Raw genomic sequence first — 56,869 nt, forward strand, 5'->3', positions numbered from 1 at the left:
GCAGAAGAAGCACCGGCTAACTCCGTGCCAGCAGCCGCGGTAATACGGAGGGTGCAAGCGTTAATCGGAATTACTGGGCGTAAAGCGCGCGTAGGCGGCTTGATAAGCCGGTTGTGAAAGCCCCGGGCTCAACCTGGGAACGGCATCCGGAACTGTCAGGCTAGAGTGCAGGAGAGGAAGGTAGAATTCCCGGTGTAGCGGTGAAATGCGTAGAGATCGGGAGGAATACCAGTGGCGAAGGCGGCCTTCTGGACTGACACTGACGCTGAGGTGCGAAAGCGTGGGTAGCAAACAGGATTAGATACCCTGGTAGTCCACGCCGTAAACGATGTCGACTAGCCGTTGGGGTCCTCGAGACCTTTGTGGCGCAGTTAACGCGATAAGTCGACCGCCTGGGGAGTACGGCCGCAAGGTTAAAACTCAAATGAATTGACGGGGGCCCGCACAAGCGGTGGAGCATGTGGTTTAATTCGATGCAACGCGAAGAACCTTACCTACTCTTGACATCGAGCGAACCATCCAGAGATGGATGGGTGCCTTCGGGAACGCTCAGACAGGTGCTGCATGGCCGTCGTCAGCTCGTGTTGTGAAATGTTGGGTTAAGTCCCGTAACGAGCGCAACCCTTGTCCCTATTTGCCAGCGATTCGGTCGGGAACTCTAGGGAGACTGCCGGTGACAAACCGGAGGAAGGTGGGGACGACGTCAGGTCATCATGGCCCTTACGAGTAGGGCTACACACGTGCTACAATGGCCGGTACAATGGGCTGCAATCCCGCGAGGGGGAGCTAATCTCATAAAGCCGGTCTCAGTCCGGATCGGAGTCTGCAACTCGACTCCGTGAAGTCGGAATCGCTAGTAATCGTGCATCAGAATGGCACGGTGAATACGTTCCCGGGCCTTGTACACACCGCCCGTCACACCATGGGAGTGGACTGCACCAGAAGTGGTTAGCCTAACTTCGGAGGGCGATCACCACGGTGTGGTTCATGACTGGGGTGAAGTCGTAACAAGGTAGCCGTAGGGGAACCTGCGGCTGGATCACCTCCTTAATCGACGACGTCACCGCCACCCGGCAAGTGTCCACAATGAATTATCTGATCGGCCAGAGCAAAAGACTGTTTGGGTCTGTAGCTCAGTTGGTTAGAGCGCACCCCTGATAAGGGTGAGGTCGGCAGTTCAAGTCTGCCCAGACCCACCAAAATTTGCGTAATACGTCGTTGCTTTTACTCTCGTGTAGCAGGCTACACGTCGACCAAAAGCGCCTCGTCTTACTCAAATTTCCATCGATCCTGATGGTGTCAGAGGGGCCTTAGCTCAGCTGGGAGAGCGCCTGCCTTGCACGCAGGAGGTCAGCGGTTCGATCCCGCTAGGCTCCACCACGCTCCACAGGGTCCTGCAGTCGGTTTTATGTGAATCCGCAGTCACAAGCGATCATTGCAAAAGGCAATGACACGTTTGTGACTGTCGATTGACAGTCGCTCTTTAACAATGTGAATCATGCTGACAAAGTCCCTCTCCTACCCGGGAGAGGGCATGAGATACGTCTCAAGCGTATCCGGCAATTGTCGTGGTTGTCATCGCGGATCAGACCCCTTGGGGTTATATGGTCAAGCGATGAAGCGCACACGGTGGATGCCTTGGCAGTCAGAGGCGATGAAAGACGTGGAAGCCTGCGATAAGGTTCGGCGAGGTGGCAAACAACCTGCGACCCGGACATCTCTGAATGGGGAAACCCACCTATCGTCAGATAGGTATCGTGCACTGAATACATAGGTGCACGAGGCGAACCGGGGGAACTGAAACATCTAAGTACCCCGAGGAAAAGAAATCAACCGAGATTCCCCCAGTAGCGGCGAGCGAACGGGGACCAGCCCTTAAGCGGGTGAAAGGTTAGGCGAATGAGTTGGGAAACTCAGCGATACAGGGTGATAGCCCCGTAGTCGAAAGCCTGATCCCGTGAAATCGAGTAGGTCGGGGCACGTGAAACCCTGATTGAAGACGGGGGGACCATCCTCCAAGGCTAAATACTCCTGACTGACCGATAGTGAACCAGTACCGTGAGGGAAAGGCGAAAAGAACCCCGGAGAGGGGAGTGAAATAGACCCTGAAACCGTGTGCGTACAAGCAGTGGGAGCGGGCTCGTCCCGTGACCGCGTACCTTTTGTATAATGGGTCAGCGACTTATATTCAGTGGCGAGCTTAACCGTATAGGGGAGGCGTAGGGAAACCGAGTCTTAACTGGGCGACCAGTCGCTGGATATAGACCCGAAACCGGGCGATCTATCCATGAGCAGGTTGAAGGTTGAGTAACATCAACTGGAGGACCGAACCAGGATCTGTTGAAAAAGATTTGGATGACTTGTGGATCGGAGTGAAAGGCTAATCAAGCCCGGAGATAGCTGGTTCTCCTCGAAAGCTATTTAGGTAGCGCCTCACGTATCACCGCCGGGGGTAGAGCACTGTTTCGGCTAGGGGGTCATCCCGACTTACCAACCCGAGGCAAACTCCGAATACCGGTGAGTGCAGCGTGGGAGACACACAGCGGGTGCTAACGTCCGTTGTGAAAAGGGAAACAACCCAGACCGTCAGCTAAGGTCCCCAAATCCTGGTTAAGTGGGAAACGATGTGGGAAGGCTCAGACAGCTAGGAGGTTGGCTTAGAAGCAGCCATCCTTTAAAGAAAGCGTAATAGCTCACTAGTCGAGTCGGCCTGCGCGGAAGATGTAACGGGGCTCAAACCAGGTACCGAAGCTACGGGTGCATCGAATGATGCGCGGTAGAGGAGCGTCGTGTACGCCGACGAAGGTGAGTCGAGAGGCTTGCTGGAGGTATCACGAGTGCGAATGCTGACATGAGTAACGATAAGGGGGGTGAAAAACCTCCCCGCCGGAAGACCAAGGGTTTCTGTTCGACGCTAATCGGAGCAGAGTGAGTCGGCCCCTAAGGCGAGGCCGAAAGGCGTAGTCGATGGGAAACGGGTCAATATTCCCGTACTTCACTGTATTGCGATGGGGGGACGGAGAAGGCTAGGTGAGCCAGGCGTTGGTTGTCCTGGTGAAAGTCAGTAGGCTGGGGAATTAGGCAAATCCGGTTCCCTAAGGCCGAGAGACGAGACGAACAGACTACGGTCTGGAAGTCATCGATGCCACGCTCCCAGGAAAAGCCTCTAAGCTTCAGATACAGTGGAACCGTACCCCAAACCGACACAGGTGGTCAGGTAGAGAATACCAAGGCGCTTGAGAGAACTCGGGTGAAGGAACTAGGCAAAATGGTGCCGTAACTTCGGGAGAAGGCACGCCGGTATTAGGTGAAGCCCCTTGCGGGTGGAGCTGACGCCGGTCGAAGATACCAGGTGGCTGCAACTGTTTATTAAAAACACAGTACTCTGCAAACGCGTAAGCGGACGTATAGGGTATGACGCCTGCCCGGTGCCGGAAGGTTAATTGATGGTGTTAGCGTAAGCGAAGCTCCTGATCGAAGCCCCGGTAAACGGCGGCCGTAACTATAACGGTCCTAAGGTAGCGAAATTCCTTGTCGGGTAAGTTCCGACCTGCACGAATGGCGTAATGATGGCCACGCTGTCTCCACCCGAGACTCAGTGAAATTGAAATCGCAGTGAAGATGCTGTGTACCCGCGGCTAGACGGAAAGACCCCGTGAACCTTTACTACAGCTTCACACTGGACGCTGATGTTGCTTGTGTAGGATAGCTGGGAGGCTTGGAAACCCGGTCGCCAGATCGAGTGGAGCCAACCTTGAAATACCAGCCTGGCATCATTGGCGTTCTAACTCCGGTCCGTTATCCGGATCGAGGACCGTGTGTGGTGGGTAGTTTGACTGGGGCGGTCTCCTCCCAAAGCGTAACGGAGGAGCACGAAGGTACCCTCAGCACGGTTGGAAATCGTGCAATGAGTGCAAGAGCATAAGGGTGCTTAACTGCGAGACAGACACGTCGAGCAGGTACGAAAGTAGGTTCTAGTGATCCGGTGGTTCTGTATGGAAGGGCCATCGCTCAACGGATAAAAGGTACTCCGGGGATAACAGGCTGATACCGCCCAAGAGTTCACATCGACGGCGGTGTTTGGCACCTCGATGTCGGCTCATCACATCCTGGGGCTGAAGTCGGTCCCAAGGGTATGGCTGTTCGCCATTTAAAGTGGTACGCGAGCTGGGTTTAGAACGTCGTGAGACAGTTCGGTCCCTATCTGCCGTGGGCGTTGGAGATTTGAGAAGTGCTGCTCCTAGTACGAGAGGACCGGAGTGGACGACCCTCTGGTGTTCCGGTTGTCACGCCAGTGGCATCGCCGGGTAGCTATGGTCGGACGGGATAACCGCTGAAAGCATCTAAGCGGGAAGCCTCCTTCAAGATGAGATCTCCCCGAGGCCTCGAGCCTCCTGAAGGGCCCAGCGAGACGAGCTGGTTGATAGGTCGGGTGTGGAAGCGCTGCAAGGCGTTGAGCTAACCGATACTAATGGCCCGTGAGGCTTGACCATATAACACCCAAGTGGTCTGTGACTGACAACAGACGACGGCGGATACGCGAGAGACGATCTCGTCAGCATGATTCGCATTGCCTTTTTCGCCTGACGACCATAGCGTGCGGGAACCACCTGATCCCATGCCGAACTCAGCAGTNAGTAGGTTCTAGTGATCCGGTGGTTCTGTATGGAAGGGCCATCGCTCAACGGATAAAAGGTACTCCGGGGATAACAGGCTGATACCGCCCAAGAGTTCACATCGACGGCGGTGTTTGGCACCTCGATGTCGGCTCATCACATCCTGGGGCTGAAGTCGGTCCCAAGGGTATGGCTGTTCGCCATTTAAAGTGGTACGCGAGCTGGGTTTAGAACGTCGTGAGACAGTTCGGTCCCTATCTGCCGTGGGCGTTGGAGATTTGAGAAGTGCTGCTCCTAGTACGAGAGGACCGGAGTGGACGACCCTCTGGTGTTCCGGTTGTCACGCCAGTGGCATCGCCGGGTAGCTATGGTCGGACGGGATAACCGCTGAAAGCATCTAAGCGGGAAGCCTCCTTCAAGATGAGATCTCCCCGAGGCCTCGAGCCTCCTGAAGGGCCCAGCGAGACGAGCTGGTTGATAGGTCGGGTGTGGAAGCGCTGCAAGGCGTTGAGCTAACCGATACTAATGGCCCGTGAGGCTTGACCATATAACACCCAAGTGGTCTGTGATCGACAACAGACGACGGCGGATACGCGAGAGACATATCTCGTCAGCATGATTCGCATTGCCTTTTTCGCCTGACGACCATAGCGTGCGGGAACCACCTGATCCCATGCCGAACTCAGCAGTGAAACCGCTCAGCGCCGATGGTAGTGTGGGAGTTCCCATGCGAGAGTAGGTCATCGTCAGGCACTTATACCGAGAAAACCCCGAGCCCAAAAGGCTCGGGGTTTTTTCATGTCTGGCCGACAGGCCGCGTATAGGTAGGGGGAGTTCCCCCTGGAGAGTATCGGCACGCCGACCGGGCTCCGTCAGGAACTTATCCCGGAAAAGCCCCGGCCTCATCTGAGGTCGGTTTTTTTCATTCGGGGCGATGAAAAAGAGAAGGCAAGGGCGTTCCTGGAGAGCACCGGAGCGCCGGCCGGATCCCCGTCAGGCACTTATTACCGAGATAACCCCGAGCCTGAAAGGCTTGGGGTTCTTCATGTCTGGACGGTCGAACAGGGTGCCGAGACTGAGCCTGGATCGATATCCAAAAAAACGCCCCGTCCTCTTCAGGAGGGCGGGGCGTTCGTGGACGGGATGAAGCGCTAGTCGACGTGCTTGGTCTTCTCGGGTAGCAGCCCCTTGGGCGCGAAGCGCAGCACCAGGGTGATCAGCAGGCCGATCACGAACACTCGGGCCTGAAGCGCGCGGCTGTCGAGGCTGGCCGGGGCATCCCAGCCGAAGGTGCTCTCGCCGAAGTGCACGGCCAGCTCCATCAGGAACAGCGCCAGCGGCTCAGACATCAACCAGATGATGTACACCGCCACGGCGCCGAAGATGGTGCCCAGGTTGTTGCCGGGGCCGCCGAGGATGACCATCACCAGCACCAGGAAGGTGTGGTTCAGCGGCAGGTAGCCCTGTGGGTCGAACAGGCTGTTGAAGCTCGCCAGCACGGCACCGCCAATGCCCATCAGGATGCAGCCCAGCACGAAGATCTCCAGGCGGCGTCGGTTGATGTTCTTGCCCATGGCCGCGGACGAGATCTCGTTGTCTCGAATGGCGCGGATCATCCGCCCCCAGGGGGCGTGGTAGGCGCGGTGCAGCAGGAAGAAGATCGCCGCGATCACCACCGCCGTCACCGACAGGTACAGCGCGCGGGCCAGGGTGAAGCCCACTTCGGCGGGGCCGGGCACCGGCCAGGGCAGCGGCGATACGGTGGCGGTGCCGCGGGTCAGCCAGTCGGAGTTCTTGAGGAACGCCTTGATGATCTCGGCGATGCCGATGGTGGCGATGGCCAGGTAGTCGCTGCGCAGGCCCAGGCAGACGTGGCCGATGAAGTAGCCCACGCCGCCGGCCAGGGCGCCGCCGACGATCCAGCCGACCCAGGGCGGCAGGCCCAGGCCGCCGACGAAGCCGGCCTGGGACTCGATCTGCCCGGTCACGCCGCGGAAGGCGCTGATCACTACCAGGTAGAGCACCACGGCCAGCACCACGGTGATGACGGTGCGCAGCTTCTTCGGCACGCCGATGCGGTCGAGCCGCGAAGCGCCGAACACCACCAGCGCGGCGCCGACGATATAGCCCAGCACCACGCCGAGCTCGCCGGGCAGCTCGGAGTCCCAGAAGGCCTCGTTGACTGGCACGCTGAAGAACATGGCGCAGAAGCCGCCCAGGGCGACGAAGCCCATGACGCCGGCATTGAACTGGCCGGCATAGCCCCACTGGATGGTCAGGCCCAGGGCCAGGATGGCGTAGCAGGCGGCCTCGACCAGCATGCGGGTGCTGTAGGCGGCGCCCATGATCCCATAGACGCCGAGCACGGCGATCAGCAGGGCCACGAAGATGACCACCTCGCGCAGCGGAAAGCGGCGCGGGGCGGCGACGGTATCGGTGCGTGTCGTGCTCATCAGATCACCTTGCCCTTGAAGATGCCGGTGGGGCGCCACACCAGGATGGCGACGAGGATGAAGAAGGGCACCACGATCTTGTACTCGGTGCCGACGAAGGCCAGGTTGCCGGGCAGCGACAGCCACTCGGGCAGGCTGTCACGGAACGGCCGGAGCAGGATGCCCCAGTTGAACACCGCCAGCGTCTCGGCGAAGCCGACCACGAAGCCGCCGGCGATGGCGCCGTAGGGGTGGCCCACGCCGCCGACGATGGCCGCGGCGAAGATCGGCAGCAGCAGGAAGAAGCTGAGGTCCGGCTTGAAGGTCACGTCCAGCGACAGCAGGGTGCCGGCGATGGCGGCCAGGCCGCCGGCGAGCACCCAGGTCACGGCAACGATGGTGTTGGTGTTGATGCCCGAGGCCTGGGCCAGCGAGGGGTTGTCGGACATCGCCCGCATGGCCTTGCCCAGCCGCGAGCGCGACAGGAAGAAGTGCAGTGCCACCACGCTGATCAGCGTCAGCGCGAACAGGTAGAGCTGCGGCTCGGTGATCACCACCGGCACTCGCACGCCCTCGATGGGCAGCGGAATGCGGAAGATCTCCTTGCGGTCGTCGACGTAGAGGCTCTCGCCGCCGGTGCCGGCGAACAGCCGGATCAGCCCCTGCAGCATCAGGGTCACGCCCAGCGAGGCGATGACCATGACGATCGGCTTCACGCCGTGGGCACGCAGCGGCTTGTAGAAGGTGCGGTCGATGCCCACCGCCAGCAGCGCGGTCAGCGCCATGGCCAGCGGCAGCATGATCAGCGGCGTGGGCACGCCGATGGCGGCGCCGGCCTGCGGGAAGAGGGTGGTCAGCAGCAGCACCATGAAGGCGCCGAAGGTCATCATGTCGCCGTGGGCGAAGTGGGCGAAGCGCATGATGCTGAAGATCAGCGTCACGCCCACCGCGCCGATGGCGTAGATCGAGCCGGCCACGCTGCCGGCGATCACCACGTTGTTGATGAAGAAGACGAGTTCGTTCACGGGGTCTCTCCGATGTGCCGTCGGGGCGGTCTCAGCCGCCGAGGAAGCTCTTGGCGACGTCCGGGTCGGCCAGCAGGGCCGCGCCGGTGTCGGTGAAGCGGTTCTGGCCGGCGGCCAGCACGAAGCCCTTGTCGGCGATGGCCAGCGCCTGCTTGGCGTTCTGTTCGACCATCAGGATGCCGACACCGGCGGCGTTGACCTCCTTCACCCGCTCGAAGATCTCGTTCATGTACAGCGGCGAGAGCCCGGCGGTGGGCTCGTCGAGCAGCAGCACCTCGGGCTCGGCCATCAGCGCGCGGCCCATGGCGACCATCTGGCGCTGGCCGCCGGAGAGCTCGCCGGCGGGCTGGTGGCGCTTGTCCTTGAGCGGCGGAAAGAACTCGTAGACCCGGGACAGCATGCGCTTGACGTTACCGGGCTTGAGGTAGGCGCCCATCTCCAGGTTTTCCTTCACCGAGAGGCTGGGGAAGACGTTGTATTCCTGGGGCACGAAGCCCATGCCCTTCTGCACGAGCTTGTTGGGCGGCAGGTTGTGGATGGGTTCGCCGCGCAGCAGGATCTCGCCCTGGCTGACGTGGAGCAGGCCGAACACGGCCTTGAGCATGGTCGACTTGCCGGCCCCGTTGGGACCGACGATGACGCCGATCTCGTCCGCCTCGATGGCCATGTCCACCCCGTTGAGGATGTTCATGCCGCCGTAGCCGCCGTGCACGTCGCGTGCGTCGAGTAGTGGCATAGCTGGTTCTCTGCGTTGTCGTTATCGGGCGGGATCCGGCCGCCCGTCGTTGTTGTTGCTGCGACGGGCATTCCTCGGGTGACGGGGAATGCCCTGGTGTCGCGGACCCGCTCCTTGAGCCCCGGGAGCGTCGGTGCCCCTAGGCCGCCGGAGAACCGAAGTAGGCCTCGATGACCTCGGGGTTGTTCTGGATCTCCTCGATGCTGCCCTCGACCATCACGCTGCCCTGGGCCAGCACGATCACCGGGTCGCAGAGCCGTGCGATCATGTCCATGTCGTGCTCGATGACCAGGAAGGTGTAGCCCATCTCGCGGTTGAGGCGCTCGATGTTGCCGACCAGGTCGCCGAGCAGGGTGCGGTTGACCCCGGCGGCGATCTCGTCCAGCAGCACGACCTTGGCGTCGGTCATCATGGTGCGGCCGAGCTCGAGCAGCTTCTTCTGGCCACCGGAGAGGTTGCCGGCCAGCTCGTTGCGCACGTGGTGCAGGCCGACGAAGTCGATCACCTCCAGCGCCCGGCGCCTCACCTCGGCTTCCTCGCGTCGCACCTGACCCGGCTTGAACCAGGAGGCGAACAGGTTCTCGCCGGCCTGGGCGGGCGGCACCATCATCAGGTTCTCCAGCGCCGTCATGTTCGAGAACTCGTGGGCGATCTGGAAGGTGCGCAGCAGGCCCTTGTGGAACAAGGCGTCGGCGGGGCGGTTGGTGATGTCCTCGCCGTCGAAGAGGATCTGGCCCGAGTCGAGCGGCAGGGCGCCGGCGATGATGTTGAACAGCGTCGACTTGCCGGCGCCGTTGGGGCCGATCAGGCCGGTGATCGAGCCTTCCTCGACCTGAAGGGAGCAGTCGTTGATGACCTGGAGGCCGCCGAAGGCCTTGTTGACGTGTTGGACGTCGATGATGGCGGACATGGTGCCCTCGTTATGCATTGTTCATTGTTATGGGGTGGAGCGAGGGGCCTCATGAGCCGTGGCGCTCCACCAGGAAGCTGTGTGCGGCGGCGAAGGCGCCGACGATCACCGCCGCGCCGATGGCCGGAACCCAGTAGCCCTGTACCTGGGGAATGCTGCGCAGGAACACGAAGGCCACGGCGGCCGGCGCCACGAAGCGTACCAGCAGGCGCCAGACCCGGAACCAGCTCGCGCCGGTGCGCATCTCCTTGGTCACTTCGCCATGGGTCAGTACCCAGCCGGCGAACAGCGCGATCAGCAGGCCGCCGAGCGGCATGAAGATGTTGGTGAGCAGCTCCAGCACCGCGAAGGGGCTGCGGCCGAACAGCTCGTGGAAGGGCGAGTCGCTGGCCCAGGCGTTGAAGCTGAACACCGTGAGCAGGCCCAGCGCCCAGCTGGCCACCACCATTGCGGACACCGCCTGGGGGCGGCTGAGGTCGAAGCGCTCGACCAGGTAGGCGGCCACCGGTTCGATCAGCGAGATCGCCGAGCTCAGCGCCGCGCCCAGCACCAGCAGGAAGAAGACGGCACCGAGCAGCGTGCCGCCGGGCATCTCGCCGAAGGCCAGCGGCAGGGTGACGAACATCAGCCCCGGGCCCTCGGCCGGGTCGAGCCCGGCGCCGAAGACCAGGGCGAAGATCGCCAGGCCGGCGACCAGCGCCACGGCGGTGTCGACGATGGCCACGGTGAAGGCGGTGCCGGTCAAGGAGGCGTCGCCGGACATGTAGGCCCCGTAGGCCATGATGGCCCCCATGCCGAGGCTCAGGGTGAAGAACGACTGGCCCATGGCCTCCAGCCAGCCCTCCAGGCTCAGATCGGCCAGGTGGAAAGTGAACAGAAAGTCCGCGGCGGCGGCCATGTCGCCGATCATCACCGCGTAGGCCAGCACCACCATCAGGATCACGAACAGTGCCGGCATCAGGATGCGCAGGCCGTTCTCGATGCCGCGGTGGACGCCGAGCCCGACGATCAGCGCCGAGGCGCCGATGAACAGGCTGTGGTAGAGCGCCAGCAGCGGCGGCGAGGCCAGCAGGACATCGAAGCTCGCGGCCACGCGCTCGGCATCGGCGTCGATCAGTCCACCGCTGAGCATCAGCCCGGTGTAATGAATCGCCCAGCCGGCGATCACCGAATAGAAGCTGAGAATCACGAAGGCCGAGACCGCGCCCAGCCAGCCGATGGATTCCCAGGCGCGGGAGGTGTGATGGGTGCGGGTCAGGAAGCGCATGCCCATGATCGGGCTGCGTCGGCTGTTGCGGCCGAGCATGGTCTCGGCGATCAGGATCGGGATGCCGACCGCGAAGATGGTCAGGGCGTAGACCAGCAGGAAGGCCCCGCCCCCGTTCTCGCCGGCCAGGTAGGGAAAGCGCCACAGGTTGCCCAGCCCTACCGCCGAACCGACGGCGGCGAGCAGGAAGGTGCCCTTGTGCGTCCAGACGTTGTTGGTGCTCATCGGTTCCCGGCGCTCGCGGCCTCGTGACTCGGGCCCCACGGCCACGAGCGGCCATGGGGGCTGCGTGGGGCGGTGCCGCCCCATGGTCGTCACTGTGCGCCAGACGCGGGGTACTTGACCAGATGGCTAGCGTTTAGGGGCCGTTGGCGATGGCGGATGGTAATCCGGTCGCCGGCTCAGTCGGGATCGTCGTCCGCCTCGGGGTGACGCGGCTCGAGCGCACGCAGGGCATCGGGCAGGCGCACGGTGTCGCCGAGCGCCAGGTCGCCGACGTGCTGCTCGCGGCGTCCGTTGTCGTCGGCGATCAGCGCAACCACCTCGCCGATGCTGGTGTCCTCGACGTGGGCGTCGACCCGCACCCGCACCGTGAAGCCGCGGAAGTGGGCGCTGATGATGCTGCCCTCGTGGGGCTCCGGGTAATCCTGGGGATGGTCCTGGTAGTAGCGCAGCACGCTGGCGCTGCCGGGATCGTCCCATTCGACGTGCTTGTGCATCGGGCTGGCCTCCATGGCGAATGCTGGAGCCTCAGCATAGTCCCCGGCCGGGGGGCGAGGCCACCGATGGAGGGAAAGGGCTGGCACGGCGGCCGCTGAAACGAAGGAGCCCGCCATGATGGCGGGCTCCTTGTGCGCAGCGAATCGCGGCGCTCAGACGCGCGGTGCGGCGAAGACGCTTACTTCTTCTTGGCGCGCTTGCGCTCGTTCTCGGACAGCAGCTTCTTGCGCAGGCGGATGTGGTTCGGGGTGATCTCCACCAGCTCGTCGTCGTCGAGGAACTCGATGGCCTGCTCCAGGGTGAAGCGGATCGGCGGGGTCAGCACCAGGTTCTCGTCGTTGCCGGAAGCGCGCATGTTGTCGAGCTTCTTGGCCTTGGTCGGGTTGACGACCATGTCCTCGGCACGGCTGTTGATGCCGATCAGCATGCCCTCGTAGACCTCGGTGCCGTGCTCGATGATCAGCTTGCCGCGGTCCTGCAGCGCGAACAGCGCGTAGGCCAGGGCCTTGCCGGAGACCATGGAGACCAGCACGCCGTTGCGACGCTCGACCGAGGCGTCCGGCTTGAGGTCGCCGTAGTGGTCGAAGCGGCTGGTCAGGATGCCGGTGCCCGAGGTCAGGGTCAGGAACTGACCGCGGAAGCCGATCAGGCCGCGCGCCGGGATGATGAAGTCGAGACGCACCCGGCCCTTGCCGTCGGGGTTCATGTTCTTGAGCTCGCCCTTGCGGTAGCCGAGCTCTTCCATGATGGCGCCCTGGTGCTGCTCCTCGCAGTCGATGATGACTTCTTCGTAGGGCTCCTGCTCCTGGCCGTCGATCTCGCGGATGATGACCTCGGGGCGGCCCACGGCCAGCTCGAAGCCTTCACGACGCATGCTCTCGATCAGCACCGAGAGGTGCAGCTCGCCGCGGCCGGAGACGATGAACTTCTCGGGGGAGTCGCCCTGCTCGACGCGCAGCGCCACGTTGTGGATCAGCTCCTGGTCGAGGCGATCCTTGATGTTGCGGCTGGTGACGAACTTGCCGTCCTTGCCGGCGAACGGCGAGTCGTTGACCTGGAAGGTCATGGACACGGTCGGTTCGTCGACGGTCAGCGCCGGCAGCGCCTCGACGGCAGACGGGTCGCACAGCGTATCGGAGATCGCCAGATCCTCGATGCCGGTGATGCAGATGATGTCGCCGGCGGTGGCTTCCTCGGTCTGCACGCGCTCGAGGCCGAGGTGGGTCATGACCTGGCCGATCTTGCCGCGGCGGGTGTTGCCTTCCTTGGAAACGACGGTGACCTGCTGGTTCGGCTTGACGCTGCCGCGGGTGATGCGGCCCAGGCCGATGACGCCGACGTAGCTGTTGTAGTCCAGTGCGGAGACCTGCATCTGGAACGGCGCTTCCAGCTCGACCTTGGGCGGCTCGACGATGTCGACGATGGCCTCGAACATCGGGCGCATGTCATCGCTCAGCTCTTCCGGCTCGGTGCCGGCGATGCCGTTGAGCGCGGAGCAGTAGATGATCGGGAAATCGAGCTGCTCGTCGGAGGCGCCGAGGTTGTCGAACAGGTCGAAGATCTGGTCGATGACCCAGTCGGGGCGGGCGCCCGGGCGGTCGATCTTGTTGACCACGACGATCGGCTTGAGGCCCTGGTCGAAGGCCTTCTGGGTCACGAAGCGGGTCTGCGGCATCGGGCCGTCGACGGCGTCGACCATCAGCAGCACGGAGTCGACCATGGACATCACGCGCTCGACCTCGCCGCCGAAGTCGGCGTGTCCAGGGGTGTCCACGATGTTGATGTGGTAGTCGCGGCCCTTGCCATCATCCCAGCGGATCGCCGTGTTCTTGGCCAGGATGGTGATGCCGCGTTCCTTCTCCTGGTCGTTGGAGTCCATGATGCGCTCCTGGCCTTCGGCCTTGCGGTCCAGGGTGCCGGACTGCTGGAGGAGCTTGTCGACCAGGGTGGTCTTGCCGTGGTCGACGTGAGCGATGATGGCGATGTTGCGAAGATTCTCGATCACGACGGGATCCTGCTGGGAAATTGGGGTGGCATTATAGGGTCAGGACCTCGACGCTACCAGCCTTGTAGCCGCCGGAATCCGGATCGTCGAGGTGTTTTTCGCCATGGGGCGCGTCGCACGGCGTCCGAACGGCGGAAGCGTCGGTTTGGTGCGCGAGAAAAGAAGGTGTGCACACGTTTGGTGCAAAGAGGCCTTCCAGGCTCCATTTTGGGGCGTTCGGCACGGCCTGGAAGGCGTCATGAGCGGGCATGGTACGGGGTGGTCGGCTTTGCACTCTCATGGAGCAATTTTTTTCTTCTTTCTCTTCAGCTGTTTATAGATCGGTGTCGGCGTGCGTCGTCATTTTGGCACGTTGTATGCTTTGTTTCGGACAATGCCATGGTCGTGCATGGCGGCGTGGGCATCGCGCCGACGCCATGCTACAACGTCGACTGGACACACCCGCGACCGACGACAGACAGATTCAGCGGAATACCAACACCAGCCACTGTACCCTGGAGGACCTCATGTCCGAGAAGACTCTCGCCCTGATCGAAGAGCATGACGTGAAGTGGATCGACCTGCGCTTCACCGACACCAAAGGCAAGGAACAGCACGTCACCATTCCGGCCCGTGACGTCGACGAAGAGTTCTTCGAGAACGGTCAGATGTTCGATGGCTCCTCCATCTCCGGCTGGAAGGGCATCAACGAGTCCGACATGATTCTGCGCCCGGAAGACGGCACCGGCTTCCTCGACCCCTTCACCGAAGACGCCACCCTGATCCTGCGCTGCGACATCATCGAGCCGGCCACCATGCAGGGCTACGAGCGTGACCCGCGCTCCATCGCCAAGCGCGCCGAGGCTTACCTGCAGTCCACCGGTCTGGGCGATACCGCCTTCTTCGGTCCGGAGCCCGAGTTCTTCATCTTCGACGAGGTGCACTGGAAGGCCGACATCGAAGGCGCCATGTACAAGATCACCTCCGAGGAAGGCGCCTGGGCCACCGACCGTCAGGTCGAAGGCGGCAACCTGGCGCACCGTCCGCGCGTCAAGGGCGGCTACTTCCCGGTTCCGCCGGTCGACAGCTTCCACGACATCCGTGGCGCCATGTGCAACACCCTCGAGGCCATCGGCCAGTCCGTCGAGGTGCACCACCACGAGGTCGCCAACGCCGGCCAGAACGAGATCGGCGTCAAGTTCAACACCCTGGTGAAGAAGGCCGACGAACTTCAGGAAATGAAGTACGTGGTGCACAACGTCGCCCACGCCTACGGCAAGACCGCCACCTTCATGCCCAAGCCGCTGGTCGGTGACAACGGTTCCGGCATGCACGTCCACCAGTCCTTCTGGAAGGACGGCCAGAACCAGTTCGCCGGCGACGAGTACGCGGGCCTGTCCGAAATGGCGCTGTACTACATCGGCGGCATCATCAAGCACGCGCGTGCCCTGAACGCCTTCACCAACGCGTCCACCAACTCCTACAAGCGTCTGGTGCCGGGCTTCGAAGCGCCGGTCATGCTGGCCTACAGCGCCCGCAACCGCTCCGCTTCCATCCGTATCCCGTACACCGCCAGCCCGAAGGGCAAGCGTGTCGAGGCGCGTTTCCCCGACCCGACCGCCAACCCCTACCTGTGCTTCGCGGCGATGCTGATGGCCGGCATCGATGGCATCAAGAACAAGATCCATCCCGGCGACGCCATGGACAAGAACCTCTATGACCTGCCGCCGGAAGAAGGCAAGTCCATCCCGACCGTCGCCGAGAGCCTGGACCAGGCCCTCGAGGCGCTGGCCGAGGACCGTGCCTTCCTGACCGAAGGTGGCGTGTTCACCGACGAGATGATCGATGCCTACATCGAGCTCAAGGAAGAGGACGTCGAGCGCCTGCGCATGACCACGCATCCGGTCGAGTTCGACATGTACTACAGCTGCTGATGCCGCGCGGCGCCTGGCGCCGCGCTCCAGCACGCGAAAGGCACGCCCGAGGGCGTGCCTTTTTTGTGCGTCTTTCTTTTGCGTGTCTCGATGCCGCGGGCTGACCCCGTCATGGCCATCAGTGGATCAGCATGTGACCGACGATGCCCATGGCGAAGCCGAGCACTGCGCCCAGCGGCGGCCCCCAGTGGCGTTCGAGGCGGGCCTGGGGGGCCAGGTCCTGAAACACCGAGTAGAGGATGCCGCCGGCGGCGAACAGCATGATCGCGGCCACCGGGGTGGGGTAGTCGCCCAGCCACCAGAGCCCGCCCAGCCCCGCCAGCGGGCCCAGCCAGGCCATGGCGAAGAACAGCGTCAGCAGGCGCCGGGCCGAGTAGTGGGTGGTCTCGCGCAGCTCGCGATAGGCGTTGAAGCCTTCCGGCAGGTTCTGCAGCGTCATCAGCAGGGCCAGCAGCACGCCGCTGCCGCCGCCATAGGTGAAGGCGGCCCCCAGAGCCAGGGCTTCGGGCAGGAAGTCGGAGAGCATGGCCGTCAGCTGGCTGGCGGAGGTGCCGTTGCGGTCGAGCAGGATGTCGATGCCCATGAAGGCCAGGCCGCCGGCGAGGAACCAGAGCATGGCCGGCCCCGGGGCCAGCGCCTCTAGGCTGTTGGGCACCAGCACCAGGGCCACCGCCGAGAGCAGGGCGCCGCCGCCGAAGGCGATGATGCCGTGGCGCAGCTCGTTCTCCAGCCAGTTCGGCCCGAGGCGTTCCACCTGGGCGACCCAGCCCCCCAACGGCATCGCCATGCCGGCCACCAGGGTCAGCAAGACCACCTTCTCCCATGCCTCCATGCCCGTCGCTCCTTGGCTGTTGGTGTCGCCGCCTCATCCTACTCTTCTTCACCCGGGGCGCGAACGTGGATTCCGTTCCGGGTCGACGGTGGGCTAGGCTTGGAGCAGGACGATGGCAGGCGCACGGCGCGCCGCACGGGACCGTCACGGAGCTCGGGAGAGACGCATGCACAAGGTTGTCATGACACTGGCGCTGGGCCTGGCGATGAGCCTGCCGGCCGTCGCGCAGACCATCTATCGCACCACCGATGCCCAGGGCAACGTCGTCTTCACCGACGACCCCGGGCGCGGCGGCGAGGCGGTGGAGCTCGATCCGCTCACCGTGGTGCCGTCGCGGCCGGTGCAGCCGCTGTCGAGCGCCTCGTCCGGTCGGCCCGAGAGCACCACGCGCTACGGCGAGCCTGGCCAGCCCTTCATGCCCTACGACGTCTTCGCGATCGCCTCCCCCGAGCAGCAGACGACCCTGCCTACCGGGGCCGCGGGCAACGTTCAGGTGCAGCTCGCCATCCGCCCCGACCTGCGCGACGACCATCGCGTGCGGCTGCTGGTGGACGGCCAGGTCAGTCAGTCCGCCATGCACACCGACACCTTCCTGCTCTCCAATCTCAACCGCGGTGAGCACCGGGTGCAGGCCGAGCTGCTCGACGCCTCCGGCGCGGTGCGCCACCGCACCTCGCCGCTGACGCTCTACGTTCAGCGGGCCAGCGTCAATCTGCCGAGCAATCCCAACAATCCCGCCAACCATTAGCTGCCCCCTCGCCGGCCGCATCGACCGCTGTGTCCGGATGGCTCCCCGAGGCCCTGTATCCCACCGCCGGCGCGTGACGACGGGCACTTCGATGCCTTCGATCACGCCGACCGGGTGAGCGAGGGCAGCGCCTTCCGCCATGCCGAGGCGCTGCGCGGCGATCGTCCGCCCGGAAGCGATCGCCGTCGGCACGACCATGAAGCATGGCGAGCGCATCACGCCCCGCGAGCGCACTTCAGGAAGCCGCTCGAGCCGGAGTGAGCGCTGCCTCGCAGTGCGTGCACCAGCGTGGTGCACTACCATGGTGCATGATCCCCATGTCGGATCAGCCGGGAGGCGACGCCATGCCGTCTTCCCCAAAGTGGCGCGCTTCTTGCAGCACATGAGGGAGGCGCCGCATCGTTTCGCCGCCGGAATGCACCAACGGGAATGCCTTCATGTATCAACGCCTGATGGAACACCTCACCACCGCCGTGCTGCTGCTGGATGGCCGGCTGCAGCTGCGCTGGATGAATCCGGCGGCGGAGGCGTTGCTGGCATTGAGCCGCTCGAGGGTCACCGGCCTGCCGCTGCCGGGGCTGGTGAACTCGGATGACGATATCGGCGAACTGCTGGCCAAGGCACGCGACGAGTTCCATCCCTACACCCAGCGCGAGGCGCGCCTGACCCTGCCCACCGGCGACGCGCTGACGGTGGACTACACCGTCACGCCGCTGTCGGCGGACGAGCTGCTGATGGAGCTGGAGCCCCGCGACCGGCTGCTGCGCATCTCACGCGAGGAGGCGCTGCAGACCCGCCAGGAGACCATCAAGGTGCTGGCGCGGGGGCTCGCCCATGAGGTCAAGAATCCGCTGGGCGGCATCCGCGGCGCCGCCCAGCTGCTGGAGCGCGACCTGGGCGACTCCCAGCTCACCGAGTTCACCCGCATCATCGTCGAGGAGGTCGATCGGTTGCGCGACCTGGTGGATGCCATGCTCGGCCCCCATCGGCTCAATCGTCCCGAGCCGCTCAACATCCACAAGGTACTGGAGCGGGTCCGGGCCCTGGTGTCGGTGGAACACCCCGAAGTGACCTTCACTCGCGACTACGATCCCAGCCTGCCGGATCTGATGGGCGACGAATCCCAGCTGATCCAGGCCATCCTCAACGTGGCACGCAACGCCGTGCAGGCGATGACCGAGGCCGGCATCGAGGGTCCCACCCTGGTGCTGAAGACCCGCGCGCGTCGCCAGTTCACCCTCGGCGCCGAGCGCCATCGCCTGGTCTGCCAGGTGAGCCTCATCGACAACGGTCCCGGCATCCCCGAGGAGCTCAAGGAGACGCTGTTCTACCCCATGGTGTCCGGCCGCGCCGAGGGCAGCGGCCTGGGGCTGTCGATCGCCCAGTCGGTCCTGCACCGCCACCAGGGGCTGATCGAATGCGACTCCCGGCCGGGCCAGACCGAATTCCGACTGCTGATACCGCTGGAGACATCCCATGACTGAAGCCGCACGCGTCATGATCGTCGATGACGATCGCGCCATTCGCTGGGTGCTGGAGCGCGCTCTGGCCCAGCCCGACCTCGAGGTCGAGAGCGTCGAGCGTGCCGACCGGATCCTCGAGCGGCTGCTCGAGGATCCGCCCGACGTGCTGGTCACCGACATCCGCATGCCGGGCCTGGACGGCCTGGACCTGATGGCGAAGGTGCGCGAGGCGCATCCGGAGCTGCCGGTGATCGTGATGACCGCCCATTCCGACCTCGACAGCGCGGTGGCCTCCTATCAGGGCGGTGCCTTCGAGTACCTGCCCAAGCCGTTCGACGTCGACGAGGCCCTGGCGCTGGTGCGCCGCGCCGTGGCCCATGCCCGCGAGCGCCAGCGCCCGGTGCACGCCCCCGAGGGGCTGGACGCCGAGATCATCGGCGAGGCGCCGGCCATGCAGGAGGTGTTCCGCGCCATCGGTCGGCTGTCGCAGTCGCACATTACGGTGCTGATCAACGGCGAGTCCGGCACCGGCAAGGAGCGCGTCGCCCAGGCGCTGCATCAACACAGCCCGCGGGCCGGCAAGCCGTTCATCGCCCTGAACATGGCGGCGATACCCCGGGACCTGATCGAGTCCGAGCTGTTCGGCCACGAGAAGGGCGCCTTCACCGGCGCCACCGCCCAGCGCCAGGGGCGCTTCGAGCAGGCTGATGGCGGCACCCTGTTTCTCGACGAGATCGGCGACATGCCCGCCGAGACCCAGACCCGCCTGCTGCGGGTGCTGGCCGACGGCGAGTTCTACCGCGTGGGTGGCCACACCTCGGTGAAGGTCGACGTGCGCATCATCGCCGCCACCCACCAGAACCTGGAGGGGCTGGTCGAAGACGGCCGCTTCCGCGAGGATCTGTTCCACCGCCTCAACGTCATCCGCATCCACCTGCCCAAGCTCGCCGACCGCCGCGAGGACATCCCGCGGCTGGCGCGCCACTTCCTGGCCGAGGCCGCCAAGGAGCTCGCCACCGACGTCAAGGTGCTGACGCCGGAGGCCGAGACCCACCTGACGCGGCTGGCCTGGCCGGGCAACGTGCGCCAGCTGGAGAACACCTGCCGCTGGCTGACGGTGATGGCCTCCGGCCGCGAGGTGCTGGTCGAGGATCTGCCGCCGGAGCTGCGCGAGGCCGACGAGGGCGGCGCCGCCGGCGACTGGCGCCTGGCCTTCCGCGACTGGGCCGACCGCGCGCTCGCCGCCGGCCACACCCATCTGCTGGAGGAGGCGGTGCCGGACTTCGAGAAGATCCTGATCGAGACCGCGCTCAAGCACACCGGCGGGCGCAAGGGCGAGGCCGCCGAGCTGCTCGGCTGGGGGCGCAATACCCTCACCCGCAAGCTCAAGACCCTGCTGCCGGAGATGGCGGAGGACTGAGCCGCCGAGCTGCTGGGTTGGGGGCGCAATACGCGCTCTCTCAAGGGCCGGCAAGATCAAGACGCTGCTGCCGGAGATGGCGGAGGATCAGGTGCGAGGTGCGAGGTGCGAGGAGCAAGAGGTGAGGAGTGAGTAATAAAGAAGGGCGCCCTGCGGGGCGCCCTTCTTCTGTTCCGGGCTCAGGAACGCCGCTTCCGCTCAGCCGCGCTCGAGCGGCTGGGTGCGCTTCTCGAGCCAGGCCAGGGCCTCGCCCTCGAGCTTCGGCGCGAGCCGGCTGCGGACCTCGGCGTGATAGGCGTCGAGCCAGTCGGCCTCGGCGGGGTCGAGCAGGGCGACGTCGATCGGCCGGGCATCGATGGGGCACAGGGTCAGCGTCTCGAAGCGCAGGAAGTCGCCGAACTCGCTGGCCTCGGCTAGGCGGTTGGCGGCCAGGTTCTCGATGCGGATGCCCCACTGGCCCGGGCGATACACGCCGGGCTCGATGGAGGTGATCATCCCCGGCTGCATGGCGGTGTGCGGCGCCACCGGCGCGTACCAGGCGATCACCTGCGGGCCCTCGTGGACGTTGAGGAAGTAGCCCACGCCGTGGCCGGTGCCGTGGCCGTAGTCGCGGCCGCTGGCCCACAGCGGGGCGCGGGCGATGGCGTCGAGCTGCGGCGAGGGGATGCCGCGCGGGAAGTGCGCCCGGGACAGGGCGATGGTGCCCTTGAGCACCCGGGTGTAGTCCTCGCGGTGGGCGTCCGTGATGGTGCCCACCGGCACCACCCGGGTGATGTCGGTGGTGCCGCCGTGGTACTGGCCACCGGAGTCGATCAGCAGCAGGCCGTCGCCCGCGATGGTGGCGTGGGCCTCCGGCGTGGCGTGGTAGTGCGGCAGCGCACCGTTGGCGTTGTAGGCGGCGATGGTGCCGAAGCTGCGGCTGACGAAGCCGGGGCGGCGGGCGCGGGCGGCGGTGAGCTGCTCGTCCACGGTCAGCTCGGTGACCGTCTCGCCGCGTTCGAGCGCGGCCTCGAGCCAGGCGAAGAACTTGCACAGGGCCGCGCCGTCCTCCTCCATGGCCTCGCGCACGTGGGCCAGGTCGGCGTCGCTCTTGCGGCCCTTGGCCAGGGTGCTGGGCTGGTAGGCCTCGGCCAGCGCCACGCCCTCGGGCAGCGCCTCGCGGGTGCCCAGGGTCAGCTTGGCCGGGTCGATCAGCACCCGGGCGTCGGCCGGCAGCGCATTGAGCCGGCGATGCCAGTCGGCGTAGTCCGCCACCGCGATGCCGTCGTCGGCCAGCGCCGCCGTGAGCTCGTCGTCGAGCTTGCCCGGGGCGACGAACAGCGTGGCGGTGTCGCGGCCCACCAGCAGGTGGGCGAGGAACACCGGGTTGAACGCGACGTCGGCGCCGCGCAGCTGGGTCAGCCAGGCGATGTCGTCGAGGGTCGAGATCGGGTGCCAGTCGGCGCCGTGCTCGGCCATGGCCTCGCGCACCCGGGCCAGGCGCTCGCCGCGGGTCTCGTCGAGATAGGCCGCCGGATGGGCGTAGAGCGGCGCCTCCGGCAGCGCCGGGCGCTCCGGCCAGATGGCGTCGAGCAGGTCCAGGTCGCCGCGCAGGCGAACGCCCGCCGGGGCCAGGTGCGCCTCGAGCCGGCGGGCATGAGCCAGCGCCACCACGTCGGCGTCGAAGCCGAGGGTGGCGCCCTCGTCGAGCCGATCGGCCAGCCAGCGCATCGGCGCGTCGGCCTGGCCGGGCTGTAGCTTCATCAGCGCGATGCCGCTGCCGGCCAGCTGTTCCTCGGCCTGAACCCAGTAGCGGCTGTCGACCCACACGCCGGCGGCGTCCTGGGTCACCACCAGGGTGCCCACCGAGCCGTCGAAGCCGGACAGCCAGGCGCGGCCGGCCCAGTGCTCGGGCAGGTACTCGGAGTTGTGCGGGTCGGAGGAGGGCAGCCACCAGGCGTCGATGGCGTGTTCGCGCATGACCTCGCGCAGGGCGTCGAGACGTTGGCGGGCGGTGTCGGCACTGGGTGAGGTCATGCTTGGGCTCCTGAGTCGAGGGTGGCATCGGCGCCCGCGCGACGGGCGGCCGCCGGGTCGATGAGACGATGGTGTCCGAGCATGCGCTTGAACACCGGGACGAGCAACAGCAGCACCGCGGCGAAGATCACCAAGGCGATGGCGGAACGGCCGAACAGCTCGGGCAGCTGCTGGACTTCCTCGGGATTGACGTGGCCGCCGATCAGGCCGGCCACCAGGTTACCGAGCGCCGAACCGGTGAACCACAGGCCCATCAGCTGACCCTGGGTGCGCCGCGGCGACAGGCCGGACATGGTGGAGAGGCCCACCGGGCTCAGGCACAGCTCGCCCAGCGTCAGCAGCAGCATGCTGGCGATGATCCACAGCGGCGAGACCAGCCCCGGGCCGCTCAGCACCTGCTGGGCGGCCAGTATCATCAGGCCGAAGCCGGCGGCGGCCAGCAGCAGGCCGAGCACGAACTTCATCGGGCTGCCGGGTTCCAGGCGACGGCGCCCCAGCGCCGGCCACAGCCAGCCGAACAGCGGGCCGAGCAGCACGATGAAGATGGGGTTCAGCGACTGGAACCAGACGGTGGGAATCTCCCAGCCGAACAGTCCGCGGTCGGTGTAGTTCTGGGCGAACAGGTTGTAGGAGGTGGGCTGTTGCTCGAAGGCCGCCCAGAAGAAGGCCGCGGCCACGATCAGCACGAAGCACACCGTGACCCGGGCACGCTCGTCGCGGTTCAGGCCGTTGAACAGCATCAGGTAGGCATAGAAGCCGATCGCCACCACGATCAGCACCGTGGTCATGACCTCGGCCAGGGCGCGGGCGTCGATGTGGATGACGTCGGTCGCGCTCAGCACCACCAGCCCGGCGATCAGCGCCATGATGCCGGCGACCCAGCTTCCGACGTGGCGGCGGCTTTGGGCCGGGGCATCCCAGCTGGCCTCGCGGCCGCGCTCGCGGTCGGCGCGCTGCATGGCCGGCACCGCCCACAGGCGGAAGATCAGCAGCGCTGCCAGCATGCCGAGCCCGCCGATGCCGAAGCCCCAGTGCCAGCCCCAGCGCTCCAGCATCACGCCGCTGATCAGCGGCGCCAGCAGCGCGCCGAGGTTGATGCCCATGTAGAAGATGGCGAAGCCGCCGTCGCGGCGCACGTCGCCGTCATCATAGAGGCCGCCGACCATCACCGAGATGCAGGTCTTGAACAGCCCCGAGCCGAGCACGATCAGGATCAGGCCGACGAAGAAGGCCGGCGCGCCGAACGGTGCCGACAGCGCGATGGCCAGGTGGCCCAGGGCGATCAGTACCGAGCCGTACCACACCGCCCGGCGCTGGCCGAGCCAGTTGTCGGCCAGCCAGCCGCCGGGCAGGGCGGCGAGGTAGATGGCGCCGGCATAGAGGCCGACGATGGCCGAGGCGGTCTTCTCGTCGAAGCCCAGGCCGCCGTCGAAGAGGCTGGCGGCCATGAACAGCACCAGCAGCGGGCGGATGCCGTAGTAGGAGAAGCGTTCCCACATCTCGGTGAAGAACAGCGGCCCCAGCGGGCGCGGATGGCCGAAGAAGCCGCGATCCCGTCGGGAGGTCGCGGCGTCGGAGGTGGAGGTCATGAAGGGTCTGCCTTGTCGCTTGCTTGTGCATTGTCGACCGCGCCCGGCGAGAGTCCATGACGCCATATGTTGGCGTTTGCTGCTGAATAACCAGCAGTGTGGATGGCATTTTTTCTGTCTGGCGCGGTTCAGGCGGGCGATTCTATGGTGTTTTGTTAGCCAACGAAATACGACGGAAGCGGTATGGCGAGGCGCGCCTCGGGGAAGGGGCGGCGCGCCACCGCCAAAAGACTAATGTGAGCGGTTTCGAGCGCTGCCTATAGTGACTCGACGCGTGCCTTGCACGCCGTCTTTCGGAAGGGAGTCCGTCGTCATGTCCGTCGCCGATCGCCTCGAGCGTCAGCCTTCGCGAGTCCATGTCACCGAGGTGGGGCCGCGGGACGGCCTGCAGAACGAGTCCGTCATCCTGAGCACCGCCGAGAAGCTCGAGCTGGTGCATGCGCTGATGGATGCGGGCGTCCGCGCCTTCGAGATTTCCTCCTTCGTCAGCCCCAAGGCGGTGCCGGCGCTGGCCGATGCCGGCGAGCTGGTCGCCGCGCTGCGCGGCTTCGAGGGCCTTCACCTGTCGGCCCTGGTGCCCAACCGCCGGGGTGCCGAGCGCGCGCTGGAGGCCGGCGTCGACGCCGTGGTGATGTTCGTCTCGGCCTCGGAGACCCACAACGCCAAGAACGTGAACCGCTCGGTGGCGGCCTCGCTCGAGGGCTTCGAGGAGGTGGCGCGGCTGCTCGAGGGCAGCGGCGTCGAGCTGCGCGGGGCGATCGCCACCAGCTTCGGCTGTCCCTTCGAGGGCGATATCGAGGTCGGTGCGGTGGGGCGGATCGCCCGCCACTTCGCCGACATCGGCGTGCGCCACGTCTCGCTCGGCGACACCACCGGCATGGCCACGCCGCCGCTGGTCAGCGAGCGCATCCGGCACCTGCGCGAGGTAGCGCCTCGGATTGCCCCCACGCTGCACTTCCACAACACCCGCGGCATCGGACTGGCCAACGTCATGCAGGGGCTCGCCCTCGGCGTGGACCGCTACGAGAGCTCCATCGGCGGCCTCGGGGGCTGCCCCTTCGCGCCCGGGGCCTCGGGCAATATCGCCAGCGAGGATCTGGTCTACCTGCTCGACGAGATGGGCATCGACACCGGTATCGATCTCACCGGCATGATCGAGGCCGCCCGGGTCGCCACGCGGCTGATGGGCCGCGACCTGCCGGGGCAGGTGTCCAAGGCCGGGGCGCGCCTGACGCTCGGCGACTGTTCCGCCGTTCCCACCGCACGAGGATGAGCATGCTCGACTCCGCCACGTCTTCTTCGGGTTCCCTGCAGGGCATCCGCGTCATCGACCTGACTCGCGTGATCTCGGGTCCCTTCTGCACCCAGATACTGGGCGATCACGGCGCCGAGGTGATCAAGGTCGAGCCTCCAGGCCGCGGGGATATCGTGCGCTCCCAGGGCAACATGGTGAACGGCTTCAGCTGGTACTTCGCCCAGTTCAACCGCAACAAGCGTTCCCTGACCCTGGACCTGCGCCAGGAGGAGGGCAAGGCCGTGCTGAGCCGGCTGCTGGAAGACGCCGACGTGCTGGTGGAGAACTTTCGCCCCGGTGTCATGGCCAGGATGGGCTTCAGCGACGAGGTGCTGCGCGAGCGCTTCCCGCACCTGGTGGTGGGGCGCATCAACGGCTTCGGCTCCAGTGGCCCGTATCGAGATCGTCCGGCCTACGACTTCATCGCCCAGGCGATGAGCGGTTTCATGGGCGTGAACGGCCACGAGAGCGGCGAGCCCATGCGGGCCGCGCCGCCGATCAGCGACATGGTCGCCAGCCAGAACCTGGCCTTCGGCATCAGCGCGGCGCTGGTGCGTCGCGAGCGCACCGGCCAGGGCGATATCGTCGAGACCGCGCTGACCAACGGCCTGATCAGCATGATGGGGTATCTGGCGGCGGAGTACTTCGCCACCGGCGAGGTGCCGAAACGCACCGGCAACGACCATCCCATGCTCTACCCCTACGGCTTGTTCCAGGCCAGCGACGGCGAGGTCGCCATCGCGCCGAGCAACGACACCATGGTCGAGCGCTTCCTCGGCGCGCTCGACATGCTGGAACTGCTGGAGGACGAGCGCTTCCTCGACAACCGCCGCCGCATGGACAACCGCGAGGCGCTGCGCGAGATCCTCGACCGCGAGATCGCGCGGCGCAGCGTGGCGGAGTGGATCGAGCACTTCAACGAGGCCGGGGTGCCCTGCGGCCGAGTTTACGACCTGCACGAGACGTTCGAGGACCCGCAGGTCCGCGAGCAGCAGATGGCGCTGGAGCTCGACCAGGGCGAGCGCGGCAAGGTGCCGACCACCGGCTTCCCGGTGAAGATGTCCGAGGCCCCGGCGGCCATCCACCACCCGGTGCCGGAGCTCGGCGAGCACACCGAGGAGATCCTCGCCGCGCTGGGGTTGGCGGCCGCCGAGCGCGGGGCGCTGCGCGACAAGGGCGTCATCTGAACCGCCCCTGCGGGGCAGGCACAGCAGCACGACAACAACAAGGACCAGGAGCGACGACATGCCGATCACTTCCATGACACCCCGCCGCCTGATGGCCTACACCCTGCTGGGGCTGGGCCTGACGGGCGGCCTTGCCGGCCAGGCGCTGGCCATCGACGAGTGCATCGCCCCGGCCGACCCCGGTGGCGGCTGGGACTTCACCTGCCGCTCGGTGGGCCAGCTGCTGCGCGAGCTGGACCTGGTCGACGGCAACGTCCAGGTGACCAACATGCCGGGCGGCGTGGGCGCCGTGGCGTTCTCCAACGTGGCCGGCAAGCGTGCCGACGACAGCGATCTGATGGTGGCCACCAGCACCGTGGGCATGACCCAGATCGCCCAGGGGCGCTACCCGGGCGACGCCGACACCATGCGCTGGCTGGGGATGCTCGGCACCGACGTTGGGGTGATCCTGGTCGATGACGAGAGCGCCTATCAGACCCTCGACCAGCTGCTCGAGGCGATCGTTGCCGACCCCACCTCGGTGGTGATGTCCGGCTCCAGCGGCGCCGGCGGCTGGGACCATATCCGCGCGCTGATGCTGGCCAAGGCCGCGGGGCTGCCGGGGGATCGCATCGGCGCGCTACGCTGGGTGCAGTTCGACGGCGGCGGGCCGGCCGTGACCCAGATGATGGGTGGTCACGTGGATGCGGTCTCCACCGACTTGGGCGAGATCGCCGGCTTCATCGAGTCCGGCGACGTGCGGGTGCTGGCGGTGCTCTCCGACGAGCCGCTGCCCGAGCCGTTCGACGCGCTGCCGACGGCCGTCTCCCAGGGCTACGACGTGACCGGTTACAACTGGCGCGGTTTCTATACCGGTGGCGAGGTCTCGGACGACGATTACGCGGCCATGGTCGAGACCCTCCATGCCCTTTATGAAAGCGACGAGTGGAAGGCGGTCGCGGCGCAGAACGGCCTGGTGCCGCTGTGGCGCGGCGGCGACGAGTTCAGCGACTTCGTGCGCGAGTCGATCGACAGCGTCGAGGCCATCTCCCGCGAGATCGGAGTCATCCAGTGAGCGAAGCCCCGCCGATTCGCCATGCCGCCCTGGGCGACCGCATCGCCGGGGCGGCGCTGGCACTGCTGGCGCTGGGCGCCTGGTGGCACTCGCATACCTTCGTCACCGGTTTCATGCAGCCGGTGGGGCCGGGGGTCTTCCCCCGGCTGGTCAGCGTGCCGCTGGGCGTGCTGTCGCTGTACCTGATCGCGCGCCCCGGCATCAATCAGCGCTGGCCAGAGAAGGCGGCGCTGGTGCGCCAGCTCGGCATGCTGCTGCTGCTGGGCTGCTATGCCATCGTGCTCGAGCCGCTGGGCTTCGTGCCGGCGACGCTGCTGGCCACGGTGCTGCTGATGCGCCTGTTCGGTGCCCGATGGCGTCAGGCCCTGCCGTATGGTGCGCTGCTCGGGTTTGCGCTGTACGTGCTGTTCGAATTCGCCCTGGGCATTCCGCTGCCCGACACGCCCGGCTGGAGTGGGTAGCGATACGTCATGGATATTCTCGACTTCCTCGTGCACGGGTTCGCGGTGGCGCTGCAGCCCGAACATCTGCTGCTGGCGCTGATCGGCTGCACCGTCGGTACCCTGATCGGCGCCCTGCCAGGGCTGGGGCCGGTGAACGGCGTGGCGCTGATGATCCCGCTGGCGTTCAACTTCGGGCTGGCGCCCACCGCGGCGCTGATCCTGCTGGTCAGCGTGTATTACGGCTGCATGTATGGCGGCCGCATCAGCTCCATCGTGCTCAACATTCCCGGCGACGAGCCGGCGATGATGACGACCCTCGACGGCTACCCGATGGCGCGCGCCGGCCGCGGCGGCGAGGCGCTGGGGCTGTCCGCCGTGGCCTCCTTCGCCGGGGCGACCATCGCCACCATCGGCCTGACGCTGTTCGCGCCGCTGCTGGTCAAGGTGGCGATCCGCTTCGGGCCCGCCGAGTACTTCGCGCTGTTCATGCTGGCCTTCGCCACCATCGGCGGGGTGACCTCCGGCAGCTTCACCAAGAGTTTCATCGCCGCCTGCCTGGGCCTGCTGCTCGGCACGGTGGGGATCGATCCCGTCAGCAGCGTGGCGCGCTACACCTTCGGCTGGTATGAGCTCTATGACGGCATCGACTATCTGGTGGCGCTGATCGGGCTGTTCGCCATCTCCGAGTGCCTGCTGTTCCTGGAGCGTGATCATCGCCTGGAGATCACGCCCGTGCGGCTCGGCTCGGCCGTGCCGGGCATGCGGCGCTCGAAAAGCTGCGCTTCGACCATCGGCCGCGGCTCGCTGATCGGCTTCATCGCCGGTGTGCTGCCCGGCGCCGGCGCCTCGCTCGGCAGCTTCCTGTCCTATTCGCTGGAGAAGCGCCGCTGGGGCGACAAGGGCGACTTCGGTCGCGGCGACCCCCGCGGCGTGGCGGCCCCGGAGGCGGGCAACAACGCCGCCGCCGGCGGGGCGCTGATCCCCATGCTGTCGCTGGGCATCCCCGGCAGCGGCACCACCGCCATCCTGCTGGCGCTGCTGCTGTCGATGAACATCACCCCCGGGCCGCTGCTGTTCGAGCAGCAGCCGGACATGGTCTGGGGCCTGGTGGCGGCGCTGTTCATCGGCAACGTCATGCTGCTGGTGCTCAACATCCCGCTGGTGGGGCTGTTCGCCAAGGTGCTGCAGGCGCCCTCCTGGTTCCTGATGCCGATGGTGGTGCTGGTGGCCTTCGTGGGGGTCTATTCGCTCAACAACAGCCCCTTCGACCTCTTCATGATGCTGGCCTTCGGCGTGCTCGGCTATGTGCTGCGCAAGCTCGAGATTCCCACCGTGCCGGTGGTGCTGGGGCTGCTGCTGGGTGGGCAGATGGAGTTCAACCTGCGGCGGGCGATGTCGATCACCGGCGGCGACTGGAGCATCCTGTGGAGCAGCGGGATCTCGATCGGCATCTATGTCTTCGCCGCGACCCTGCTGTGCGCCGGGCTGATCTATGCGCTGCTGGTCAAGCGCCGGCTGGTCTGACGGAAAGCGAAAGCCGCGCCGGCGGCTTGGGTGGCGTGCCTCCCGGTGCCAGAATGAAGGCCTCAAGGAGGAACGCCCATGACGCAGATGACCTGGGAGCGGCTGCTCGACCCGGCCCGGCTCCATGACCGGCGCGGCACGTCCCGCGACGAGATCGGCCGCAGCCCCTTCCACAAGGACCACGACCGCATCGTCTTCGCCGGCTCCTTCCGCCGCCTGGGGCGCAAGACCCAGGTGCACCCGCTGACCGACAACGATCATATCCACACCCGCTTGACCCACTCGCTGGAGGTCGGCTGCGTAGGGCGCTCGCTGGGCATGAGCGTCGGCGAGGGGCTGCGCCACCGGCTGCCCGAGGACATCACGCCGGCCGATCTCGGCGTGATCGTCCAGGCCGCCTGCCTGGGCCACGACATCGGCAACCCGCCCTTCGGCCACGCCGGGGAGTACGCGATCCGCGACTGGTTCAAGCGCGCCGAGAGCGACGGCAGCGGGCTGCTGGAGGGGCTGTCCGACGCCGAGCGCGCCGACCTGCTGACCTACGAGGGCAACGCCCAGGGCTTTCGCATCGTCACCCAGATCGAATACAACCAGTTCCGCGGTGGCATGCGCCTGACCGCGGCGACGCTGGGCACCCTGCTCAAGTATCCCTGGACCGTAGAGCACGGCGGCAGCGCCGGCAAGTTCGGCTGCTACCAGAGCGAGGCCCATCTGCTGACCGAGGTGGCCGAGCGGCTGGGGCTGCTGCCCCAGGGCGAGAACCGCTGGAGCCGGCATCCGCTGGCCTGGCTGGTCGAGGCCGCCGACGACATCTGCTACGCGCTGCTCGACCTGGAGGACGGCCTGGAGATGGGCATCCTCGGTTTCGACGAGGTGGCCGGCATCCTGACCCAGATCGCCGGCGGCGAGCCCGGCGACTTCGCGACCATGCGCGAGGAGGGCGTGTCCCAGCGGCGGCGGATCGCCGCGCTGCGCGGGGCGGCCATGGAGCGGGCGGTGACCGAGGTGGCCGGAGCGTTCGTCCAGCACGAGGCCGAGCTGCTCGGCGGCCGGCTGCGCCACGACCTGCTCGAGCTGTGCCACCCGGACCTGGACTGGGGGGTGAAGACGGCCAAGCAGCTGGCGCGGGAGCGCATCTTCCGCAACGAACGCAAGGCCAAGCTGGAGATCGGCGCCTACACCACGCTGGGCATCCTGCTGGAGGCCTTCATCGGCGCCGCCCACGAGCTGCACCACACCGGCGGCTCGACCTTCAAGCACCAGCGGGTGCTGGCGCTGATCGGCGAGAACACCCCGCGCCCCTCCTGGTCGCTCTACGACAGCTACCGGCGCATGCTCGACTTCATCGGCGGCATGACCGACCACTACGCGGTGGATCTGGCTCAGGAGATGGGCGGGCGGCTCAGGGGCGACTGAGCGGCGGGCCTCTGCGGCGCCGGTTCAGGCCGTCAGCTGCAGCGGCGGCTCCCCGTCAGGATCGCGATCGTCGTCGTCCAGGCCGATGACGCGGCGGATGGCGTCGCCGATGCGCCGGCTGCTGTTGGCGATGCCCTGGTTGCCGAACAGGCGGTTGAACTCGAACACGTAGGGATGCCCGTCGACCATGGCGATGTCGAAGCCGGCGTGGTCGATGTCGAGCTCGCGGGCCAGGCGGCGGGCCAGACCGATGGCCGCCTCGGGAATCGCCGCGTGGTCGATTCGTCCGCCCTGGCTGACGTTGGCGCGATAGCCCTCGAGCGGCGTGATCCGCCAGTAGGCGGCGATCACCTCGCCGCCGACCAGCACGATGCGCAGGTCACGGTCGATCGGCAGCCGCGCCTGGGCATACAGCACCGGCTCCTCGGCGACGTGGTCGTCGAGATCCTGGCGCGACGCGATCAGCCGTACGCCCTCGCCCATGGCGCTCTTGATGCGCTTGGCGATGAAGGGGTAGCCGAAGCGCGCCTCGATGTGGTCGAGAGCGGCGCGGGAGGTGCCGCGAATCTCGGTGGGCGGCACGTGCTCGGGGCACAGTGCCAGGAAGGCGCGGGTCTGCTGGACCTTGTCGTGGCCCAGGTGGTAGCTGGCCAGACTCGGGAAGATGCGCGCGCCGAGCCCGTAGGCCAGGGCATTGACCTGCCAGTATTCAGGGAACAGCAGCCAGTCCGCCTGACGGATCTCCTCCAGGTGATCGTACATGCGTTCCGGCTTGATATAGCGCACCCCGGGAATCCCCAGGGTGCGAAAAACGTCGAACGTGATGAGTTTCATGGTGATGAAAAGGCCATCTCCTGCGAAGGCGGCGAATTATTATCCGCCTTCATGGTTCTGGCAAGCGTTATCGGCCCTCGGGCATCCCCGAGGCAGGCATGATGAGGAGGAGCGCACGACAGTGAAGCGTGCTAGACCGTATTGGCGGCCGAAGAAGGTGCTGCTGATGGGGCTGCTGGGCGGCTGGCTGGCCGTGACCTCGGCCCTGCCGGCCTCGGCGTCATCGCCACTGGCGCTGGACGGTGTCGATCACTACACCTTGGCGCTGACCTGGCATCCCGGCTTCTGCGCCAGTCGCTCGCGGCCGCCACGAGAGTGCCGGGAGGCCCGGCTGCGGCGCGGGGCGGACGACAGCTTCGTGCTGCACGGGCTCTGGGCCTCGCTGCCCGACGACTTCCGCGAGCGCGGGGTCACGCGTCGTGACTGGTGGCGCCAGGGATGCTTCCTGGAAACGCCACGGCCGGACGGCGGTTTCTGCCGCGCCCATGCGCCGCTGGCGCTGCCGGACGCCCTCGGGCGGCGGCTGGATCGTGCCATGCCGGGGCGGGCGAGCTGCCTGGATCGCTACCAGTACGCCAAGCACGCGGCCTGCCTGGCGCTGCCCGAGGAAGCGCTGTTCGCGACCTCGCTCGAGCTGCTTGAGGCAGTGAACGACAGCGCCTTCGGCGACTTCGTGGCGCTGCATCGTGGCGGCGTGGTGGGGCGCAACGCCCTGATCGATGCCTTCGAGGCGGCTTTCGGCGAGGGCCGGGGGCGGGCGCTGCGCCTGGAGTGCCGCGGGCGCGGCAACCGGCTGCTGACCGAGGTGCGTATCGGCATCGATGCCGAGGCCCTCGACCGCTTCCCGTCGGCCGACAGCCTGGTACGGCTCGGCCGCGGGCGCTGCGCGACGCGGGTCAGGATCGCCGATTTCGACTGACGGCCATCCCTCAGTGCGGGGCGCGGCGGTGGATCGCGGCGATCACCGCCTCGCGGGTGGCGTCGTCGAGGGCATCCAGACGCCGCTCGGGCAGCCGCTCGGCCAGGGCATCGCCGCTGACCACCAGCAGGTCATCGGCGGCCTCGGGGTGCTCGATCTGCCAGCCAGGCAGGGCCAGCACGCCCTGCACCGGCACCGGTTGGCCCAGCTCTTGCTCCAGCCATTCGGCCAGCCAGCGCGCGGCGCGGCGGGTGTCGCGCAGCGGGCGTCGCTCGATCCAGCCCGGGAAGCGCAGGCGAGCGTGTTCGACCGTGACGCGGTTGTCCTCCTCGCCAGAGGGGCGCACCGTCGGGCTGCGGGCCCAGGTCTCGACGGCGAACACGCCATGGGGCGTGATCGCCACGTGATCGAGCGTGTCGCCTTCGGCGGGCACGTCGTGGAAGATGACGTAGGGGTGTGACTCGGGGCGGATCAGTCGCTCGAGCTCCTGGCCCACCGCCAGTTCGCAGGCCAGCCCCAGCTTGAGGCGGCGGATGCGCTGGAAGTCGCGGATCAGTCGGAAGCAGAAGATCAGCACCAGCAGCGTGGAGAGCGCGCCGTAGAGGGTCCATTCGACCCATTCCGGTTCGTCGGAGAACAGCATGCGCCCCATGCCGTAGACCAGCGGCGTCATGATCACGATCGGGCCCAGGGCGCCGTTGAGGAACAGGCCGGCGAAGGCGCGGTCCAGACGGTCGCGCAGCGACTGGCCCGGCTCGCGCAGCGGGTGGGCGTCGAAGGGCGAGCTGACCCGGGCGTCGTGCAGATTTCGCAGCCCGACCACGATCACCGCGGTCGCCGCCAGAGGAAACAGGAAGATGAGGGGAATCAGGTATTCCAGCCAGGCCATCGGGAGTCCTTGCCCGTGGGGGATCCCGTCTATTGTAGACAGGATCGGCGCCCCGAGGCCATGCTCGGCGCGCATGCCGAGAAGCGAGGAGTGACATGAGCGATCGTCAGGCGCCGCTCGGCGCCGATCTCGAGGCCCTGGCGGCTTTCGTGGCGAGCACGCCGCGCCTGGCCGTGCTGACCGGGGCCGGCGTCAGCACGGCCAGCGGCATCCCCGACTATCGCGACGACGGCGGCGACTGGAAGCGCTCGCCGCCGATGCAGCATGGCGTCTTCATGGGCAGCCAGGCCGCCCGGCAGCGCTATTGGGCGCGGGCGCTGATCGGCTTCCGCACGCTTCAGGAGGCGCGCCCCAACGAGGCCCATGATGCCCTGGCGTGGCTCGAGGCCGAAGGGCGGGTGATCGGCATCATCACCCAGAACGTCGACGGCCTGCATCGCCGCGCCGGCTCGCGTCGGGTGATCGAGCTGCATGGCCGGGCCGACCTGGTGCGCTGCATGGGCTGCGGGGCGACACGCATGCGCCATGATCTGCATGCCGAGCTGGCCCGCCACAATCCCGACTGGCTCGACACCGGCGCCCGGGCCGGTCCGGATGGCGATGCCGACCTGGAAGCGGACTTCGCGGGCTTCAGTGTGCCGGACTGCACCCGCTGCGGTGACGGCATCTGGAAGCCGGACGTGGTGTTCTTCGGCGACAGCGTGCCTCGCCCCCGCGTGGACGAGGCCTTCGCGTTGCTGGAGGAGGCCGACGGGCTGCTGGTGGTGGGCTCGTCGCTGATGGTCTACTCGGGCTTCCGCTTCGCCCGCGAAGCCGCCCGGGCCGGCAAGCCACTGGCCTGTCTGAACCTCGGACTCACCCGCGCCGATGACCTCTATACGCTCAAGGTCACGGCCGTCGCCGAGGCCGGGCTGGCCGCGCTGGTCGAGACGCTGAAGGAAGGGCCTAGCCGCCGGCCAGCCTGACCTTGAACCCTCGCTTCTCCAGCTCGCCCTTGAGCACCTCGCGCTGGTCGCCTTGAATCTCGATCACGCCGTCCTTCAGGGCGCCGCCGGTGCCGCAGCGTTTCTTGAGCTCCTTGGCCAGGGTCTTGAGCTCGTCGGCCTTGAGCGGCACGCCATCGACCAGGGTCACGCCCTTGCCCTTGCGGCCCTTGGTCTCGCGGCGTAGGCGCACGATGCCGTCCAGGCCCGCCAGGCGCTCCTCTTCGGCGGCCTCGGCGCAGCGGCAGTCGTCGACGGGCTGGCGGCACTCGGGGCAGGTGTCGCCGTGTTCGGTGGAGTAGACCAGGCCACGCAGCTGGTCCTGGAAAGATGCCATGGGGCCTCCTCGGCAATGGATGCGGGCCCCAGATGATACGAGGCCCGGCGGCGGCGGTCGATGCGGGCGGGCCTTGCGCGTCGGCTCATGTGTGCCGACGGTCGGGCCCGAGGACCTCGGGGCCGAGCTCGGAGGCCTGGTTCAGCCCCAGCAAGCCGATCGTCCGGTCCACTTCTCCGCGCAGCAGGTCGAGGGCATGCGCGACGCCGGCCTGGCCGCCGGCGGCCAGGCCGTACAGCGTCGCTCGCCCCAGCCAGACCGCATCGGCCCCCAGGGCCAGCGCCTTGACGATATCCGTGCCACGCCGGAAGCCGCTGTCGATGAACAGCTGGCAGCGTTCGCCGACGGCCTTTCTGGCGTCGGGCAGCACCTCCAGCGGCGAGCAGGCGCTATCGAGCTGGCGCCCCCCATGATTGGAGAGTACCACCCCGTCGACGCCGAGTGTCGCGGCCTGCTCGGCCTCGGCCGGCGCCAGGATGCCCTTGACGATCAGCTTGCCCTGCCAGTGATCGCGCAGCCAGGCGATATCGTCCCAGTTGAGGGAAGGGTCCAGCTGCTGGCCGATGATGGCCGAGGCGCCCTGCACGCTCTGCTTGCCGGGCGGCAGCAGGTCGCCGAGGTTCTTGAAGGTGGGCATGCCGTCGGGGATCAGCACGTCGGCGATCCAGCGCGGGCGGGTCAGCAGATGCAGGAGATTGCGCAGCGTGGGCTGCATGGGCTTGCGGAAGTTGCGCAGGTCCCACTCCCGGTTGCCGTAGATGGCGCTGTCGGTGGTGACCACGAGCGTCTCGTATCGCGCCGTTCGGCAGCGTTCGACCAGTTTCCTGACGTAGTCGCGGTCGCGATAGAAGTAGATCTGCATCCAGGCCCTGAGGTCTTCGACGTCGGCGATCTCCTCCAGCGAGGTGGTGGCCACGTTGCTGAGCACGAAGGGGATGTTCGCAGCGGACGCCGCCGCGGCCAGCTTCAGGTCGCCGTTCTTCGTCATCATGCCGTTGTAGCCGGTCGGTCCGATCACCAGAGGCAGGGCATGTTGCCGGCCCAGCAGGGTGGTGGACAGGTCCCGGGGGCCGACGCGCGTCAGGGTTTTCGGTTCGAACCGGTAATCGTCGAACACCCGGCGGTTGCGATCCAGCGTGCGTTCATCGTCGGCACCGCCCTCGAGATACTCATGGACAAAATGGGGCAGTCTGCGGCGGGCGATCCGTGCCAGGTCCTCGATGTTGAGTGCCTTTCGATAGTCGGTTCCGGCATAGCTGGCGCGTTCCACGTGGGTCTCCCTTTGCCGATGGCGCATGACACCAATGTCTAATAACGAAGCGCTTTTCGCTCTCCTGCCATACTACCATACTAGTTGCATCGAAAAGGCGAGGGCCCATGGCCGTGCCGATAACGGGGTGACGTCATGAACACGACATTGCAGGCGCTGTGGCAGGAGATGCGCGACGAGGGGGCGGTGCGCCAGCGGCTCTACACGGTGCTGCGGCAGTCGATCATCCGCATGGTGCTGGCGCCGGGGCAGGCGCTGTCGGAGAAGGAGCTGGCCGAGACCTTTTCGGTCAGTCGTCAGCCCGTCCGCGAGGCCTTCATCCGGCTGTCGGAGGCCGGACTGGTCGAGGTGCGCCCCCAGCGTGGCACCTTCGTGGTCAAGATTTCGCAGCAGGCCGTTCTCGAGGCCCGTTTCGTGCGCGAGGCGGTCGAGGTGGCCGTGGCACGAGAGGCCGCCAGCAAGGGGCTGAGTGATCGCACCCTGGCGGAGCTGCACGAGCTGATCGCGCGACAGCGCCGGTGCATCGAGCCGGCGGATCACGATCGCTTCTTCCTGCTGGATGAAGAGTTCCATCGCACCCTGTCGCTGGGGGCCGGGCAGCAGACCGCCTGGAAGGTGGCCGAGGAGGTCAAGGCGCAGCTCGATCGCGTGCGCTATCTGAGCGTTCCCGAGAGCACGCCGCTCGACAAGCTGATCGCCCAGCACCAGGCGATCGTCGATGCAATCGAGCGACGCGATGCCGACGCGGCCGCCGAGGCGATGCGTGTTCACCAGTGCGAGATCCTGCAGTCGCTGCCCGACCTCGTGAGCCGATTCCCCGAAATGTTCCAGTCCGCCCTGATACCACCGCTTGTCGAGGAGAGCCAGGCATGAAGATCGAACGGGCCTATACCATCGTCACCGCACCGGGGCGCAACTTCGTCACCCTCAAGATCGTTACCGACGAGGGCGTCTACGGCATTGGTGATGCCACCCTCAACGGCCGCGAGCAGGCGGTGGTGGCCTATCTCGAGGAACACGTGATTCCGGCCCTGATCGGCCGCGATCCCCAGCGCATCGAGGACATCTGGCACTACCTCTATCGCGGTGCCTACTGGCGCCGCGGTCCGGTGACCATGACCGCCATCGCCGCCGTCGACATGGCGCTGTGGGATATCAAGGCCAAGGTCGCCGGGATGCCGCTGTACCAGCTGCTGGGCGGCAAGAGTCGCGAGCGAGTGATGGTCTACGGCCACGCCACCGGCAAGGACATCGAGTCCTGCCTCGAGGAGGTCGCGCGCCACGTCGAGCAGGGCTATCGCGCGGTTCGCGTGCAGGCCGGCGTGCCGGGGATCGCCAGCATCTACGGCGTGGCCAAGCGCCCCGGCGAGCGCTACGAGCCCGCCGATGCCGACCTGCCGGCCGAGCACGTCTGGAGCACCGCCAAGTATCTCAACCACGTGCCCAAGCTGTTCGCCGCCGTGCGCGAGCGCTTCGGCGATGACCTGCACGTGCTGCACGACGTCCACCACCGACTGACGCCCATCGAGGCGGCGCGACTGGGCAAGGAGGTCGAGCCCTACCACCTGTTCTGGCTCGAGGACTGCGTGCCGGCCGAGAACCAGGAGAGCTTCGGCCTGATCCGCCAGCACACCACCACGCCGCTGGCGGTGGGCGAGGTCTTCAACAGCCTCTTCGATGCCAAGGCGCTGATCGAGAACCAGTGGATCGACTATATCCGGGCGACCCTGACCCATGCCGGCGGCATCACCCACATGCGGCGGCTGGCCGACCTGGCCGGGCTCTATCACGTGCGCACCGGCTTCCACGGCCCGACCGATCTGTCGCCGGTCTGCCTGGGGGCGGCGATCCACTTCGATACCTGGGTGCCCAACTTCGGCATCCAGGAGTACATGCCTCATGCGGACGTGACCAACGAGGTCTTTCCCCACGACTACCGTTTCGAGGATGGCCACTTCATCGTCGGCGAGACGCCTGGACACGGCGTCGATATCGACGAGGACGCGGCCGCCCAATATCCCTATCGCCGTGCCAGCCTGCCGGTCAACCGGCTCGAGGACGGCACGCTGTGGCACTGGTAACGAGGTGAATCGATGAAAGCCTTTCAGGTAAACGCGCCCCAGGACTACCGGCTGGTCGAGGCCGAAGCCCCCGCGGTGGCCGCGGGCGAGGTCCAGGTGAAGGTGGCCTTCGCCGGGATCTGCGGCTCCGACATGCACATCATCCACGGTGACAACGCCTTCGTGCGTTTCCCGCGGATCACCGGCCACGAGTTCGCCGGGCTGGTCGAGGCGGTGGGCGAGGGTGTCGAGGGCGTGGCCGTCGGCGACCGGGTGTGTATCGATCCGGTGATCAGCTGCGGCGAGTGCTATCCCTGCCGCATCGGCCGTCCCAATGTCTGCACCGCGCTGGAAGTGATCGGCGTGCATCGCAACGGCGGCTTCGAGGAGCGGGTCAACGTGCCGGCCGGCAACGTCCATCGCCTGCCCGAGGGGCTCGGGCTGGATGCCGCGGCGCTGGTCGAACCCTATACCATCGCCGCCAACGTGCTGAGTCGCATGCAGCCGCATCCGGGCGATCGCCTGCTGATTCTCGGGGCCGGCGTGATCGGCCTGACCATTCTGCAGGTGGCTCGCGCCCAGGGCATCGAGGACATCACCGTCAGCGACGTCATCGACGCTCGCCTGGAGACCGCTCGCGAGCTGGGCGCCACCCGAACCCTCAACGGCGCCGAGCAGGACGTCGAGGCCGAGGTCGAGGCGCTGACCGGCGGTGAAGGCATGCCGCTGATCGCCGATGCCGCCTGCGTGCCGGCCCTGCTGCCGCAGATGCTGCGCATGGCGTCGCCGGCGGGCCGCATCGGGCTGCTTGGCTTCAACCCGACGCCCAGCGATCTGGTGCAGCTGGAGGTGATCAAGAAGGAGCTGACCCTGGTCGGCTCGCGACTCAACAACCGCAAGTTTCCGGAAGTGATCGAGCTGATGGCATCCGGGCGACTCGATCCGCTGGCGCTGGTGAGCCATCGCCTGCCCTTCGACGACATGCCCGGGGCCATCGAGATGATCGATCATCATCCCGAAAGTGCCCGCAAGGTACTGATCGAGATCGGTGCCTGAGGGCTGCACTCGCGCCATCCAGCCAACAACACACAACAGCAAGTGCCAGGAGAACACGCCATGTTCAAGCGACTCGTCACCAGCGCCGTCCTCGGCGCCGCCCTGCTCGGCAGCCAGGCCAGCCTCGCCGCCGACTACACCCTGAAGTTCGGCCATCTGGCCAACGAGCAGCACATCTGGAACCAGGCGGCCCTCAAGTTCAAGGAACTGGTCGAGGAGAACTCCGACGGGCAGATCGAGGTTCAGGTCTATCCCAACGAGCAGCTCGGCGCCGAGATGGACGTCATCAACAGCATCCAGCTGGGCACCGCCGACATGACCATCACCGGCGAGAGCCTGCAGAACTGGGCGCCCAAGGCGGCGATGATGGCCGTGCCCTATGCCTTCCGCGACTCCGAGCACCTCAGGCAGGCCGTGGAAGGGGATATCGGCGACCAGATCGAGGCTCAGATCACCGAACGCGCCAACCTGGTGCCGCTGGCCTGGTTCGAGCGCGGCCCGCGCGAGCTGACCAGCAACCGTCCGATCACCTCGCCCGAGGATCTGGACGGCATCCGCCTGCGGGTGCCCAACGTGCCGCTGTTCGTCGACGCCTGGGAGGCGCTGGGCGCGCGGCCGACGCCGATGGCCTTCAGCGAGGTCTTCACCGCGCTGCAGCAGAGCACCATACAGGCCCAGGAGAACCCGCTGAGCCTGATCGAGAGCGCCAGCTTCGATGAGGTGCAGGACTACGTGAACCTCACTGGCCACGTGCGCAGCTGGATCTACGTGGTGATCGGCAGGAACCAGCTCGAGGCGATGCCCGACGACTTGCAGCAGGTCGTGCGTGATGCCGCCCAGGAGATGCAGGCCTACGAAGCCGACCTGTTCGCGACGGACCAGGAGCGTCTGCGCCAGAGCCTGGAGGAGCGCGGCATGGAGTTCGTCGAGGTTGACACCGAGGCCTTCGCCGAGAAGGCGCGCCCGGCGGTGCTCGAGGCGCTGAACGACGAGCAGCGTGCGCTCTACGACGCGATTCAGGACCTCTAAAGTACGGGGCGGGCACTTCGGTGCCCGCCACTTCCTTCCTGTTGCCATCGGGGTGGCCGATCACCCCCGAGAGGTGTACCCATGGATGCTTCCGAGCAGCGGGCCGTCGAGGAGCTCGACGCCCTGTCGGCGGTGCCACGCCTGCCGGGCCTGGCCGGTCGTGTGATCGGCTGGCTCGATACCCTGTTCACCTTCCTCGCGACACTGGCACTGGTGGGCATCGCCGCCACCGTGCTGCTGCAGGTCGTCGGGCGTCTGGCGCTGCCTTCCTCGCCGGCCTGGACCGAAGAACTGTCGCGTTACCTGTTCATCTACATGGTCGCCCTCTCCGCCGGCGTGGTGATCCGCCGGCGCCGCAACGTCAACGTGGAGCTCTTCCATCACTGGATGGGGCCGCGCGGGCGGGCGATCTACCAGGTGCTGGTATGCCTGCTGGTGGGGGGCTTCGCCCTGATCGTGCTGCCCTACGCCTGGCAGTACGCCGCCAATGGCACCTGGCAGACCTCGCCGACCCTGAGGGTGCCCATGCTCTACATTTTCTTCTCCACCGTGGTGCTGTTCGGGCTGGTCCTGTTGTATAGCGCCATCGGTGTCATCGAAGGCCTTTGGGGTGCCTGGCACCCGGCCTCCCACGCCGATACGGAGACCCCGTGATGGAAGTGATCGCGCTGTTCGCCGTCTTCCTGGTGCTGCTGCTGGTCGGGGTGCCGATCGCCTTCTCGCTGGGCATCGCCTCGCTGAGCTATCTGCTGCTGGCGGGGATTCCGCTGACCATCGTGCCGCAGCGCCTCTACTCGGGAATCGACACTTTCGTGCTGTTGTGTATTCCCGGTTTCGTGCTGGCCGGGAACCTGATGAACGTCGGCAACATCACCGAGCACATCGTGCGTTTCTCCAACGCCCTCGTCGGCCACATCCGCGGCGGCCTGGGCCTGGCCAACGTCGGCGGCTCGATGATCTTCGGCGGCATCTCGGGCACGGCCGTGGCGGATGCCGCCAGCATCGGCTCGGTGATGATTCCCGGCATGTCGAAGGCCGGCTACGACAAGCCGTTCTCGGCCGCCGTCACTGCGGCCTCCTCGACCATCGGGCCGATCATCCCGCCCAGCGTGCCGATGATCATCGCCGGCTCGCTGACCGGCGTCTCGGTCGGCCGCATGTTCCTGGCCGGCGCCATCCCGGGCATCCTGCTGGGCGTGGCGATGATGGTCACTGTCTACCTGCTGGCCATTCGCCGCGGCTATCCCAAGGAGAAGCGGGTATCCCTGCTGCAGCTGGTGCGCGAGGGGCGCACCGCCTTCTGGGCGCTGCTGATGACCGCCATCATTCTCTACGGCATCATCGGCGGTTTCTTCACGCCCACCGAGGCCTCCATCGTCGCCAGCCTCTATGCGCTGGTGGTCGGCATGTACGTCTACAAGGGGCTCTCCTGGCGCAAGCTGCCGGCCATCCTCACCGACACCGTGCTGACCTCTTCCGCACTGCTGCTGCTGGTGGGGCTGGCCAACCTGTTCGGCTGGATCCTGACCAGCGAGCAGATTCCCCAGATGGTCGCGTCCGGCATCCTGGCGATCAGCGAGAATCCGCTGGTGGTGATCCTGATCCTCAACCTGATCATGTTGTGCGTCGGCGCCTTCATGGAGACGATCGCTGCGCTGATCATCCTCTTCCCGGCGCTGCTGGGCGTGGCGACCGGGGTGGGCATGGACCCGGTGCACTTCGCGGTGATGGCGGTGCTCAACCTGATGATCGGCCTCACCACACCACCGGTGGGCGTCTGCCTGTTCGTGGTCTCGGGGATCGGCAACCTGCAGGTGCTGACCGTGGCCCGGGCGATCCTGCCGTTCCTGATCTGCAACCTTGCCGTGCTGCTGCTGGTGGCCTACGTGCCGGCCATCTCGATGTGGCTGCCCAACCTGATCCTCGGCCCGTAAGGCCGCGCCCCTGACATGGAGAGCATGATGCAGAGTGTCAAACGGCTGCCGGCCAGTGCCGGCAGGGTTCGAATCGGCATGGTCCATCTGGGCCTGGGCGCCTTCCACCGCGCCCACCAGGCGGTCTACCTGGAGCGCTATCGCCAGCGTACCGGCGATGACGCCTGGGGCGTGAGCAGCGCCAACCTGCGTGCCAGCGTGGCGCTGGTCGATGCCCTGCGCGAGGCCGGCCATCGCTATCACGTGGCCGAATACGCCGACAGCGAGCATGTCACCGTGCGCGAGATCGGCGTGATCGAGGAGACGCTGTTCACCGGCAAGGACGAGAACGGCCGCTGGGGGCGCGACGTCGAGACGCTGCTCGAGCGCATGGCGTCCCCCGAGACCCGCATCGTCACCCTGACGGTGACCGAGAAGGGCTATTTCCTGAGCCCGGCCAGCGGCGAGCTGCTGGTCGACGACCCGCTGGTGGCCGCCGATATCGCTCATCCCGAGGCGCCGCGTACCGCGCCGGGGCTGCTGGTCGAGGCGCTGGCGCGACGTCATGCGGCAGGGCAGGCGCCGTTCACGGTGCTCAGCTGTGACAACATGCCCGACAACGGCAAGCGCACCCGGGCCGCCGTGATGGCGCTGGCGGCGCGGCGCGATGCCGGGCTGGCCGACTGGATCGCGGACGAGGTCGCCTTCCCGTGCAGCATGGTCGACCGCATCGTGCCGGCCATGACCGAGGCCGACTTCTCGCGCCTGGCAGTGCTCGGCATCGAGGATCGCAACGCCGTGGTCGGCGAGTCGTTCAGTCAGTGGGTGGTCGAGGACGACTTCCCCCAAGGGCGTCCCGACTGGGCCGCGGACGGCGTGGAGATGGTGGCCGACGTGGCCCCCTTCGAGACCATGAAGCTGCGGATGCTCAACGGCAGTCATTCCCTGCTCGCCTACCTGGGCGCGCTGGGTGGCATCGAGACGGTGGCCGAGGCCGTGGGCCGCGAGGATCTGACGTCGCTGCTGCGCCGCTACATGCTCGACGAGGCCGCCTCGACCCTCGCCATGCCCGAGGGCACGGACCTCGACGCCTACGCCGAGCAGCTGCTGGCCCGCTTCGCCAACGACAGCCTGCACCACCGTCTGCAGCAGATCGCCATGGACGGTTCCCAGAAGCTGCCCCAACGCTGGCTGAGTGGTGCCGAGATCCACCTTGCCGTCGGGCGAGACGTGGCCTGCACGGCGCTCGGTGTGGCCGCCTGGATTCGCTACACGGCCGGCACAGACCTGGCCGGCACCCCCCACGCCGTGGACGACCCGCTGGCCGACCGCCTGGCGGCGCTGCATGTGCGTCATGGCGATGACATCGCCGGTCTCGTTTCCGCCTTCATGGCCGTGGAAGACGTTTTCCCGCCGGCGCTGGCGGCCGAGCCGCGTTTCGTCGCCGCCGTCACCGCCGCCTACACCGATCTGACACAACAGGGGCTGGCCGGGGCGCTGGACGCCCTCGGACGGGCCTGATCGAGAGGACACTCCCATGGAACATACCTGGCGCTGGTTCGGCCCCGCGGACCCCATCACCCTCGACGAGATTCGCCAGACCGGTGCGACCGGCATCGTCACCGCGCTGCACGAGATTCCCAACGGCGAGGTCTGGCCGGTGGAGGCCATTGAAGAGCGCAAGCGAATGATCGAGGCCGCCGGCCTGTCCTGGTCGGTGGTCGAGAGCGTGCCGGTACACGAGGACATCAAGAAGGGGTTGCCGGAGCGTGACGCCCATATCGCCGCCTACCAGCAGACGCTGCGCAATCTGGCGGCCTGTGGCATCGACACCGTCTGCTACAACTTCATGCCGGTGCTCGACTGGACGCGCACCGACCTGAGCTGGCGCCTGCCGGACGGCGGACTGGCGCTGCGCTTCGATCAGGTCGCCTTCGCTGCCTTCGACCTCTACCTGCTGGCGCGCCCCGGCGCCGAGGCCGAGTACTCCGATGCCGAGAAGACCGAGGCGAGGGCGTATTTCGACGACCTCGACGAGGCCGGGCGAGCGCGCCTGAAAGACACCATCATCGCCGGGCTGCCCGGCGCCGAGGAGCACTACACGCTCGAGCAGTTCCGGGGTGTGCTGGCGGAGTATGCCGAGATCGATGCCGAGCGGCTGCGCGAGCATCTGGGCGACTTCCTGGAGGCCATCGTTCCGGTGGCCGAAGAGGTAGGCGTACGCCTGGCGATTCACCCCGACGACCCTCCCCGGCAGCTGTTCGGTCTCCCTCGGGTGGTGTCCGACCCCGAGGACGCCCAGTGGCTGCTCGAGCGGGTGCCGAGTCCGGCCAACGGGCTGACGCTTTGCACCGGCTCCTACGGCGTCAGCGCCGATATCGACCTGGTGGGCATGGCCGAACGCTTCGCGCAGAATATCTACTTCGCTCACCTGCGCTCCACGCAGCGCGAGGCACCGGACTCGCGCTCCTTTCACGAGGCTCCGCATCTGGGCGGGGACGTGGACATGGTCGGCGTGGTCCGGGCGCTCGTCGCCGAGGAGCGTCGTCGCGAACGCGAAGGCGGCCCGCGGCTGCCGCTGCGCCCCGACCATGGCCATCACATCCTCGACGATCAGCACCGCGATACCGCCCCGGGGTACCCGCTCTACGGGCGCCTCAAGGGGCTGGCCGAGCTGCGCGGGGTGGAGCTGGGGGTGCGTTCGTTGACCAGCTGAAGGAGACTGGCTCGACAGGTGATGTCCCCGCTAGTGTGCCGGCGGGGGCGTCGTCGTCTCGCGGAGTGAGGGAGTCTCAGGGAGCCGGCGTCGTGCCGGCGGCCAGCCGGGCGATTGCCGCCGGCAGCTCGCTGGCGTGGCCGATGGACACGGCGCCTTCCGGCGTCGTTTCCTCCTCGGGAAGGCGGTTCAGGTGCACCACCCGCATGCCGGCATCCAGGCCGGCCGCCACGCCCACCGCGGCATCGTCGATCACCACGCAGTGCTCGGGGGCATGGCCCATGGCCTCGGCGGCCTTGAGGTAGAGGGCCGGGTCGGGCTTCCACACCCCCAGGGTGTAGGCGCTGAACAGCCGGTCGCCGAAGTGGTGGCCGAGCCCGGAGCTTTCCATGGCGCAGCGGATCTTGCGCTCCGGGCCGTTGGAGACCACCGCACGGGGATGCTCGGCGAGGGCCTCCAGGGCCGCCGGCATGCCGTCGATCGTGGCCAGCTCCGCGCGCATCCGCGCTTCCATCCGTGCCCGCATTTCGTCTTCCGCCGACCGGCGGCGCGCCTCGTCGAGGCTGCCGTGGTGGGCTTCCAGTGCCTGCACGATGGACAGGAAGCGCACGCCGCGAAACTCGTCCATGTACTGGCGGGCGGTGAAGGGCAGGCCGTGGCGCGGCAGGATCTCGGCCATCACCTCGGCCAGCAGGATCTCGCTGTCGACCAGGGTGCCGTCGGAATCGAAGAGCAGGCAGAGGGGCTGGGGCATGGTGTCCTCGTGATCGATCATGGAGTCAGGCCGGCGTGCGGGCCGGTTCGTTGAACGGGCTCAGCGGCCGCTCGCCGGACAACGCCAGGCGGATGTTGTCCACCGCGCGCTTGGCCATGTCATAGCGGGTCTCGTGGGTCGCCGAGCCGATGTGCGGCAGGGCGACCACGTTGGCCATGCGGGGCAGTGGGGAATCGGCCGGCAGTGGCTCGCGCTCGAAGACGTCGAGCCCGGCGGCGCGGATGCGTCCGGTGTCCAGCGCCTCGATCAGCGCCGCCTCGTCGACCACCTTGCCGCGGGCAATGTTGACCAGGATCGCCGAGTCGCGCATCAGGCCGAGCTCGCGTTCGCCGATCAGCCGCTCGGTCTCGGCGCTCAGCGGCACGGTGACGCAGACGAAGTCGGCCTCGGCGAGCAGTTCGTCCAGCTCGCGGCGCCGGGCGCCGAGTTCGTCCTCGAGCGCCGGCTTCGGCGAGGCGTTGGAATAGAGAATGCGCATGCCGAAGCCCAGCGCGCCGCGCCTGGCGATGGCGGCGCCGATACGCCCCATGCCGACCATGCCCAGGGTCTTGCCGTGCACGTCGCTGCCGTAGTGGGCCTCGCCGATGCTGGCCTGCCAGTCGCCGCGACGAACGAGGTTGGCCAACTCCACGGCGCGGCGGGCCGTCGCCATGATCAGCAGGAAGCCGGTGTCGGCGGTGGTCTCGGTGAGCACGTCCGGGGTGTGGCACAGCTGGATGCCTCGGCGTGCCAGTTCCTCGACCGGATAGGCGTCGACGCCCACCGAAACGCTGGAGATCGCCTCCAGCTGCGGGGCGGCATCGAGCAGCTCGGCGGTGATCGAGCGGCCGGCGCCGATCAGGCCGTGGGCCTCGGCCAGGGCGGCGCGGAAGCCCGGGTCGTCGAGGTCATCCAGATGGCCGAAGTCGTCGACGTGGAAGTCGCGCTTCAGCTCGGCGAGCAGGTCTTCGGGAAGAGGGCGATAGACGGCAATTCGCTTCGACATGGGCATCTCCTTGCTCCTTGGGTGTCGGTCATGCCTCGAGCTCGGTGAGGCGTTCGCGTGAGGGTAGCCCTTCCATATCGCCCGGCACCTGCACGGCGAGGGCGCCGATCAGGTTGCCGCGCCGCAGGGCCTCACGCGGCGAGCGGCCGTCGAGCAGGGCGCTGATCGCCCCGACCGCGAAGCCATCGCCGGCGCCCACGGTGTCGACGACGTTGGAGACGGCCACGCCGGGAATCTCGAAGCTCTCCTCGTGCCCGTCGAGCGTACCACGGTAGTAGCTGCCTTCCGGGCCCAGCTTGATGATCACCGCCCGGGCGCCGCGGTCGAGGTAGAAGCCGGCGATGTCGTGGGGCGTGTCCAGCCCGGTCAGGCGGCGGCCCTCCGCCAGGCCCGGCAGCACCCAGTCGGCGTGGCCGGCCATGGCGTTGAGGGTGTCGCGCATCTCGGCCTCGCTGGCCCACAGCGACGGGCGCAGGTTGGGGTCGAAGGAGATGCTGGCGCCGGCCTGGCGGGCCCGCTCGAGCATGTGCCAGGACAGCTCGCGGCAGCTGGCCGAGAGGGCCGGCGGGATGCCGGTGGCGTGCAGGTGACGGGCGGCGCCGAAGTTCACCGCCCGGGCATCTTCCGGCGACAGCCGGCTGGCGGCGCTGCCGCGGCGGAAGTATTCGACGTGCGGATCGGCGCCGCCCTGGGCGCGTTCCTTGAAGATCAGTCCGGTGGAGGCGTCCGGGTCGCCGGTCAGGTGACGGCAGTCCAGGCCCTCGGCCTCGAGGGTGTGGCGGATGTAGCGGCCGAAGCCGTCGTCGCCGACCCGGCTCAGCCAGCCGACGCCGAAGCCCAGTCGCGCCAGGCCGATGGCGACGTTGGTGTCCGCACCGGCGATTCGGCGTCGGAAGGTCTCGACCTCGGCCAGTTCGCCGGCGGCCTCGGCGACGAACAGGGTCATGGCCTCGCCGAAGGCGAGAATCTCGGGGCTGGGGGAGGGTGTGGTCATTGGCGGTATCTCCTGCATCATGATGGGAACGTTACCATCGAGCGGCGAGTCGCGCCGCTCGATGGCGCTATGGTGTCAGCGGCGGGTCGAGCCGCGGGCGATCAGGGTCGGTGAGAAGCGGACCTGCCGGGGCGGGCGCCGGCTATCGGTCAGGCGCTCCAGCAGGCTGTCCATGGCGGCCCGGCCGATCGCTTCGGTGGGCTGGGCGAGGGTGGTGATGCCGGGGCCGACCAGGCCGCACCAGTCGAGTTCGTCGATGCCCATCAGGCCGGTGGTGCCGAGGGTGTCGCCGCGGGTCTGCAACACGCGCGTGACCGCCAGGGTGACGTTGCCGTTGGCGCACAGCAGGGCCCTGGGGGCGGCGGCCGGGCGGTCGAGGAAATCGGCGATGGCGCGCTCCAGGGCCGGGGTGTCGTCGAGCGGCAGACAGCAGACTTCACCCTCCAGCCCATCGGCGCCGAGCTTGGTCCAGAAGCGCTCCAGGCGGCGCTGGCGGGAGCTGGCGCGTTCCGGCGGCTCGCTGATGTACAGCAGCTCGCCGTAGCCCTGGGCCCGCAGATGCTCCAGGGCGGCGTCGATGGCGCGGTCGTTGTCGAGGCCGGCCATGTCCGCCTCGAGATCGTCCAGCGAGCGGTCGAGCAGCACCAGCGGCGTGTCCCGCTCGGTCAGGGCCGCGAGCTCCTCGCCGGGGTGGCCGGCGACGTTGAGCACCAGGCCTTCGACACGGTACGACGCCAGCAGCGCCAGATGATCGCGTTCCTGGGCGGGGTCGTTGTCGGTGTTGCAGACCATCAGCGAGAAGCCGTGGGCGCGGCAGGCCTGCTCCACGCCGTGCATCACCGCCACCGAGAAGGGGTTGCGGATGTCGGCGACCAGCATGCCGATCAGCCCCGACTGTCCGCCCTTGAGGCCGCGCGCGATGCGGTTGGGCCGGTAGCCGAGTCGGCTGGCGCTGGCGGCGATGCGCTGCTGCATGTCGGGCGACAGCCGGCTGCGCTCATCGCCGAAATAGCGCGAGACGCTGGTCTTGGAGACGCCAGCGTCGCGGGCGACTTCCAGGATGGTGGCGCGGGATCGGCGTGTCGGAGCGGTCATGAAGGGGCATCACGAAAAATGGGAACGTTCCCAAATTAGTGGCAAGCGCCATGACATGACAAGTCCGACGTGATTAGACCATGGTGGAGAAGCGGGCCCCTAGGCCCGTGACAGCGAGCGCTGGCGGTCGTGTTCCAGGCGGGCGATCACGGTGGGCAGCTGGAACATGCTGGTGATCATGATGGCGCCTTCCGGCGTCTCTTCTGCGTCGGGGAAGCGGTTGAGGTGGATCACCGTCATGCCGGCATTCAGCGCCGCCTGGACGCCGACCAGGGCGTCGTCGATGGCCACGCAGTCCTCGGGCGCGTAGCCCAGCATGGCCCCGGCGTGGCGATACAGGCAGGGGTCGGGCTTCCAGCACTGCGCCTCGTAGGCGCTGAACAGGTGATCGCCGAATACCGGCTCGAGGTTGGTCGCCAGCAGCGAGGTGCGGATCTTGTTGATCGGCCCGTTGGAGACCACGCCCATGGGATGGCCGGACAGGGCGGCCAGGGCCTCGGCGGCGCCGGTGATCGGCGTCAGGTCGGTGGCCAGGCGGCGGTTGAGGTTGGCGCGCATGTCGCGCTCCAGCACCTCGAGGCGGTCCGGGTCGACGGCGCCATGGCGGCTCTCCAGCTCGGCGACGATATGGCGGAAGCGGGCGCCGCGGAACTCGCCGACGTAGTCGCTGGCCTGGAAGGGCAGGCCGGCGGCGGTCAGGCTGGTTTCCATCTCGGCGGCGAGCAGGGGCTCGCTGTCGACCAGGGTGCCATCGCAATCGAAGAGTAGGCAGAGAGGGCGGGCCATCACCGGTAACCTCGCGGGCGTGTCATTCGGCTTTAACGCTATTGTCTCATATCGGCAGCGTTCATCTTTAGTTTAAGACCATTTCCGCGACTTTGTGAACAGTGTTTTTCAATTCAATCTTTGCTGCACATTCTTCATGCGCCGGGTGAGATCAGCCCGGCGCCATCACCAGCATCGCCGCCCCGGCCAGATAGCAGCCGGCAATGGCCAGGCTCTCGAAGCCGATGCGGCCGGGCCCCAGGCGCTCGCGGTGGATCATGCCGACCATCAGGATGGCGGTCATCAGCAGCGAGATCGCCACCCACAGCGCCACGCCGTCGGGCATGGCGTGATAGATCGAGCCGCCGCGATAGGCCGCGTCCGAGGCGGCCACGAACAGGGTGTCGAAGGCATTGCCGCCGATGATGCCGGCCACGGCCAGGGTCAACGCGCCCCGGCGCACCGCCGCGATCGAGGTCACGAGCTCCGGCAGCGAGGTGACCACCGCGGTCATCAGCACGCCCACCACCGACTGCCCGAGGCCGGTGTCCTCGGCGATCACCGAGGCCACGCCTTCCAGCAGCCAGCCGCTGGCGCCGAGCACCACGGCCAGGCCCAGGAAACTCAGCCACAGCCGCGTCGCCGAACGGTTCCGGGCCTGCTCGTCCGGCACGTCCGGCGTCGTTTCCCGGGTCTGGGCCGGCCGCCACATGGGGCGGTCGCGGGTACGCTCCGCCAGCCGCAGCCCGAACAGGTAGCTGATCACGATCAGCGGTGTGACGGGGTGGACCTGCCACAGGGTCCATTCCGGGGCGAAGCGGCCCACCAGCACCAGGGTCAGCAGGCACAGCAGCAGGCCGCCCTGCATCAGGTTGCCGATGGAGGCGGCGGCGTGCTCCAGGTTGGCGCGCCGGTGGGTCAGGTCGGCGATGGTCAGGAACAGGGTCTGGACGGCGATGCCCCCCAGGGCGTTGCTCATCGCCAGGGTGGGGCGGTCGGCCAGCGCCGCCGAGACCGACAGCACCAGTCCCGACAGCGAGGTGGCCATGCCCAGCAGCACGGCGCCGGCGATGGCCTCGCCTAGGCCGGTGCGGTCGGCCAGGTCGTCGACGATGTGCGTCAGCCGCGTGCCGGCGACGCCGATCACCAGGGCGCAGGCGACGAACGCCGCGAAGGCGAGGGGCAGCGAGAGGGCGCTCAGCATGGCCGGCGGCCGTTCGGCATGAGGAGGGGATGTCGCGAGGGGGACGGAAAGGCCGAGGGCGGCGCGGGCATGGGAGCTCCTGGCGGGGCATGGGAAGCGAGCCGCCAGTCCAGCGCGAAGCCGGGTGTCGCGTCAAGGCGCCGAGGGGATCGAGCGCCTTGAAACGCCTCGGCCCCGCATGAGCGGGGCCGAGGGCGTGGGGCGGTGAATCGCGGCGTGGATCAGCCGCGGTTGCGGGCCGGGGCGTTGCCCAGTGCCTGGTGGGCGCGCTCGAGGTCCTCGGGTTCAAGCTCCCAGGCCTTGGGGTCCAGGTCCAGATCCGGGTGATCCTTGGCGTTGAAGACCGGTTGCTCCACGCCGGCGCGCATCTGGCCGTCGAAGTCCCGCAGGATGCGCAGGCCCGGCTTGAACAGCATGATCAGGGCGATCAGGTTGGCCACCGCCAGCAGGCCCATGGTCACGTCGGCGAAGCCGAACGCGGTGCCCAGGTCGGTGGTGGCGCCCCAGCAGACCAGCAGCACGATGGTCACGCGGAAGGCATTGAACAGGCCCTGATTGCGGCGGCTGAAGAAGTTCAGGCTGTTCTCGCCCAGATAGTAGTTGTAGAGGATGGTGCTGAAGGCGAACAGCAGCAGCGCGATGCTGACGAAGGTGCGGCCCCATTCGCCGACGTGGTCGGCCAGGGCGGCCTGGGTCAGGGCGATGCCGGCGACGTCGACGCCGGCGCCCGCTTCATAGACGCCGCTGAGCAGGATCACGAAAGCGGTGGCGGAGCAGATGATCACGGTGTCGATGAACACCGAGAAGGCCTGCACGATGCCCTGGTTGGCCGGGTGCGGCACGTAGGCCACGGCCGCCACGTTGGGCGCGCTGCCGAGGCCGGCCTCGTTGGAGAACAGGCCGCGCTTGAGGCCCATCATGATGGCCGCGCCGATGCCGCCGCCGATGGCCGGCTCGAGACCGAAGGCGCTCTTCACGATCAGCGCGATGACGTCCGGAATCTGGGTGATGTTCAGGGCCAGCACCACCAGCGCGATCAGCAGATAGCCGCCGGCCATGATCGGCACCAGGAACTCGGAGATGCGGGCGATACGCTTGATGCCGCCGAAGATGATCAGGCCCACCAGCAGCGCCAGGCCGAGACCGCTGTAGAGCACCGGCACGCCGAAGGCGTCGCCGAAGGAGGTGGCCACGGAATAGGACTGCAGGGCGGTGAAGGCGAAGCCGAAGGTCACCAGCAGCAGCGCCGAGTAGACGCCGGCCAGCCAGTTCCAGTGGCGGCCAAGGCCACGGGAGATGTAGTAGGCCGGGCCACCGCGATAGGTGCCGTCGCCTTCGGCGGTCTTGTAGGTCTGCGCCAGGGTGCACTCGAGGAAGCTGGTGGCCATGCCCATCAGGCCGACGACCCACATCCAGAACACGGCGCCGGGGCCGCCAAGGGTGATGGCCACGGCGACGCCGGCGATGTTGCCGCCGCCGACCCGGCCGGCCACCGACAGCACCAGCGCCTGGAAGGAGCTCAGGTGGCCGTGCTTGTCCTTCTTGAAGGCCTGGCTGGCGCCCAGGATGCGGAACATGCGGCCGAAGTAGCGGAACTGCACGAAGCGCGAGGCGACGGTGAAGCCGATGCCCACGGCGATCAGCAGTACGATCAGGACCTTGCCCCATAGCAGGTCGTTGAGGAAAGCCAACATTCCATTCATCTCCATCTTGGCGTTATTCGCGGTGCGGGGGATTTAAGCAGGCCGCGGTCACGCTGTGATTTGACGCTATGGTGCAGCCTGGCGCACCATGCGCCGCACCCAGTGCACCAGGGTGCACCATCTTGGGGCGAGCGCCCGACAGGAACCCACCGACATGCATGACGACTTCGCGGCCAACCTCCGGCTGCTATGCAGCTACTACCGCTCCATCGCCGAGGTCTGCCGCCGGCTCGACATCAATCGGGCCCAGTTCAACCGCTATCTCAGCGGCCGCTACAAGCCCGCCAGCAACACCATGCGCCGCATCTGCGACTTCTTCGGCGTCGAGGTGCACGAGATCCTGCTGCCCCACGACGAGTTCCGCTCGCTGGTGCGGCTGCATCCGACGCCGGACGGCGAGTCGCCCGAGCGGGCGCCGTCGCTGGGGCTGCCCGCCGCGCTGCTCGAGCAGGGGCGTCAGGGCATGTCGCGCTATCTCGGCTGCTACCACGAGTATTACCTGGCCATGTCGCGGCCCGGGCAGGTGCTGTGCACCCTGGTCTGCCTCGAGCGGCGCGGCGAGGACGTGCTCTACCAGCGCACCGAGCGCATGCCGCCCCGTGCCGGTGGCCGCCACTGGCACAACCGCTATCAGGGCGTGGCGCTGCTGCTGACCGACCGCCTGTTCCTGGCCGATCACGAGTCGCTCAACGGTCACGAGATGACCCAGACCATCCTCTTCCCCAGCTTCAAGAGTCACGTCGCGCGACTCACCGGGCTCAAGCTGGGCGTGGCCGACAGCAGCGAGCGCATGCCCTGCGGCGTGCGGGTGGTCTACGAGCGCATCGCCGACACGGTCAGCCCGCGCCAGGCGCTGGCGCAGTGCGGCCTCTACGACCTGGACGACCCGGCCCTCGATCCCGATATCGTGGCGGCGATCCACAACGACATCGGCCCCGGAGAGTGGCATTTCCGGGCGCGCTACCTCTAGGCAGGCACGTCAGCGTGCGGCGTGGCGGCCGCAGTTCTCGCGGTAGGCCGGGGCGTCGGCGCCCAGTGCCAGCTGCTCGGTGACGGTGTGGTAGTAGAACGGCAGGGCGGGGCGGTCGACGCGCACGGCGTCGCCGCACAGGCCGTAGCCCTTGTTCACCTCGAGCAGGCGCTCGATCTCGACACCGTCCTGGGCCTCGAGGCGCTCGGCGATACGCTCGGCGATCCGGTCGTCGCGGTCGTTGTCGGCCATCCACTGGCCGCCGAAGATCAGGCCGGCCACAAGCAGGATGGCGACCACGGGAATCCACAGATTGTGCATGGCGGGGCTCGCATGATGCCCGCCGGCACGGAGGCCGGCGGGGCGGGGACGCTTACTTGACGCGCGGGTCCAGTTCGCCGCGCTCGTAGCGCAGGAACATCTCTTCCAGGTTGATCGGCTTGATCTTGCTGGCCTGGCCGGCGGTGCCGAAGGCTTCGTAGCGGGCCTTGCAGACTTCCTTCATGGCCGCGGTGCTGACCTTGAGGAACTTGCGCGGGTCGAACTCGGCCGGGTGCTCGGCCAGGAAGCGACGCACCGCGCCGGTGGAGGCCAGGCGCAGGTCGGTGTCGATGTTGACCTTGCGCACGCCGTGCTTGATGCCCTCGACGATCTCCTCGACCGGCACGCCGTAGGTCTCGGGGATGGCGCCGCCGAACTCGTTGATCACCTCGAGCCACTCCTGCGGCACGGAGGAGGAGCCGTGCATCACCAGGTGGGTCTCGGGGATGCGGGCGTGGATCTCCTTGATGCGCTGGATGGAGAGGGTGTCGCCGGTGGGCGGCTGGGTGAACTTGTAGGCGCCGTGGCTGGTGCCGATGGCGATCGCCAGGGCGTCCACGTGGGTGGCCTTGACGAACTCGGCGGCCTCTTCCGGGTCGGTCAGCAGCTGGTCGTGATCGAGCTTGCCCTCGGCGCCGACGCCGTCTTCCTCGCCGGCCATGCCGGTTTCCAGGCTGCCCAGGCAGCCCAGCTCGCCCTCGACGGAGACGCCGCAGGCGTGGGCCATCTCGACGGTGCGACGGGTGACGTCGACGTTGTAGTCGTAGCTGGTCGGGGTCTTGCCGTCGGTGCCCAGCGAGCCGTCCATCATCACCGAGGAGAAGCCCAGCTGGATGGAGCGCTGGCACACCGCGGGGCTGGTGCCGTGGTCCTGGTGCATGACCACCGGGATGTGCGGGAATTCCTCGACGGCGGCCAGGATCAGGTGGCGCAGGAAGGGCGCACCGGCATACTTGCGGGCGCCGGCGGAGGCCTGGACGATCACCGGAGAGTCGGTCTCGTCGGCGGCTTCCATGATGGCGCGCATCTGCTCGAGGTTGTTGACGTTGAACGCCGGGATGCCGTAGCCGTGCTCGGCGGCGTGGTCCAGCATCTGGCGCATGCTGATCAGTGCCATGAAGTCACCCTTTGTCGTGTGAGGCGGCGGGCTGCGCCGCCTGCATCGCAGTAATGATGGTTTATTTTGCGGCGGCTTCGAGGGCCGCGACCGCCGGCAGCACCTTGCCCTCGACGTATTCGAGGAAGGCGCCGCCGCCGGTGGAGATGTAGGAGACCCGGTCGGCGATGCCGTACTTGTCGATGGCCGCCAGGGTGTCGCCGCCGCCGGCGATGGAGAAACCGTCGCTCTCGGCGATGGCGTAGGACAGCGCCTCGGTGCCGTGGCCGAACTGGTCGATCTCGAACACGCCGACCGGGCCGTTCCACAGGATGGTGCCGGCGGCCTTGAGCTGCTCGCCGAGCCTGGCGGCGGTGTCCGGGCCGATGTCGAGGATCATCTCGTCATCATTCACCTGGTCGACCGGCTTGGTCACCGCGGTGGCGCTGTCGGAGAACTCGGTGGCCACCACCACGTCGGAGGGCAGCGGGATCTCGACTTTGTCCATCAGCGCCTTGGCGGCGTCGACCAGGTCGGCCTCGTGCAGCGACTTGCCGACGTTGTAGCCGGCCGCGGCGATGAAGGTGTTGGCGATGCCGCCGCCGACGATGATGCGGTCGCACTTCTCGGACAGCGCGTTGAGCACCTCGAGCTTGGTGGAGACCTTGGAGCCGCCGACGATGGCGGTCATCGGGCGCTTGGGCGTGGCCAGCGCCTTCTCCAGTGCCTCGAGTTCCTGGGCCAGCAGCGGGCCGGCGCAGGCGGCGGGAGCGAAGCGCGCCACGCCGTGGGTCGAGGCCTGGGCGCGGTGGGCGGTGCCGAAGGCATCCATCACGTAGACGTCGCACAGCGCGGCGTAGGCCTTGGCCAGCGCCTCGTCGTCCTTCTTCTCGCCCTTGTTGAAGCGCACGTTCTCGAGCAGCACGACCTCGCCGTCGGTGAAGGCGGGTGCCGTCTCCAGGTAGTCCTCGACCAGGCGCACCGGGCGACCGAGCAGGCCGGAGAGATGCTCGGCCACCGGCGCCAGGGAGAACTCCTCGGCCGGCTCACCCTCGGTGGGGCGTCCCAGGTGGCTCATCAGCATCACCTTGCCGCCGGCCTCGAGTGCCGCCTGGATGGTCGGCAGGGCGGCCCGCAGGCGGGCGTCGCTGGTCACCTGGCCGTTCTTGACGGGCACGTTCAGGTCCTCGCGGATCAGCACTCGCTGGCCGTCGAGGTCGAGGTCGGTCATCTTGCGCACGTTCATGGAAGCAGATTCCTCGTCTGGGAAAGCCGAAGGGGTCTCAGGCATCGGAGGGTGGCACCGGGCCCAGTCGCGCGATGCGGCCGGCGACGTCGAGCATGCGATTGGCGAAGCCCCACTCGTTGTCGAACCAGCACAGCATCTTGATCAGGCGGCCGCCGGCCACCCGGGTCTGGGTGGCGTCCACGATACCGGAGCGCGGATCGTGGTTGAAGTCGACCGAGGCCATGGGCGTTTCGGTGTAGCCGAGCAGCCCGGCGAGCCGTCGGGCGCTGGCCTCGCGGAGCAGGGCGTTGACCGTCTCGGCGTCGGTATCGGTGCGCACCGAGAGGGCCAGATCCATGGCCGAGACGTTGATGGTCGGCACCCGCACGTGCAGGCATTCGAAGCGGTCGGCCAGGTGCGGCATCAGGCGGTTGATGCCGCGCGCAAGGCCGGTGTCCACCGGCACGATGGAGTGCATTGCCGAGCGCGTCAGGCGCAGGTCGGTCTGGTGATAGGCGTCGATCACCGGCTGGTCGTTCATCGCCGAGTGAATGGTGGTGGTGACGCCGTGGTCGAGGCCCAGCGCCTCGTCGAGCACCGTCAGCACCGGCACCAGGCAGTTGGTGGTGCAGGAGGCGGCGGAGATCACCCGGCACTCGGGCGTCAGGTCGGCGTCGTTGATGCCGCTGACGATGGTGGCGTCGACGTCGCTCTCGGCGGGCTGGGAGAACAGCAGGCGCGCGGCGCCGGCGGCCAGGTGGGCCTCGGCGACGTCGCGTTCCTTGAAGCTGCCTGAGCATTCCAGCACCAGGTCGATCCCGAGCTCGGCCCAGGGCAGGGCGGCCGGGTCGGCCTCGGAGAGCACCCGGATCGGACGGCCGTCGATCACCAGGTGTTCGCCGTCGACTTCCACGCTGCCAGGGAAGCGACCGTGGGTGGTGTCGAAGCGGGTCAGGTAGGCGATGGTGTCGAGCCCGGACAGCTCGTTGAGGGCCACTACCTCGAGTTCCGGCATGTCGCGCTCGACGAGCGCGCGCAGCACGCACTGGCCGATGCGGCCGTAACCGTTGATGGCGATGCGTAGGGCCATGGCCTGTCCTGGGCTCCCGAATCCGGT

General features: G+C 67.3%; 46 protein-coding genes, 2 tRNA genes and 3 rRNA genes. 26 read left to right on the forward strand and 25 right to left on the reverse strand.

Annotated features, from left to right (window positions below):
• From UN84_RS00005 to rrf, 5 genes are all read left to right on the forward strand, one after another.
• A 16S ribosomal RNA gene (locus UN84_RS00005) occupies positions 1 to 1,050 on the forward strand.
• Between the two features lie 72 nt (positions 1,051 to 1,122).
• A tRNA-Ile gene (locus UN84_RS00010) sits at positions 1,123 to 1,199 on the forward strand.
• Between the two features lie 105 nt (positions 1,200 to 1,304).
• Positions 1,305 to 1,380: transfer RNA gene (locus UN84_RS00015), tRNA-Ala, on the forward strand.
• A gap of 226 nt (positions 1,381 to 1,606) precedes the next feature.
• Positions 1,607 to 4,493 (forward strand): 23S ribosomal RNA (locus UN84_RS00020).
• A 760-nt stretch (positions 4,494 to 5,253) separates the two neighbouring features.
• Positions 5,254 to 5,368: ribosomal RNA gene (gene rrf, locus UN84_RS00025) — 5S ribosomal RNA — on the forward strand.
• The 16S, 23S and 5S rRNA genes sit together here with 2 tRNA genes alongside, the layout of an rRNA operon.
• A gap of 399 nt (positions 5,369 to 5,767) precedes the next feature.
• On the opposite strand, the gene UN84_RS00030 is transcribed toward rrf, so the two are convergent.
• The 7 genes from UN84_RS00030 to typA form a co-directional block, all read right to left on the reverse strand.
• Positions 5,768 to 7,069 carry a branched-chain amino acid ABC transporter permease gene (locus tag UN84_RS00030; protein WP_046078511.1) on the reverse strand — a complete coding sequence of 434 codons (1,302 nt, stop codon included), beginning with the start codon at positions 7,067 to 7,069 and terminating at the stop codon, positions 5,768 to 5,770.
• Positions 7,069 to 8,073 (reverse strand): branched-chain amino acid ABC transporter permease, encoded by a 1,005-nt coding sequence (locus UN84_RS00035; RefSeq protein ID WP_046078510.1) that lies wholly within the window; start codon positions 8,071 to 8,073, stop codon positions 7,069 to 7,071. The genes UN84_RS00030 and UN84_RS00035 overlap by 1 nt, the downstream gene beginning before the upstream one ends.
• A 31-nt stretch (positions 8,074 to 8,104) precedes the next feature.
• The gene (locus UN84_RS00040) at positions 8,105 to 8,809 is read right to left on the reverse strand and encodes an ABC transporter ATP-binding protein (RefSeq protein WP_035595723.1); all 705 of its coding nucleotides are present in this window, start codon (positions 8,807 to 8,809) and stop codon (positions 8,105 to 8,107) included.
• A gap of 139 nt (positions 8,810 to 8,948) precedes the next feature.
• A complete protein-coding gene (locus UN84_RS00045) occupies positions 8,949 to 9,719 on the reverse strand; it encodes an ABC transporter ATP-binding protein (RefSeq protein ID WP_046078509.1) in 771 nt (256 codons plus the stop codon).
• Positions 9,720 to 9,768: 49 nt separating this feature from the next.
• Positions 9,769 to 11,211, reverse strand: a complete 1,443-nt coding sequence (locus UN84_RS00050) for a sodium-dependent transporter (protein WP_035595727.1) — start codon at positions 11,209 to 11,211, stop codon at positions 9,769 to 9,771.
• A 176-nt stretch (positions 11,212 to 11,387) separates the two neighbouring features.
• Entirely contained in the window at positions 11,388 to 11,705 is a 318-nt protein-coding gene (locus tag UN84_RS00055) for a hypothetical protein (protein ID WP_046078508.1), read from the reverse strand.
• A 179-nt stretch (positions 11,706 to 11,884) separates the two neighbouring features.
• Positions 11,885 to 13,711: a translational GTPase TypA gene (gene typA, locus UN84_RS00060; protein ID WP_046078507.1), complete on the reverse strand. Its 1,827-nt coding sequence runs from the start codon at positions 13,709 to 13,711 to the stop codon at positions 11,885 to 11,887.
• A gap of 506 nt (positions 13,712 to 14,217) precedes the next feature.
• Between typA and glnA the strand changes: the two genes are divergently transcribed.
• Positions 14,218 to 15,624, forward strand: a complete 1,407-nt coding sequence (gene glnA, locus UN84_RS00065) for a glutamate--ammonia ligase (RefSeq protein ID WP_035595733.1) — start codon at positions 14,218 to 14,220, stop codon at positions 15,622 to 15,624.
• 118 nt (positions 15,625 to 15,742) lie between these two features.
• Here the strand turns inward: glnA and UN84_RS00070 are convergent, their stop codons facing one another.
• A complete protein-coding gene (locus UN84_RS00070) occupies positions 15,743 to 16,456 on the reverse strand; it encodes a ZIP family metal transporter (protein ID WP_046078506.1) in 714 nt (237 codons plus the stop codon).
• Between the two features lie 166 nt (positions 16,457 to 16,622).
• Between UN84_RS00070 and UN84_RS00075 the strand changes: the two genes are divergently transcribed.
• The 3 genes from UN84_RS00075 (at position 16,623) to ntrC (ending at position 20,087) form a co-directional block, all read left to right on the forward strand.
• Positions 16,623 to 17,204 carry a DUF4124 domain-containing protein gene (locus UN84_RS00075; RefSeq protein ID WP_046078505.1) on the forward strand — a complete coding sequence of 194 codons (582 nt, stop codon included), beginning with the start codon at positions 16,623 to 16,625 and terminating at the stop codon, positions 17,202 to 17,204.
• Between the two features lie 437 nt (positions 17,205 to 17,641).
• Positions 17,642 to 18,688, forward strand: coding sequence for a nitrogen regulation protein NR(II) (gene glnL, locus UN84_RS00080; RefSeq protein ID WP_035595739.1), 1,047 nt, complete (start codon positions 17,642 to 17,644; stop codon positions 18,686 to 18,688).
• Positions 18,681 to 20,087, forward strand: a complete 1,407-nt coding sequence (gene ntrC, locus UN84_RS00085; RefSeq protein ID WP_046078504.1) for a nitrogen regulation protein NR(I) — start codon at positions 18,681 to 18,683, stop codon at positions 20,085 to 20,087. The genes glnL and ntrC overlap by 8 nt, the downstream gene beginning before the upstream one ends.
• A 198-nt stretch (positions 20,088 to 20,285) precedes the next feature.
• On the opposite strand, the gene UN84_RS00090 is transcribed toward ntrC, so the two are convergent.
• Positions 20,286 to 22,103 (reverse strand): aminopeptidase P family protein, encoded by a 1,818-nt coding sequence (locus UN84_RS00090; protein ID WP_046078503.1) that lies wholly within the window; start codon positions 22,101 to 22,103, stop codon positions 20,286 to 20,288.
• A complete protein-coding gene (locus UN84_RS00095) occupies positions 22,100 to 23,692 on the reverse strand; it encodes a peptide MFS transporter (RefSeq protein WP_046078502.1) in 1,593 nt (530 codons plus the stop codon). The genes UN84_RS00090 and UN84_RS00095 overlap by 4 nt, the downstream gene beginning before the upstream one ends.
• A 313-nt stretch (positions 23,693 to 24,005) precedes the next feature.
• Between UN84_RS00095 and UN84_RS00100 the strand changes: the two genes are divergently transcribed.
• From UN84_RS00100 to UN84_RS00125, 6 genes are all read left to right on the forward strand, one after another.
• The gene (locus tag UN84_RS00100; protein WP_046078501.1) at positions 24,006 to 24,965 is read left to right on the forward strand and encodes a hydroxymethylglutaryl-CoA lyase; all 960 of its coding nucleotides are present in this window, start codon (positions 24,006 to 24,008) and stop codon (positions 24,963 to 24,965) included.
• A 2-nt stretch (positions 24,966 to 24,967) separates the two neighbouring features.
• Positions 24,968 to 26,173, forward strand: coding sequence for a CaiB/BaiF CoA transferase family protein (locus UN84_RS00105; protein WP_046078500.1), 1,206 nt, complete (start codon positions 24,968 to 24,970; stop codon positions 26,171 to 26,173).
• 58 nt (positions 26,174 to 26,231) lie between these two features.
• Positions 26,232 to 27,227, forward strand: coding sequence for a Bug family tripartite tricarboxylate transporter substrate binding protein (locus UN84_RS00110; RefSeq protein ID WP_046078499.1), 996 nt, complete (start codon positions 26,232 to 26,234; stop codon positions 27,225 to 27,227).
• Positions 27,224 to 27,688, forward strand: a complete 465-nt coding sequence (locus UN84_RS00115; protein ID WP_052719306.1) for a tripartite tricarboxylate transporter TctB family protein — start codon at positions 27,224 to 27,226, stop codon at positions 27,686 to 27,688. The genes UN84_RS00110 and UN84_RS00115 overlap by 4 nt, the downstream gene beginning before the upstream one ends.
• A gap of 9 nt (positions 27,689 to 27,697) precedes the next feature.
• On the forward strand, positions 27,698 to 29,194 hold the full coding sequence (locus tag UN84_RS00120) for a tripartite tricarboxylate transporter permease (RefSeq protein WP_046078498.1): 1,497 nt from the start codon (positions 27,698 to 27,700) through the stop codon (positions 29,192 to 29,194).
• Between the two features lie 78 nt (positions 29,195 to 29,272).
• A complete protein-coding gene (locus UN84_RS00125) occupies positions 29,273 to 30,610 on the forward strand; it encodes a deoxyguanosinetriphosphate triphosphohydrolase (protein ID WP_046078497.1) in 1,338 nt (445 codons plus the stop codon).
• Between the two features lie 24 nt (positions 30,611 to 30,634).
• On the opposite strand, the gene UN84_RS00130 is transcribed toward UN84_RS00125, so the two are convergent.
• Positions 30,635 to 31,444, reverse strand: a complete 810-nt coding sequence (locus UN84_RS00130; protein ID WP_046078496.1) for an ATP-grasp domain-containing protein — start codon at positions 31,442 to 31,444, stop codon at positions 30,635 to 30,637.
• Between the two features lie 121 nt (positions 31,445 to 31,565).
• Here UN84_RS00130 and UN84_RS00135 point away from each other — a divergent pair, with 121 nt between their 5' ends.
• Positions 31,566 to 32,363 (forward strand): ribonuclease T2 family protein, encoded by a 798-nt coding sequence (locus tag UN84_RS00135; protein ID WP_237022340.1) that lies wholly within the window; start codon positions 31,566 to 31,568, stop codon positions 32,361 to 32,363.
• A 10-nt stretch (positions 32,364 to 32,373) separates the two neighbouring features.
• Here UN84_RS00135 and UN84_RS00140 read toward each other — a convergent pair whose 3' ends face one another.
• Positions 32,374 to 33,252: a nuclease-related domain-containing protein gene (locus UN84_RS00140; RefSeq protein ID WP_046078494.1), complete on the reverse strand. Its 879-nt coding sequence runs from the start codon at positions 33,250 to 33,252 to the stop codon at positions 32,374 to 32,376.
• A 95-nt stretch (positions 33,253 to 33,347) separates the two neighbouring features.
• Here UN84_RS00140 and UN84_RS00145 point away from each other — a divergent pair, with 95 nt between their 5' ends.
• A complete protein-coding gene (locus UN84_RS00145; RefSeq protein ID WP_046078493.1) occupies positions 33,348 to 34,217 on the forward strand; it encodes an NAD-dependent protein deacetylase in 870 nt (289 codons plus the stop codon).
• On the opposite strand, the gene UN84_RS00150 is transcribed toward UN84_RS00145, so the two are convergent.
• Both UN84_RS00150 and UN84_RS00155 read right to left on the reverse strand, forming a co-directional pair.
• A complete protein-coding gene (locus UN84_RS00150; protein WP_046078492.1) occupies positions 34,198 to 34,572 on the reverse strand; it encodes a translation initiation factor Sui1 in 375 nt (124 codons plus the stop codon). The genes UN84_RS00145 and UN84_RS00150 overlap by 20 nt on opposite strands.
• An 85-nt stretch (positions 34,573 to 34,657) precedes the next feature.
• Positions 34,658 to 35,842 carry an alpha-hydroxy acid oxidase gene (locus UN84_RS00155; protein WP_046078491.1) on the reverse strand — a complete coding sequence of 395 codons (1,185 nt, stop codon included), beginning with the start codon at positions 35,840 to 35,842 and terminating at the stop codon, positions 34,658 to 34,660.
• Positions 35,843 to 35,977: 135 nt separating this feature from the next.
• Here UN84_RS00155 and UN84_RS00160 point away from each other — a divergent pair, with 135 nt between their 5' ends.
• The 8 genes from UN84_RS00160 (at position 35,978) to uxuA (ending at position 44,616) form a co-directional block, all read left to right on the forward strand.
• The gene (locus UN84_RS00160) at positions 35,978 to 36,715 is read left to right on the forward strand and encodes a GntR family transcriptional regulator (RefSeq protein WP_046078490.1); all 738 of its coding nucleotides are present in this window, start codon (positions 35,978 to 35,980) and stop codon (positions 36,713 to 36,715) included.
• Entirely contained in the window at positions 36,712 to 37,923 is a 1,212-nt protein-coding gene (gene manD, locus UN84_RS00165) for a D-mannonate dehydratase ManD (protein ID WP_046078489.1), read from the forward strand. The genes UN84_RS00160 and manD overlap by 4 nt, the downstream gene beginning before the upstream one ends.
• Before the next feature lie 12 nt (positions 37,924 to 37,935).
• Complete coding sequence (locus UN84_RS00170) at positions 37,936 to 38,958, forward strand: Zn-dependent oxidoreductase (RefSeq protein ID WP_046078488.1); 1,023 nt, start codon at positions 37,936 to 37,938, stop codon at positions 38,956 to 38,958.
• Positions 38,959 to 39,018: 60 nt separating this feature from the next.
• Positions 39,019 to 39,987 carry a TRAP transporter substrate-binding protein gene (locus tag UN84_RS00175; RefSeq protein ID WP_046078487.1) on the forward strand — a complete coding sequence of 323 codons (969 nt, stop codon included), beginning with the start codon at positions 39,019 to 39,021 and terminating at the stop codon, positions 39,985 to 39,987.
• An 81-nt stretch (positions 39,988 to 40,068) separates the two neighbouring features.
• Positions 40,069 to 40,641, forward strand: a complete 573-nt coding sequence (locus UN84_RS00180) for a TRAP transporter small permease (RefSeq protein WP_046078486.1) — start codon at positions 40,069 to 40,071, stop codon at positions 40,639 to 40,641.
• Positions 40,641 to 41,921 (forward strand): TRAP transporter large permease, encoded by a 1,281-nt coding sequence (locus UN84_RS00185; protein WP_046078485.1) that lies wholly within the window; start codon positions 40,641 to 40,643, stop codon positions 41,919 to 41,921. The genes UN84_RS00180 and UN84_RS00185 overlap by 1 nt, the downstream gene beginning before the upstream one ends.
• A gap of 27 nt (positions 41,922 to 41,948) precedes the next feature.
• Positions 41,949 to 43,421, forward strand: a complete 1,473-nt coding sequence (locus UN84_RS00190) for a mannitol dehydrogenase family protein (protein ID WP_046078484.1) — start codon at positions 41,949 to 41,951, stop codon at positions 43,419 to 43,421.
• A 16-nt stretch (positions 43,422 to 43,437) separates the two neighbouring features.
• Positions 43,438 to 44,616 carry a mannonate dehydratase gene (uxuA, locus tag UN84_RS00195; RefSeq protein ID WP_046078483.1) on the forward strand — a complete coding sequence of 393 codons (1,179 nt, stop codon included), beginning with the start codon at positions 43,438 to 43,440 and terminating at the stop codon, positions 44,614 to 44,616.
• A 76-nt stretch (positions 44,617 to 44,692) separates the two neighbouring features.
• Here uxuA and UN84_RS00200 read toward each other — a convergent pair whose 3' ends face one another.
• The 7 genes from UN84_RS00200 to UN84_RS00230 all read right to left on the reverse strand — a co-directional run bounded on the left by UN84_RS00200 (position 44,693) and on the right by UN84_RS00230 (position 52,128).
• Positions 44,693 to 45,370: an HAD family hydrolase gene (locus tag UN84_RS00200; protein ID WP_046078515.1), complete on the reverse strand. Its 678-nt coding sequence runs from the start codon at positions 45,368 to 45,370 to the stop codon at positions 44,693 to 44,695.
• Between the two features lie 25 nt (positions 45,371 to 45,395).
• Positions 45,396 to 46,376 carry a 2-hydroxyacid dehydrogenase gene (locus tag UN84_RS00205; protein ID WP_046078514.1) on the reverse strand — a complete coding sequence of 327 codons (981 nt, stop codon included), beginning with the start codon at positions 46,374 to 46,376 and terminating at the stop codon, positions 45,396 to 45,398.
• Between the two features lie 28 nt (positions 46,377 to 46,404).
• Positions 46,405 to 47,370 (reverse strand): sugar kinase, encoded by a 966-nt coding sequence (locus UN84_RS00210; RefSeq protein WP_046078482.1) that lies wholly within the window; start codon positions 47,368 to 47,370, stop codon positions 46,405 to 46,407.
• Positions 47,371 to 47,445: 75 nt separating this feature from the next.
• Positions 47,446 to 48,465 (reverse strand): LacI family DNA-binding transcriptional regulator, encoded by a 1,020-nt coding sequence (locus UN84_RS00215; RefSeq protein ID WP_046078481.1) that lies wholly within the window; start codon positions 48,463 to 48,465, stop codon positions 47,446 to 47,448.
• A gap of 99 nt (positions 48,466 to 48,564) precedes the next feature.
• On the reverse strand, positions 48,565 to 49,251 hold the full coding sequence (locus UN84_RS00220) for an HAD family hydrolase (RefSeq protein WP_035597202.1): 687 nt from the start codon (positions 49,249 to 49,251) through the stop codon (positions 48,565 to 48,567).
• 151 nt (positions 49,252 to 49,402) lie between these two features.
• Positions 49,403 to 50,434 carry a sodium:calcium antiporter gene (locus UN84_RS00225; protein WP_046078480.1) on the reverse strand — a complete coding sequence of 344 codons (1,032 nt, stop codon included), beginning with the start codon at positions 50,432 to 50,434 and terminating at the stop codon, positions 49,403 to 49,405.
• Between the two features lie 221 nt (positions 50,435 to 50,655).
• Entirely contained in the window at positions 50,656 to 52,128 is a 1,473-nt protein-coding gene (locus UN84_RS00230) for an alanine/glycine:cation symporter family protein (protein WP_035597196.1), read from the reverse strand.
• Between the two features lie 163 nt (positions 52,129 to 52,291).
• On the opposite strand from UN84_RS00230, the gene UN84_RS00235 reads away from it, so the two are divergent.
• The gene (locus tag UN84_RS00235; protein ID WP_046078479.1) at positions 52,292 to 53,107 is read left to right on the forward strand and encodes a helix-turn-helix transcriptional regulator; all 816 of its coding nucleotides are present in this window, start codon (positions 52,292 to 52,294) and stop codon (positions 53,105 to 53,107) included.
• 9 nt (positions 53,108 to 53,116) lie between these two features.
• Here UN84_RS00235 and UN84_RS00240 read toward each other — a convergent pair whose 3' ends face one another.
• The 4 genes from UN84_RS00240 to UN84_RS00255 form a co-directional block, all read right to left on the reverse strand.
• Complete coding sequence (locus tag UN84_RS00240) at positions 53,117 to 53,428, reverse strand: hypothetical protein (RefSeq protein ID WP_046078478.1); 312 nt, start codon at positions 53,426 to 53,428, stop codon at positions 53,117 to 53,119.
• A 52-nt stretch (positions 53,429 to 53,480) separates the two neighbouring features.
• Entirely contained in the window at positions 53,481 to 54,545 is a 1,065-nt protein-coding gene (fba, locus tag UN84_RS00245) for a class II fructose-bisphosphate aldolase (RefSeq protein ID WP_035597188.1), read from the reverse strand.
• Between the two features lie 61 nt (positions 54,546 to 54,606).
• Complete coding sequence (locus UN84_RS00250) at positions 54,607 to 55,770, reverse strand: phosphoglycerate kinase (protein WP_046078477.1); 1,164 nt, start codon at positions 55,768 to 55,770, stop codon at positions 54,607 to 54,609.
• A 37-nt stretch (positions 55,771 to 55,807) separates the two neighbouring features.
• Positions 55,808 to 56,842: a type I glyceraldehyde-3-phosphate dehydrogenase gene (locus tag UN84_RS00255; RefSeq protein ID WP_046078476.1), complete on the reverse strand. Its 1,035-nt coding sequence runs from the start codon at positions 56,840 to 56,842 to the stop codon at positions 55,808 to 55,810.
• Positions 56,843 to 56,869 lie beyond the last annotated feature (27 nt).

The organism is Halomonas sp. HG01 (assembly GCF_000968715.2).
Classification (GTDB): Bacteria; Pseudomonadota; Gammaproteobacteria; order Pseudomonadales; family Halomonadaceae; genus Halomonas; species Halomonas halophila.

Excerpts from the sequence above, each read along its gene's own strand:
- UN84_RS00030 (WP_046078511.1), bottom strand. The coding sequence starts at position 7,069 with ATGAGCACGACACGCACCGATACCGTCGCCGCCCCGCGCCGCTTTCCG.
- UN84_RS00040 (WP_035595723.1), bottom strand. The coding sequence starts at position 8,809 with ATGCCACTACTCGACGCACGCGACGTGCACGGCGGCTACGGCGGCATG.
- UN84_RS00045 (WP_046078509.1), bottom strand. The coding sequence starts at position 9,719 with ATGTCCGCCATCATCGACGTCCAACACGTCAACAAGGCCTTCGGCGGC.
- UN84_RS00050 (WP_035595727.1), bottom strand. The coding sequence starts at position 11,211 with ATGAGCACCAACAACGTCTGGACGCACAAGGGCACCTTCCTGCTCGCC.
- UN84_RS00055 (WP_046078508.1), bottom strand. The coding sequence starts at position 11,705 with ATGCACAAGCACGTCGAATGGGACGATCCCGGCAGCGCCAGCGTGCTG.
- glnA (WP_035595733.1), top strand. The coding sequence starts at position 14,218 with ATGTCCGAGAAGACTCTCGCCCTGATCGAAGAGCATGACGTGAAGTGG.
- UN84_RS00070 (WP_046078506.1), bottom strand. The coding sequence starts at position 16,456 with ATGGAGGCATGGGAGAAGGTGGTCTTGCTGACCCTGGTGGCCGGCATG.
- UN84_RS00075 (WP_046078505.1), top strand. The coding sequence starts at position 16,623 with ATGCACAAGGTTGTCATGACACTGGCGCTGGGCCTGGCGATGAGCCTG.
- glnL (WP_035595739.1), top strand. The coding sequence starts at position 17,642 with ATGTATCAACGCCTGATGGAACACCTCACCACCGCCGTGCTGCTGCTG.
- ntrC (WP_046078504.1), top strand. The coding sequence starts at position 18,681 with ATGACTGAAGCCGCACGCGTCATGATCGTCGATGACGATCGCGCCATT.
- UN84_RS00090 (WP_046078503.1), bottom strand. The coding sequence starts at position 22,103 with ATGACCTCACCCAGTGCCGACACCGCCCGCCAACGTCTCGACGCCCTG.
- UN84_RS00095 (WP_046078502.1), bottom strand. The coding sequence starts at position 23,692 with ATGACCTCCACCTCCGACGCCGCGACCTCCCGACGGGATCGCGGCTTC.
- UN84_RS00100 (WP_046078501.1), top strand. The coding sequence starts at position 24,006 with ATGTCCGTCGCCGATCGCCTCGAGCGTCAGCCTTCGCGAGTCCATGTC.
- UN84_RS00105 (WP_046078500.1), top strand. The coding sequence starts at position 24,968 with ATGCTCGACTCCGCCACGTCTTCTTCGGGTTCCCTGCAGGGCATCCGC.
- UN84_RS00110 (WP_046078499.1), top strand. The coding sequence starts at position 26,232 with ATGCCGATCACTTCCATGACACCCCGCCGCCTGATGGCCTACACCCTG.
- UN84_RS00120 (WP_046078498.1), top strand. The coding sequence starts at position 27,698 with ATGGATATTCTCGACTTCCTCGTGCACGGGTTCGCGGTGGCGCTGCAG.
- UN84_RS00125 (WP_046078497.1), top strand. The coding sequence starts at position 29,273 with ATGACGCAGATGACCTGGGAGCGGCTGCTCGACCCGGCCCGGCTCCAT.
- UN84_RS00130 (WP_046078496.1), bottom strand. The coding sequence starts at position 31,444 with ATGAAACTCATCACGTTCGACGTTTTTCGCACCCTGGGGATTCCCGGG.
- UN84_RS00140 (WP_046078494.1), bottom strand. The coding sequence starts at position 33,252 with ATGGCCTGGCTGGAATACCTGATTCCCCTCATCTTCCTGTTTCCTCTG.
- UN84_RS00145 (WP_046078493.1), top strand. The coding sequence starts at position 33,348 with ATGAGCGATCGTCAGGCGCCGCTCGGCGCCGATCTCGAGGCCCTGGCG.
- UN84_RS00150 (WP_046078492.1), bottom strand. The coding sequence starts at position 34,572 with ATGGCATCTTTCCAGGACCAGCTGCGTGGCCTGGTCTACTCCACCGAA.
- UN84_RS00160 (WP_046078490.1), top strand. The coding sequence starts at position 35,978 with ATGAACACGACATTGCAGGCGCTGTGGCAGGAGATGCGCGACGAGGGG.
- manD (WP_046078489.1), top strand. The coding sequence starts at position 36,712 with ATGAAGATCGAACGGGCCTATACCATCGTCACCGCACCGGGGCGCAAC.
- UN84_RS00170 (WP_046078488.1), top strand. The coding sequence starts at position 37,936 with ATGAAAGCCTTTCAGGTAAACGCGCCCCAGGACTACCGGCTGGTCGAG.
- UN84_RS00175 (WP_046078487.1), top strand. The coding sequence starts at position 39,019 with ATGTTCAAGCGACTCGTCACCAGCGCCGTCCTCGGCGCCGCCCTGCTC.
- UN84_RS00180 (WP_046078486.1), top strand. The coding sequence starts at position 40,069 with ATGGATGCTTCCGAGCAGCGGGCCGTCGAGGAGCTCGACGCCCTGTCG.
- UN84_RS00185 (WP_046078485.1), top strand. The coding sequence starts at position 40,641 with ATGGAAGTGATCGCGCTGTTCGCCGTCTTCCTGGTGCTGCTGCTGGTC.
- UN84_RS00190 (WP_046078484.1), top strand. The coding sequence starts at position 41,949 with ATGCAGAGTGTCAAACGGCTGCCGGCCAGTGCCGGCAGGGTTCGAATC.
- uxuA (WP_046078483.1), top strand. The coding sequence starts at position 43,438 with ATGGAACATACCTGGCGCTGGTTCGGCCCCGCGGACCCCATCACCCTC.
- UN84_RS00200 (WP_046078515.1), bottom strand. The coding sequence starts at position 45,370 with ATGCCCCAGCCCCTCTGCCTGCTCTTCGATTCCGACGGCACCCTGGTC.
- UN84_RS00205 (WP_046078514.1), bottom strand. The coding sequence starts at position 46,376 with ATGTCGAAGCGAATTGCCGTCTATCGCCCTCTTCCCGAAGACCTGCTC.
- UN84_RS00210 (WP_046078482.1), bottom strand. The coding sequence starts at position 47,370 with ATGACCACACCCTCCCCCAGCCCCGAGATTCTCGCCTTCGGCGAGGCC.
- UN84_RS00215 (WP_046078481.1), bottom strand. The coding sequence starts at position 48,465 with ATGACCGCTCCGACACGCCGATCCCGCGCCACCATCCTGGAAGTCGCC.
- UN84_RS00220 (WP_035597202.1), bottom strand. The coding sequence starts at position 49,251 with ATGGCCCGCCCTCTCTGCCTACTCTTCGATTGCGATGGCACCCTGGTC.
- UN84_RS00225 (WP_046078480.1), bottom strand. The coding sequence starts at position 50,434 with ATGCTGAGCGCCCTCTCGCTGCCCCTCGCCTTCGCGGCGTTCGTCGCC.
- UN84_RS00230 (WP_035597196.1), bottom strand. The coding sequence starts at position 52,128 with ATGTTGGCTTTCCTCAACGACCTGCTATGGGGCAAGGTCCTGATCGTA.
- UN84_RS00235 (WP_046078479.1), top strand. The coding sequence starts at position 52,292 with ATGCATGACGACTTCGCGGCCAACCTCCGGCTGCTATGCAGCTACTAC.
- UN84_RS00240 (WP_046078478.1), bottom strand. The coding sequence starts at position 53,428 with ATGCACAATCTGTGGATTCCCGTGGTCGCCATCCTGCTTGTGGCCGGC.
- fba (WP_035597188.1), bottom strand. The coding sequence starts at position 54,545 with ATGGCACTGATCAGCATGCGCCAGATGCTGGACCACGCCGCCGAGCAC.
- UN84_RS00250 (WP_046078477.1), bottom strand. The coding sequence starts at position 55,770 with ATGAACGTGCGCAAGATGACCGACCTCGACCTCGACGGCCAGCGAGTG.
- UN84_RS00255 (WP_046078476.1), bottom strand. The coding sequence starts at position 56,842 with ATGGCCCTACGCATCGCCATCAACGGTTACGGCCGCATCGGCCAGTGC.